Raw genomic sequence first — 57,671 nt, 5'->3', positions numbered from 1 at the left:
TGGTCAGGTCCTGGCCTTCGATCCAGTCGTGGCCGATGAAATGGATGATTTCAACGGAAGCACCGGTCGCGACGGCGAGATCGCGTGCCTGCTCCAGGATTGCTTCGCTGTGGGGTGTGGTGTCGATGGCGACGAGGATGCGGGAAAACATGGTCTCTCCTGGGTGAAGGGTGGCTCAGGTGGGGTGATTAGTTCAGTCCGGTGGCGTATTGGAGTCCGAGGCTGGTCAGGGTGACGATGATCCACAGCAACGCGCCCAGGAAAAGGGGCTTCATTCCGGCGCGGCGGAATCCGCCCAGATCCGTGGACAGGCCGATGGCCGAGAGGGCGACAGTGATCAGGAAGACCGAGAGTGTGCTCAGCCCGGGGTGGGCGGCGTCGGGGATCAGGCCGAGGGTGTTGATGGCGGCGATGAGGAGGAATCCGATCAGGAACCACGGCACGAGGCGGAACACATTCACCCGGGCCCGGGGAGCCGGTCCTGTTTCGGCAACCCCGCTGGCGGGAAGCCGGTTCCCGGTTTTGAGGCGGTGCCCGGCCCAGGCGGCGAGTCCGAGGCAGATGGGGATGATCATCAGGGTGCGGACGAGTTTGACGACGACGGCGAAGTTGGTGGCGGTGCTGCCGTAGGTCGCGGCGGTGGCGACGACGGAGGACATGTCGTTCACGGCGGTGCCGGCAAAGAGTCCGAAGGCGTGCTGGCTCATGCCCAGCAGGTGCCCGATCAGGGGGAAGGTCAGGACGGCGGCGATGTTGAACAGGAAGATCGTGGAGATCGCGTAGGCAACGTCAACACTGACGGCGCCGATCACCGGGGTGACCGCTGCAATGGCTGAGGCACCGCAGATTCCGGTGCCGACACCGATGAGGGTACGCAGGTCCCCAACGATCCCCAGCCAGCGGCCCAGCAGGTAGGCCGCGGTCAGGCAGACGACCAGGGTGCCGAGCATGACGGGCAGGGATTCCAGACCGACTTGGGCGATCTGGGCTAGAGACAGCTGGGAACCGAGGACGACGACGGAGAGCTGCAGAATGAACTTGCCTGCTGTGTTGATGCCTGGCCGCAGCCGGTCTCCGGGTTTGATGAGCGTGGCCAGTGCCACACCGATGACGATGGCGCTGACCGGGCCGCCCACCAGCGGAACGAAACGGCCGATCACGGTCGCAACTACAGCGATCACCACAGCCAGGGCCAGTCCCGGGACCCTGGCCGCGGTCCCCGAACGCAGGCGGTGGAACCGCCCCGACGCGCGATGAAGGTTGGGTACGGCTCCTGTGCCGGTTTCTGCTCCGGTGGGTGTGTGCATGGTTCCCATCCTCGCGTTCCCGCAGTCCCGTCAGTAGGGGGCATACACTTGTAGGGTCACAAGCCCCGCTTGTATGTGGGGTGTTAATGAAAGAGGAAGGACCTGCCATTCTGAGTCCGCGAATGCCGGAATTGTCGGCGTTGGAGATGCTGGTCACCGTCCAGGAGCTGGGAAGCCTGTCGGCCGCCGCTGCCCTGCTCGGATTGTCCCAGCAGGGTGTGTCCTCACGGATGAGGGCCCTGGAGACACAAATCGGATCCGCACTGCTGACGCGATCCCCGCGCGGGTCAAACCTGACGGATACCGGCGTGCTGGTAGCCGGCTGGGCCGCCGAGGTCCTGGCCGCGGCCGAACGCCTGGACACCGGGATCGCTTCCATCCGCTCGGAAAGCGCCCGGCAGCTGCACGTGGCGGCCAGCCAGACCATCGCCGAACATCTGCTCCCACAGTGGCTGGTGAGGTTGCGCCGTCAGCAGCAGGCCCTTGGCTCGACCCCGGCCCGGGTAAGACTGAGCGTGACGAACAGCACCGAAGCGGCTGCCATGGTCCGTTCGGGGGCGGCCGTGTTGGGTTTCATTGAAAGTCCCAACCTTCCCCACGATCTTGCGACGCAAACCGTGCAATACGACAACATGGTCCTCGTCACCGCCCCGGACCACCCATGGGCCCGGCGCCGCAGCAAGGTCAGCCCCGCCGAATTAACCCGCACACCACTGGTGACACGGGAGCCCGGCAGCGGCACACGCGAAGCACTCGAACACCTTCTCAACGCTGCGGCGGCAGAACCGATGCCCGCGCCGGCAGTGGAGCTATCCACCACCGCAGCGGTTCGGACAGCCATAGCAGCCGGAATAGGCCCCGGTGTCCTCTCTACCCTGGCCGTACGCGATGACCTCCTCCTGCACCGGCTGGTCGCCGTACCCCTGTCCGGAATCACACTCCACCGACCCCTGACCGCGATCTGGGCCTCAGGCGCCACACCCCCCGCAGGACCGGCCCGCGACCTGGTCACCATCGCCGCCACTCCCCAGACCAACAAAACCACTCCGAATTGAACCGGACCAAAACAGCCGATGACCCGGTAAACGAAACCGGGACCGAAGCACCCAAAGGCGACAAACGGTCCCTCAGAACCGCCATTCTGAGCTGCGAATTAACCGCCAATCAGAACGAACAATCACACGCAAAACGCTGTTGAGCAAGGGAGCGTTCAAGCACCTTCCTGAACTCTACCGTTATGAATGGGTCCAGCAGACTCGCTCCGATCCGCATCTTCCCGCAGCCGTGATTGCTCCCATTGCACCTATAGGTCGGGTAGTGCTTGATCCCGGATTCAGGGTCGCCTTTGACCCGGTAGCTGGTGCCGTCATTTCCCATGGTGGCCCCGCAGGCAGCACAAAATACCATACCGGCGAGAAGGGAAATAACCGGCTTCTTGCCTCGCAACTTATCGGAGTTGTTGACTAGCTGGTCGCGGAGTTGCTTCCAAGTCGCGATACTGATGATGGGTTCCCATTTCGCCGGATAGAACATGGCCTCTTCCTCTAGTAAGCGCGGCGTCGTGTACAGCTTATGCACGCTTCGTCCTGCCCTCTTAGCCTGCGGGAAATGCATGCGCTGACCGGCGATGCTGGGGCTACAGAGCGACCCTTTGAAGCTGGTGTATTCGGTGGCGAGGCCGGTGGCCGCTCTGAATTCTTCAAGGCAGGTGATCAGGCTCTTGCCGCGAAGATACTCGTTGATGGCGTCACGGAGGGGTCCTGCTACCACCGGATTTTGGACGAGAACCTTCTTTGCGTTCTCATCATCGATCTGGATCATTCCGCCGTTACCATCTGGAATGGACTTCTTGGGTCGGACAGCCATATAGCCAAGGGGCGCTCGTCCGCCGTTCCATCGACCGTCTTCGGCAGCTTCCTTCTTTTCGTCCACGACTCGCTGAGTGAGCATCTCGACCTCGTGACCGGCAAAGACCGAAAGCAGCGACGCAACGAGGCGACCATTCGGACTTGAAAAGTCCTGATCTGTGCCGTTGACGAAGTACAGGGTGAGACCCCGCTTCGCGTTGCTGACCCGAGCGATGAAAGTGATCATCTCCAGCGTGCGCCGGTGGATACGGTCGGGAGCGTACGCGACCACGCCGTCGATCTTCCCCGCCAGCACGAGCTTCTCCACCTCAGCCCACGCTGGGCGGTGCTTACCGCTGGCCGCGGAGATGCCGTCGTCGGCAAAGCCTCCCCTGTATCCACCGAGCGACTTATCCGCACTCATGTTGGAGTAAAGGGTGAGGTCCGGGCGCGTGGCCAAGAGATCGTGGCACAGGTCTATCTGACGGTCAGTTGCCCCGGTTTCATTGCGGTCGGAACTGATGCGAGCGTATATGGCAACTGGCATGGGCCAATCCTATGCGTGATGAAACCTCCCGCAGCTCAAACCACAAAGTTCAACTGGTTTTTATTGTTGTTTGCATGCACGGTGCACATCCCGGGCAAGCCCGAATTCAAAGCGATGAGCATGTCAAGGCTTTCAGCCTCCCGAACCTCGCCGACCACTAGGCGGTCCGGGCGCATCCGGAGCGCCTCCTTGACCAGTCGGCGGAGTGGGATTTCGCCCTCGCCTTCGAGGTTCGGTTGCCGGCATTGGAGCCCGACGACGTCGCGGAGAGGGAACTTCAGTTCGAAGATCTCCTCCACCGTGACCACGCGCTCCCGGGTGCCGATGCTGGCCGCGAGACAGTTCAGCATGGTTGTCTTGCCTGCCTGCGTGGCTCCAGAGACGAGGATGTTCAGCCCGCTCGCGACGGCCGCTCCAAGGAACCGGGCAGCCTGCGGCGTCAGGGTGCTCAGCTCAACGAGGTGCTCCAGCCTGCTGGCCTTTACGACAAACTTTCGGATGTTGATGGCCCAGTGTCGCCGGGTCACGTCCGGGATGACGACGTGGAGCCTGGAACCGTCCGGGAGGGATGCATCGACGAAGGGGGACGAGAGGTCGAGACGGCGGCCAGAGCTTTTGAGCATGCGCTCGACCAGATCGTGGACCTGTTGCTCGGTCAGGGCCGCGGACGTCAGCTCCGACTCGCCGTTGCGGGCCACGAAAATCTCGTTCGGAGCGTTGAGCCAGATTTCCTCGATTGCCGGGTCATCCAGAAGAGGCTGGAGTGGGCCGAACCCGGCGACGGCGTCGAAGACAAAGCGACGGGCCGTGTCCAGCGGGCCGATCGGTGGCAACGGGGCAAGGAGGGCTCGCTCGTCATAGTCAAGGACGGCCTCGTCGACCAAGCGTCGTACTTCGACGGTCTGCCGCAGCGGGTCAAGCCCGCGACGCCGGATCAGTTCCCGGACCTCGTCCTCGACGATGCGCACAGCTTCCATGGTGCCCCCAACATGACCGCTGCCCCTTCCCCTGGGGCAGTGCAACTGGGGTTAAAGCTAGGGTGGGGCGGTCATAAGAACAACCAATTTTCTCCCGGTTGTGGAAAAATCCCCGCAGATTTATAACAATTTTCACACAGGTATCAGGCGAAACTCTGGTGGCGCTGTTTTGCCGGGATAGGGTGAGCGCGATAAGTCAGACATTCTCGTCCCCCGGTTAGCGCTCGGTCGCTTGGCCCAGGGGGCAGAGATCACCATGACACGGCTCGAACGTGTCGTTGTACCGGAGCGGCACATGCAGCAGTCCCCACTTCCCCCAACCAATTACTTTCTCGGCCGGGTTGGAGCCGGGCTGCTGGCTGCCGCCCTCATGGCAACGGCCTGTCAGGCCGCACCGGCATCTGCGGTAGACCCCACCCCCAGCCCGTCGGTCACGACGACGGCGGCCCCCGCTCCTTCGCCAACCCCTGGGTCCACGGTGGCGCCGACGTCGACCGTCGCTGCCTCGGCATCTCCCTCCGCAACAGCGACATCGTCGCCAGCGGTTTCCCCCTCTCCGACTCCGTCGGTCGTGTTGGATCCTTCCTCGGCTTCTGGCCGGGCTGCAATGGCAGCGGCGGTCGGCCCCGCTGGTGCAGAAATGGGTCAGGGTTCCAAGCGAGTGGCTTCAACCCCCACCGGCGCCAAATCCCTCACCACCCAGTCGCTGAGCACTGAGGGTACTTGGAGCCCAACGTTTGGCGTTCAGGGTCTGGACGTCAGCGGCTATCAGAACAGCGTGGACTGGCAGCAGCAATGGAACATGGGTGCTCGCTTTGCTTATGTCAAAGCGAGCGAAGGAAATTACTTCACCAACAGTCTTTTTGGATCGCAGTATCAAGGTGCGCGCAATGTAGGCATGATCCGAGGCGCTTACCATTTCGCCATTCCGAACTGGTCTTCTGGTGCCGACCAGGCCCGCTACTTCGTTCAGAATGGAGGGGGATGGAGCGCCGATAGCTACACCCTTCCGCCTGTTCTCGATATTGAGTTCAATCCCTACGAGAACAAAACCATCAACGGGTTCTACTTTGGTGACACCTGTTATGGCATGTCACCCAGTCAACTCTCTTCATGGGTCAGAGATTTCGGCAGCACCATGTCCTCGCTGACGGGGAGATTGCCCGTTATCTACACCAACACATCCTGGTGGAACCAATGCCTTGGAAACCCCGGCGGCTTCGGCGACTACCCGCTGTGGGTTGCCTCCTACCCGGGCGCCTTCACGAACAATGCGGGGCCTCTGCCGTCCGGCAGTTGGGCCAACTACAGCATCTGGCAGTACAGCAGCACAGGTCCGCTTACCGGTGACTCAAACGTATGGAACGGCAGCTACACAGATCTAGTCGCTTTCGCTAATGCGGGAATTCCTTACGGAGCAAGCAAGGCGATTGCTGATGTGGCGGCTGTTTCTCCCGGGCTTGGTAAGTCGGTTTCGGGTTTGAAGACCGGGTTGCGGGGAGGTGTTTCGCAGGGGTTTGAGAACGGTGCGATTTATTGGACTGCCGCTAACGGGGCTCATGTTTCTTCGGGCGTGATTCGTGATGCCTGGGGCGCGCAGGGCTGGGAGTACGGGCAGCTCGGCTACCCGACCACTGATATCCGGACCTCGTCCAACGGCGCCCAGTCCCAGGGGTATGAAAACGGTGCGATCTACTGGACCGCCGCGACCGGCGCCCGGGTCTCTTCCGGCCCGATCCGTGACGCCTGGGCCGCTCAGGGCTGGGAAACCGGGCCCCTGGGCTACCCCACCACCGACATCCGGACCGCGTCCAACGGCGCCCAGTCCCAGGGCTACCAGAACGGTGCGATCTACTGGACCGCCGCGACCGGCGCCCGGGTCTCTTCCGGCCCGATCCGTGACGCCTGGGCCGCACAGGGCTGGGAAACCGGGCCCCTGGGCTACCCCACCACCGACATCCGGACCGCAGCCAACGGCGCCCAGTCCCAGGGCTACCAGAACGGTGCGATCTACTGGACCGCCGCGACCGGCGCCCGGGTCTCTTCCGGCCCGATCCGTGACGCCTGGGCCGCACAGGGCTGGGAAACCGGGCCTCTGGGCTACCCCACCACCGACGTGAAGACCGGCCCGAACGGCGGGCAGTCCCAGGGCTACCAAAACGGTGCGATCTACTGGACCGCCGCGACCGGCGCGCACAGCACCTCCGGTGTCATCCGAGACGCCTGGGCCGCCCAGGGCTGGGAGACCGGGCCCCTCGGTTACCCCACCACCGATATCCGGACCGCAGCCAACGGCGCCAAGTCCCAAGGGTATGAAAACGGTGCGATCTATTGGACCTCCACAACCGGCGCGCACGTCTCCTCCGGTGTCATCCGTGACGCCTGGGCCGCCCAGGGCTGGGAAGCCGGCCCCCTGGGCTATCCCACCAGCGACGTGACCGCAGCCAACGGCGGGCAGTCCCAGAGCTACCAGAACGGTGCGATCTACTGGACCGCCGCGACCGGCGCGCACAGCATCTCCGGTGTCATCCGTGACGCCTGGGCCGCCCAGGGCCGGGAGACCGGCCCCCTCGGCTACCCCACCACCAATATCCGGACCGCAGCCAACGGCGCCCAGTCCCAGGGCTACCAAAACGGTGCGATCTACTGGACCTCCACGACCGGCGCCCGGGTCTCTGCCGGCCCGATCCGCGACGCCTGGGCCGCCCAAGGCTGGGAAACAGGCCCCCTCGGCTACCCCACCACCGACATCCGGACCGCAGCCAACGGCGCCCAGTCCCAGGGCTACCAAAACGGTGCGATCTACTGGACCTCCACGACCGGCGCCCGGGTCTCTGCCGGCCCGATCCGCGACGCCTGGGCCGCCCAAGGCTGGGAAACAGGCCCCCTCGGCTACCCCACCACCGACATCCGGACCGCAGCCAACGGCGCCCAGTCCCAGGGCTACCAAAACGGTGCGATCTACTGGACCTCCACGACCGGCGCCCGGGTCTCTGCCGGCCCGATCCGCGACGCCTGGGCCGCCCAAGGCTGGGAAACAGGCCCCCTCGGCTACCCCACCACCGACATCCGGACCGCAGCCAACGGCGCCCAGTCCCAGGGCTACCAAAACGGTGCGATCTACTGGACCTCCACGACCGGCGCGCAACTAAGCCCCAACGGCCCCATCCGCAACGCCTGGGCCGCCCAAGGCTGGGAGACCGGGCCCCTCGGCTACCCCACCACCGGCCAATATCCCACCACGAACGGAAACACCGCACAAAACTTCCAAGGCGGCCGCATCGACTCGTCCCCCACCACCGGCACCAAAACCACCCTCACCCGATGACCCACCCACAACACAAATTCACGCCCCATCGTCGGCCCCAGCCAACGACCTCGGGTGCTCTGAAGGAACACATGAATCGCAAACGGTTTACCGCCGCTCTCGCAGGTGCTTTGCTGGTCACGGCGTCATCGCTGACATTCGGAGCGGCAGCACCGGGGCTGGCCTCGGAACCGACGGATTCGTCAACGACCATCAGTTCTCCCACGGCGACTAGTTCGCCGTCCGTCGGATCCTCATCCGCCCCTACGAATCAGACCGTTGCAACTCCCACTGCAACGGCGACAGCTACTGACACGTCCACCGGTTCGGGCACGAGCATCCCGGTCCAGGGACCCACCCCGGAGCCTCCGGTTCCTGAACAGACCGGCGGCGCACCTACCAGCGTCCACGTCTTCCAAACCCCGCCGTTGGAAGGCGCTAAGGGTGCGTCGCCTCGGACTCTTGGTACAGAGTCATACTCATTGGCCAGGACAGGCAATATCAAAGTCCGGCTGGTCACTGTGCAGCTAACCGACGTCAAAGCCAATATTTCCATGGACTCTGCGGTCTCCGCCGTTCAGGCGACCAGCAACTACTGGGCAACCATGTCGAACGGCCGGCTCAGCATGAGCGTTGCCAGTACCGAGACATTCAACAGTCGCAGTGCCTCCTCAACGCAGCGGTACTCGGACATGATGAACACGATTACCAACGAACTGGGTTGGGTGCCTAACCCCTACACGGCACTCGTGGTATTCGTATCGACTCCCACCCTTTCCGACGGCGCATACGGCGCAGGCTGGAGCTACAACGGAACAAGCGGCCGGGTCATCATGCCTCTACCGGCCGCCCTTACCCGAAGTGTGCTCACGCACGAGTTCGGTCACGTCCTCGGGCTGATGCACGCCAACAGCCTCCAGTGCGGCAGTGGCGCCCAGGATGTGGCGACAAACAGTGACGGTACCTTTGCTGACCCATCCTGCAGCATCAGGGAGTACGGCGACAGCATGGACCTCATGGGGGTTTCCCAGTCCTCCCAGCCCACAATCAGCTCGACACTGTGGGAGTACGGCGGCTTTGGAACCGGCCGAGAAGTCCGGGACCTTGGCAAAGCCGGAAATAGCACCGCCTACACCCTCACCGCATGGAGTGGCACGGCCGATGGCCGTGCTGTGAAGTTCACGGATCCGGTAAGTGGGGAGGTCTACTACCTGGAGTTGCGGCTGCCTGTCGGCTATGACGCTGCGACCGCCGTCAACGGCAATCGCGGAGTGAAAATCGTGCAGCAACTCGGGGCCGGGTCCCTCATCCTCATGCCAGACTCCCACCCCTTCGCCGGTTACTACAGCACGCGGCACGCGTGGCAAGCGGGAGAGGTATTCACGACTCACGCGGGGACGCGGGTGACCGTCAATTGGATCTCAGGTACCGCCGCGGGTGTGACGATTGAGTCGACGGCGGCCGTGGCCGTTAAGGCGATTGCTGATGTGGCGGCTGTTTCTCCCGGGCTTGGTAAGTCGGTTTCGGGTTTGAAGACCGGGTTGCGGGGAGGTGTTTCGCAGGGGTTTGAGAACGGTGCGATTTATTGGACTGCCGCTAACGGGGCTCATGTTTCTTCGGGCGTGATTCGTGATGCCTGGGGCGCGCAGGGCTGGGAGTACGGGCAGCTCGGCTACCCGACCACTGATATCCGGACCTCGTCCAACGGCGCCCAGTCCCAGGGGTATGAAAACGGTGCGATCTACTGGACCGCCGCGACCGGCGCCCGGGTCTCTTCCGGCCCGATCCGTGACGCCTGGGCCGCTCAGGGCTGGGAAACCGGGCCCCTGGGCTACCCCACCACCGACATCCGGACCGCGTCCAACGGCGCCCAGTCCCAGGGCTACCAGAACGGTGCGATCTACTGGACCGCCGCGACCGGCGCCCGGGTCTCTTCCGGCCCGATCCGTGACGCCTGGGCCGCACAGGGCTGGGAAACCGGGCCCCTGGGCTACCCCACCACCGACATCCGGACCGCAGCCAACGGCGCCCAGTCCCAGGGCTACCAGAACGGTGCGATCTACTGGACCGCCGCGACCGGCGCCCGGGTCTCTTCCGGCCCGATCCGTGACGCCTGGGCCGCACAGGGCTGGGAAACCGGGCCTCTGGGCTACCCCACCACCGACGTGAAGACCGGCCCGAACGGCGGGCAGTCCCAGGGCTACCAAAACGGTGCGATCTACTGGACCGCCGCGACCGGCGCGCACAGCACCTCCGGTGTCATCCGAGACGCCTGGGCCGCCCAGGGCTGGGAGACCGGGCCCCTCGGTTACCCCACCACCGATATCCGGACCGCAGCCAACGGCGCCAAGTCCCAAGGGTATGAAAACGGTGCGATCTATTGGACCTCCACAACCGGCGCGCACGTCTCCTCCGGTGTCATCCGTGACGCCTGGGCCGCCCAGGGCTGGGAAGCCGGCCCCCTGGGCTATCCCACCAGCGACGTGACCGCAGCCAACGGCGGGCAGTCCCAGAGCTACCAGAACGGTGCGATCTACTGGACCGCCGCGACCGGCGCGCACAGCATCTCCGGTGTCATCCGTGACGCCTGGGCCGCCCAGGGCCGGGAGACCGGCCCCCTCGGCTACCCCACCACCAATATCCGGACCGCAGCCAACGGCGCCCAGTCCCAGGGCTACCAAAACGGTGCGATCTACTGGACCTCCACGACCGGCGCCCGGGTCTCTGCCGGCCCGATCCGCGACGCCTGGGCCGCCCAAGGCTGGGAAACAGGCCCCCTCGGCTACCCCACCACCGACATCCGGACCGCAGCCAACGGCGCCCAGTCCCAGGGCTACCAAAACGGTGCGATCTACTGGACCTCCACGACCGGCGCCCGGGTCTCTGCCGGCCCGATCCGCGACGCCTGGGCCGCCCAAGGCTGGGAAACAGGCCCCCTCGGCTACCCCACCACCGACATCCGGACCGCAGCCAACGGCGCCCAGTCCCAGGGCTACCAAAACGGTGCGATCTACTGGACCTCCACGACCGGCGCCCGGGTCTCTGCCGGCCCGATCCGCGACGCCTGGGCCGCCCAAGGCTGGGAAACAGGCCCCCTCGGCTACCCCACCACCGACATCCGGACCGCAGCCAACGGCGCCCAGTCCCAGGGCTACCAAAACGGTGCGATCTACTGGACCTCCACGACCGGCGCGCAACTAAGCCCCAACGGCCCCATCCGCAACGCCTGGGCCGCCCAAGGCTGGGAGACCGGGCCCCTCGGCTACCCCACCACCGGCCAATATCCCACCACGAACGGAAACACCGCACAAAACTTCCAAGGCGGCCGCATCGACTCGTCCCCCACCACCGGCACCAAAACCACCCTCACCCGATGACCCACCCACAACACAAATTCACGCCCCATCGTCGGCCCCAGCAAGTGTCGCTCCCAACGAACGTGCACTGCGGCGGGCCCCATGCACCGCAGGCTAAGCTTGACTGATGCGCGAAGATCAAATGACCGACGGGCCCGCTCCCACTAACCGACCTCTCCGAGTCGCAATCGCGATGTTGACGTTGGTCCCCGGGGCGATGGGTGGTGGCGAAACTTACGCTCGCGGGTTGCTCCGCGGGCTGGCCAGCACCAAGGGAGTCGCCGCGACGACCTTCGTTAGCGGGGTAGGGAAGGGTTTCTCCGGTGAGATATCCGAAGTGGTGTGCCCGGAAGTTTCGGGCGGGCCGTCGTCCAAGGAGAGGATCACGACGCTCATCCAAGGCTTCCTACATCGCAAAGGACTCGTGGCGAGAATGGAAGGCAACGACGTCTTCCACGTTCCTTTCGCCGTCAATCTTCCCTCTCCGCCGCGGTCCATGGCGACTGTGCAGTCTCTTTGCGACGTCCAGCACCGTGACCTTCCGCACCTCTTCAGCCGCGTTGAGCGGATCTACCGGAGTTTCTTCTATGAGCGCGCGGCGCGAAAGGCCGACGCCGTCGTGACCATCAGCGATTTCGCCAAACGCACGATCGTCGAACACTTGGGAATTGCACCCGAGAAGGTCTTCACCGCACACTTGGCCGTCGACTCGGAACAGTTCACCCCCAATATCGGCGAAAGAGATAATTTCATCTTTTATCCGGCCCGGGGGTGGGCGCATAAGAACCACTCGGTGCTCTTTGAAGCAATGAGACTCTTGATGACGGAGCGGCCGGAGCTCACGCTCGTGCTGACGGGAGGGGGCTTGGAAGGCCTCAGCGATGTTCCCGCGAACGTCAACGTCAAGGGCCTGGTTCCGTTTCAGGAGCTTCTTGAGCTCTACCGAAAGGCTAAATGCCTCGTTTTTCCGAGCCTCTACGAAGGGTTCGGCCTTCCTCCTTTGGAAGCCATGGCATCCGGTTGCCCGGTGGCCTCATCCACCGCGGGTTCACTCCCGGAAGTGTGTGGCGATGCGGCCGTGATGTTCGATCCTCACTCGCCCCGGGCCATCGCCGACGCAATCGTCGAAGCCATTGGGCGGACCTCCGAGCTTCAAGCCAAGGGGTTTGAGCAAGTTCGGAGCTTTACGTGGGAAAAATGCGCCGAAGCTCACGAAGCGGCCTATCGCTATGCTGTGCAGCAGCGCGCTCTCACAAAGGTTTAACTCAACAGGTCTCCGGTAGTCACCCTATATAGTGGCTGTGCGTGACTCTTCGACTTAAAGGAAATTCCCCCATGCCTCGTGCGCTCATTACCGGCATCACCGGTCAGGACGGTCTCTATCTTGCGGAGCTCCTGCTCTCCAAGGGATACGAAGTTTTCGGCCTCATCCGGGGACAGAACAACCCGAAATACGAGCTGGTTAGCAAGACTGTTCCCGGCGTAAAGCTCCTGACCGGGGACCTCACCGACGTCTCCTCGCTGGTCCGCGTCCTGGGCATCGCCCAGCCCGACGAAATCTACAACCTGGGCGCCATCTCCTTCGTAGCGTACTCGTGGGAAAACGCGTCAATGACGTCGGACGTCACTGGAAAGGGCGTCCTGAACATTCTCGAGGCCACCCGCTTGTACGCTGGTGACGACGTGAGCAAGGTCCGGTTCTATCAGGCCTCCTCTTCGGAGATGTTCGGCAAGGTCCAGCAAGTCCCGCAGAAGGAGGAGACCCTCCTTTGGCCGCGCTCCCCTTACGGCGTTGCGAAGGTGTTCGGTCACTACATGACGATCAACTACCGCGAGTCCTACGGAATGCACGCATCCAGTGGCATCCTGTTCAACCACGAGTCTCCCCGGCGCGGCCCTGAGTTCGTTACCCGCAAAGTGTCCCAGGCTGTTGCGCGCATCAAACTCGGCCTGCAGGATGAGATCGTCTTGGGGAACTTGGATGCCAAGCGGGACTGGGGCTTCGCGGGCGACTATGTCGAGGCTATGTGGCTCATGCTGCAGCAGCCGGAAGCAGATGACTACGTCATCTCTACGGGCGAAACCCACTCCATTGAAGAGCTTCTCGAGGCCGCATTCGCTGCAGCCGGGCTGGAAGACTGGCGTCGTTACGTCCGCCAGGACCCCCGGTTCATGCGGCCTGCCGAAGTTGACCTGCTCATTGGCGATGCAACGAAAGCACAGCGCGTTCTGGGCTGGAAGCCAAAGGTTTCCTTCAATGAGCTGGTAACCATGATGGTCGAGAGCGACCTTGTGGAACAGCGGTTGCTCGCCAAATGACGCTGGAGTCATCCCGTGGCGGGTCCGGCCACCCCCAGAGAGCGCTAGTGACTGGGATCTCGGGCCAGGACGGCTCCTACTTGGCCGAGCAGCTGGTTGAAGCCGGCTGGGACGTCCACGGGATGGTTCGAGCCGAGGATGCCAATCCTCGGCAGCACGAGGCCGGCGGTGTGACGCTCCACGAAGGAGATCTTTCGGACCCGTCACGCCTCGCAGAGCTAATTGGCGACCTTGCCCCGGACACTATTTTCAACCTTGGGGGAATCAGTTCCGTGGCTGCGTCATGGGAACGACCCTATGAGACAGTTGTCAGCACCGGCGCCGCCGCAGTGGCCATGCTCGAAGCCGCTTGGCAACTTCAAAACCGCACAGGGCGCGAGATCAGGTTCCTTCAGGCATCGAGTGCCGAGATTTTCGGTCAAGCCAAAGAAGTGCCCCAAAATGAGGGCACCCCCCTGAGGCCAATCACGCCCTATGGTGCGGCCAAGGCGCTGGCCCATCATGCCGTGGGCACGTACCGGGCCCGGGGACTCTTCGCCAGTTCTGCCGTCCTTTATAACCACGAGTCACTTCGCCGGCCGTCGAGCTTCGTTACTCGACGGATCACTCTCGGTGTGGCGGCCATCGCGCTTGGACTTAAGGAACGCCTGAGCCTGGGAAATCTCGACGCAGTCCGAGACTTCGGATGGGCCCCGGACTACGTCGACGCCATGGTTCGCATCGCTTCTGCCGAACAGCCGGAGGACTTTGTGGTGGCCACGGGAGTCTCACGCAGCGTTCGGGACTTTGCCGAGGCCGCGTTCCTCGCGGCAGGCGTTTCGGAGGGACTGTCTCTGATCGACGTCAACCCGAAATTCCGTCGTCCAGTGGATGCTCCCGAAATGCGGGGTGACGCCACAAAAATATCCGACACCCTGGGTTGGCGGGCGACCGCCACTTTTGAAGACATTGTGGCGGCTATGGTCCAGCACGACCTTGGCGTCGTTCGAGAACATGGTCTGTCGTCGCTCCCGGGCGATTAGCTGTTTAGCGACACCGGCAGCAGAGCTGCTTCAGAACTACGTGAAAGACCCGATTTGACGGATATTACGCAATCCTCCGAGTTCGTCCCGGATGACTCCCCCGGCGATGGTGGAAGAATTTCCGCCAAATCCGCAGCCCGCGTAGGAGCGGCATCTATTACGGCAGCGGCGGCCGGGATAGTTATCCTGTTTCTCACAAGCCACGCTTTATCACCCGCCGATAACGCGGAATTCCTCTCCTTTTGGGCGGCGTTGTTCTTCGTCTGCGGCGTCCTGGGCGGTGTCCAGGCCGAGACAACCAGAGCTGTCGGGGCGGCACGGCTCAAGACCGACGCTGCGACCGCCAACGGCTCGAGGGTCTTCACGTCCGGGTTGATCGTTGGGCTCGCTGCGGCAGTTGTGATCGCGGCACTCTCGCCACTGCTAACCACCTTCGTGTTTCATCAAGACGCCGCCCTGGTTGTTGCGGCCCTTATCCTGACTGCCGTTCTTTTCTCCTGCCACGCCACATTGGCAGGTGCCGCCCAAGGCAGCGATCAATGGACGCTGTTTGCCGGCCTAGTGTCCCTTGAAGCACTCTTGCGTCTGGGTGCCATCGCCTTGGCAGCCGTAGCCACTGCGTCCCTTATTGGGCTCGAAATGGCCTGTCTAGCCGCGCTTGCTGCATGGCTGCTGGTCTTGCTGGTCTCACCCGGCGGCCGGAGCGCTCTAGCGGCCAGAGGCGACGTCGCCCTCCCCCGGTTGCTACAAAACACGGGCCATGCCCTACTGTCGGCGGCATCCTCCGCCGCCCTTATCGTTGCCTTTCCAATTTTATTGAAGCTGACGACATCCCCGGCCGACTACGCCCTCTCCGCCCCCATACTTTTGGCCATCTCGCTCACAAGGGCACCCATCATGGTCCCTTTGCAGGCGTTTCAAGGCGTGGCATTATCCGAAGTTGTGAAGAACCCACACAACGGATGGAGGACCCTTCGGAAGCCGTTGGGTATCCTCCTTGCGATAGGAGTCGTAGGAGCCATCGCTGCTTGGATAGTGGGGCCGTGGCTGATGCTCGTTTTCGGCCCCAGCTACGCGGTAGCAGGATGGGCGCTGGCGGCACTGACGCTTGCAGCAGTACTGATGGCCGTCCTTACCCTTCTCGGCACGATCGTCATAGGTTTGGGTCAACACCGCGCGTACTCCGCAGGCTGGTTGACCGCCACTGTAGTTGCAGTCGCAATCCTGTTGCTCCCAGCCGGAGTGGAGGTCAGGAGCATCTTCAGTCTGTCGCTCGGGCCTATCGCTGGGATTCTGGTCCACTCCCTGGCCATTGCCCGGATGATTCGCGCCAGAAGAACCGCCTCGGCGTCCTGAAACGTCGCCGAGCTGACGATAACGTTCGGCTCATTGGCGGCGTCGGACTGTCCAGCGCGCTTCCACGGCAATAGAACTGAACCCGCCGAAAGCGGCTCTTCGCGGTTCGTGGGGAACTGATTTCGTGTCGTAGCTAAAAAAGGGGCCCGTGGCCCTGCTGGGATGAGTGTGTCTAGCATTCAACCAGGAACAGGACCACGAGCCTTGACTGAGCCTACCTTCGTGGCGTTCGACGCTGCCACCAGCATCTTCAACCTGCCCGACTACCGCGTCCTCTCCGTCACCGTGCTGGAAGACGGGCGCCGCCAGATCATCGTCGAAACAGACCAGCCACCAGGCTGCCCGAGCTGCGGTGTTGTCGCGACGCGGCGGAAGGAACGGCGCCTCCAACGGATCCGGGATATCCCTGTCGCCGGCGCCGTGGAGGTGCTCTGGTCCAAGTACCGCTGGCATTGCGAGGAACCGGCCTGCCCGCGGCTTTCCTTCTTTGAATCCACCGCCCAGGTCCCGCGCCGCGCCCGTTCCACGGGCCGGCTCCGGGACCACGTCGTTGATGCGGTCATCAATTCCGGCAGGGCCGTGTCCGAGACGGCCGCTGCGTTCGCGGTGTCCTGGTGGATGGTCCGTGCCGCGCTGAACGAAGCCTGCCTTCTGACGCTGCCGGACGTGGATGAGCTCAGCCCCCGCATGCTGGGCATCGACGAACACCGGTTCCGATCCGTGCGGTATTTCCGTGACCCGGACTCCAGCTCGTGGATCCGGCACGAGCCGTGGATGACCACCATCGTGGATCTGGACACCGGGCAGGTCTTGGGTGTGGTCGATGGCCGGGACCACAAGGGCGTTGGCGACTGGCTCTTCGCCCGCCCGCTTCAGTGGCGGCTGGGCGTGCAGGTCGTTGCGATCGACCCCTCGGCCGCATTCCGGAAAGCGTTGAGGATGTGGCTTCCCCGCACCGCTGTCGCGGTCGATCACTTCCACTTGGTGTCCCTGGCCAACCAGGCGGTGACAGAGGCCCGGCAGAACCTCTCCCAGCAGGTCAAGGGCCGCCGCGGCCGCGGCATCGACAAGGCCTGGGCCCACCGGATGCTGCTCCTGCGCGCCGGCGACAAGCTCTCTGACCCCGCGGCCCACCGCCTGGCTGAGGTCTTCACCGCCGATGACGCCACCGGCAAGCTCGAGGCAGTCTGGAAGGTCAAGGAAAAGCTGCGGGCGCTGCTGCGCACCAACTCGCTGGCTGACGCCGCCGCGGCGAAAGAGGAACTCATGACCCTCGTTGAAGCCGCCGGAAGGCCGGAGACGAACAAGCTCTACCGCACTGTCTGCCGGTGGTGGAACGAGATCGAAGTCCTCATCGTCACCGGCGCCACAACCGGCAAGGTCGAAGCCAACAACACCGGAATCAAACACATCAAACGCACCGCCCGCGGCTACCGCAACGCAGGGAACTACAAATCGATTATCCTCATGACCAGTGCCGTCCGGACGGCGGCATGACACTCATCCGCGGAATCAATTTCCCCATAAACCTTGAAGAGCCCCGAAAGCCCCGGCGGGAGACCTGGGCCGAGCCACAGCGGTGAGAGGCGGGCCCATAGGAACACCGCTGAGACTGGCGCTGCGGCATGCCGAAAAACTGCCAGTGCGCCTAATCAAGCCGGTGAGAGCAGAAAGTTCTTCAGCCGGCCAAGGACAATGCTCCGCTCTAGATTGGCAAAGTGGTATGCCTTACCGTTTCCGCCAAGACCTCGGCGGTCCTCGGCTGACAGTTCGTAAAGCCGTCGGATATTGTCCGCCAGACCTTCGCTGTCGCCAGCCGGTCCAACGAGGCCGCACTGCGCCTGGTCTTCCACAAGCGAGCGAACTTCGCCATCCATGGCGAGAGCGAGCGGCCGTCCGGACGCAATGTATGACATGACCTTTGCCGGTATGGTCGCCTCCAGCAGGTCGCTCTTCACCAGGCAACCAACTAGGACGTCCGCGAGTGTCGTGTACTTGGGGACATCGGTGACGGGGTGATGACCCTCAAACCGAAAAACGTCCTCGAGACCGCGATCTTTGACCTGTTGCTCGACTTCGTTGCGGCTCATGCCGTCCCCGACGATGATCCAAGAAATACCGGTGAGGCCTTCCCTTTTGAGCAGTGCAGCCGCGTCGATCATGGTTTCGAATGACTGAGCCGGGCTGATGTTCCCCGTGAAGACAACTTTGAACCCGTCACCGAGTCGCGAGGCCAAATCCTCGTCAAAGATTTCCTGTTCGTACAGGCTTTCGCATGCCTGCGGAACGACGGCCAGACGATCGTCCGGTAGACCGCTAATGCTCTGAATCTTTGCTCGCATTTGTTCCGACAAGACAATGATTTTGTCGGGCTGGCGGTAGTGCCAGTGGGAGACTCGCTCGACCAGGCGGCGTAAGAAGCGGTTCTTTATGTCCAGAACAGAGAAGAGATTTTCCGGCCAAAGGTCGAGCACATACATTGTCGACTCGATGCCGCGAAGCTTCGACAAGAGTATCCCGGTGATTGACATCATTACCGGCGAAAGCTGATAAAGGAAGATCTTATCGTATCTTCCGAAGAGCAACCGTGGCAGATGCAAAAGACTGCCCAGCGGAAAGGATACATAATTCAAGAAAATACGCTGGCTGGAATTATCGCCCCGCGGAATTTCCGGGGCCCGGTAGATAGTGATGCCTTTGTGATTCTGTTTGTAGGGTCCCCGCCACGTGTAGCCTGGGAAGAGCGCTCCCTGCGGATAGTTAGGCAATCCACAGAGTACCTCCACATCCACATCTGACTCGACCAGAAAATCGCAAATATCATTGATGCGAAAACCTTCAGGCCAGAAGTGCTGCCCGACTACAAGCACCTTGGGGCGAGATGTCATTCTTACGGGACCGGAGTGATGGACGGCAGGAGTTCCTGTACATAATCCGTCGTCTTGATCTTTTCGATGATCTCATCGACGGTCAACTGCTGCGTGTTGTGTGAGGTGTATTCCTCGAGTTCTTCGTTGACAATGTCACCAGAGTCTACAAACTTCTCGTAATTGAGATCCCGGGTGTCGGCTGGAACGCGGAAGTAGCCGCCAAGGTCCTCGGATTTAGCGCGCTCTTCGCGGGTCAGCAGGGTCTCATGGGCCTTCTCGCCGTGGCGGGTGCCAATGACGTTGATGTCGACGTCCGAGTTAAAGAGACGCTTCATGGCCGTGGCCAGGTCACCGACGGTTGAGGCATCCGCCTTCTGAACGAAGAGATCACCCTGGTTGGCATTTTTAAACGCAAAAAGAACGAGCTCAACGGCTTCATCGAGATTCATAAGGAAGCGCGTCATGTGTGGATCCGTTACGGTCAGGGGCTTCCCTGCCCGGATCTGATCCGCGAACAACGGGATCACTGAGCCGCGTGAAGCCATGACGTTACCGTAGCGGGTGCAGGAGATGAGGGTGTCCGCCGGATCCACGTTGCGCGACTTCGCAATGACAACCTTCTCCATCATCGCCTTGGACGTACCCATAGCATTGATCGGATAGGCGGCCTTGTCGGTGGACAGGCAGACAACATTCTTGACGCCGGCGTCGATGGCCGCGGTGAGCACGTTGTCGGTCCCCAGGACATTGGTGCGAACGGCTTCCATCGGGAAGAACTCGCACGATGGAACCTGCTTCAGAGCTGCCGCATGAAAGATGAAGTCGACGCCGCGGACTGCTTCGCGGACACTCTCGATGTTCCGCACATCCCCGATATAGAACTTCAATTTGTCGTTGTTGTATGCCTTCCGCATATCGTCCTGCTTCTTCTCGTCCCGCGAGAAGATCCTGATCTCGCCGATATCGGTGTGCAGGAAGTGCTTCAGTACAGTGTTCCCAAACGAGCCAGTGCCCCCGGTAATCAAAAGTGTCTTGTTCTTGAACAACTTGTCTCCTTGGTCTGCAGGGTGGCTGCGGCAACGAACATGGGCTGCAACCGTTAGATAATACCAGCGCCCCGGGGATGGAGGCGGCTGTAAAGCCCTCCGAAGGCGGGACACGAATTCGGCGCAGATGCGTTTCAGCGTAGAATCTGCATCATGCTTAGCCCAGACGCCCGCCATGTGTTAGTGATCATGCCAGCTTGGAACGAAGGCGAAACCGTTGGAACCACGGTCGCCGAAGTGATCAATCTGAACGAAGGCTACGACGTTCTGGTTGTTGATGATGGCTCAACGGACCGAACGGCCGATGTGGCAGCGGCCGCCGGCGCAACCGTCCTCCGCCTCCCCTTCAACATGGGTGTGGGAGGCGCGATGCGCGCCGGGTTCAAGTATGCCGACCGCCACAACTACGATGCCGTCATCCAGGTGGACGCCGACGGTCAACACGATCCGCGGGAGATCTCCTCCGTCCTGGAGGGGCTGGAGTCGGCAGACATCGCCATCGGCGCCCGCTTCGCCTCCAAGGGCGATTATAAAGTTTCCGGTCCCCGGCAGTGGGCGATGGTGTTTTTGGCGGCTGTGATCTCGCGTCTTGCTCGGACGAAGCTTACCGACGTCACGTCGGGGTTCCGTGCCGGGAATAAGAGAGCCATCGCACAGTACTTGGATCACTATCCGGCCGAGTATCTTGGCGACACCATTGATTCGTTGGTAGTTGCGATCAAATCGGGGTGCAGGGTGACCCAGATCCCCGTGGCCATGCGGCCGCGCCAGGGCGGGACGCCCAGCCATAATCCTGCAAAATCTGCCATCTACCTGCTTAGGTCCGTATTTGCCTTACTTTTTGCAATGACACGCAGCCGATCACAGATAGCCGTAGGGGAAAGCAACGCCTGATGGGAAACACACTGCCTCCATTCATCTTCGCCCTCGTCATGGTTGCGATCGTTCTGGAACTGGTCCGCCGGAAGGTGTTCCGTGAGAAATACGCCGCGCTGTGGCTCATCATCGGCGCCAGTGCCCTGGTTCTGGCCGGTTGGCCCGACCTCCTCACGGGCGTCAGCAAGATTGTCGGTATCCAAGTTGCATCGAACTTGCTCTTTGCCCTGTGCATTGTCCTGCTGCTGGGCGTCTGTCTTCATCTTTCGTGGGAACTCTCCGTCGTGGAGGACGAGAACCGCACCCTTGCGGAGGAAGTCGCCATCATGCGCACCGCGGTAGAGCGGCTGGAACACGAATTCCATGCGTTGTCTACCGCAGGTCCGCGGGGCGAAACGCCGCGACTGGAGACTGGTCCGCAATCCCCCAAGGACTAGGGCCTCACACCACGTAAGGACGGCCATCGTGAACGGTAGACTCATAGGTGTCTACTCTGTACCTTTTCCGCGCCTTTCGAGGTGCCCTGGATTAACGAAGGTCGTGACATCGGGGGAAATGCCGGCTGACCACGACCGCTAAGGAATCATGCTCAGCCCGGATCTGCAATCAGTTTCATCAGCACCAACCCGGAGTGCGCGCCCGCGCAACCGGCCCACCGGCGGACCAAAACTCTCACTCTTCCAGATACTGCTGCTCCTGGTCATTTCTTTTCTCGCGTTTCTTGCCGTTGTAGCCGTGCGACACTCTGGAGCACTGACGGGTTGGCGCTTCGGAATTCTCCTGGGTTTCGTCCTGCTCCTCATTCCGACGTCGCGGAGCTTCTCCCAGCGCATTCTTGTTGCCAGTGTCGGCATCGCTGGCTTGGCACCGATGATCTGGTGGTACTCCGGTCCCATGCCAGGGCTTGACCGCGGCTCCTTCGTTCTAGCGTTAGCGGCTGCCGGTCTTACGGCTTCAGCAGCTTTCTGGATCGTGACGCGGCGGCCTCTCCGAGCGTTTTTGCCGTATGCAAACGTCGTTGACATTCTGCCTGTCGTAGCGGCCCTTGCTTCTCTCTGGGCGGTTCAGGGATTCATTTCGGTCCGCTCCCCTGAGGAAGCACTTCTGCTTCTCACCAGATCATGGGACTTTGCACCCCATTTCAACATGTACGACATGATTCGAAACCATGGGGCGGTCTTGGCTGTCCTCCCGGCCGCCGCGGACGGCAGCCCCTGGTCCGCCGCGACATACCCTCAAGGGTTCCACTCGCTGTTAGCGACATTGGCGGAAGTTGTCGCCGGCAGCAAACCGGGCGATCCGGGCGAGGAGCTCGTGCTCTTTTGCCGGCTGATCGGGGCGGTGACGATTCTCGGCACAGTGATGGTCATCGCTGGATTGACTTCACTCCCGGTACTACGGCGGAATTTCCTTGTCACGCTGCCGCTCGTCACGATCGTCGCAACGGCCTGGATTGTGGGTCCCGGATCGATTCCGGTGTTCGGTGCGTTCCCCAACTTCGGGCTGGGTGTGGCTCTCTGTGTGGCGTGCATCGCCATAGTTCAACTGAGGCGGGTCATCCCGCCGTCGCTTGCTTCGTCCGCCCTTACGATGGCTCTGGTGGGAGTGGCCCACGGCTGGATTCTCCTCCTCGTCCTCTGCCTGCCCAGCGTCGCCGTTTATGGATGGCACTTGATTCGCCACCGTACGCAGCTAAGGAGTTGGGACGTCACCGTACAGTCCGCCATAGCGGTCGTCGGCGTGGCTGCACTGGGCGCTGCTGTCTGGCAGCTCCACGCGCTCTCCGCTGGCGACGTGCTCACGACGAACGGCGGGATCGCTTTGGCTGACACCGGCGTCGCTGTCCTCTGCGTCATCGCTAACGCTTTTGTTGCCCTTGCCTTCTTCTCGCGGCGCAAGGCCGGAAGCGAGGAGCACAGACACGGAACGCTCACTTCTTTACATGTCCTGGCTACACCGCTCTTTGGGGCGGCGCTCCTGCTGGCGCTTGGCATCTTCCAACTTGTGCAGTCGGGATCTGTGACTTACTACTTCCACAAATCGTTCCTGGCAGTGGAAATTGTCGCCATCGTCTGCACCGTGATTGGTGTTGCGGAACTCTGGTCACCGATCCTTCTCAAGAAAAGCGGCCGTAAGACCTTCGTGGCAGCGTCGTTACTGACGACCCTGGGGGCGACTCAGTTTTTTGGACTGCCCTTTACCGGAATGAGCGAGCAAGGGCTCAAGCCCACCGCAAGTGGCGCCACCGCACTCCTTCAGCAAACGACCGCACTCTCGGGATCAATGCCGCCGCTGATTCCCAAGCTCCTCGCCATATCCCGGGTCAAGCAGGAACGAACCTTCATCTACGCCGGCTTCAACGACTTCTTTGACCCCCTCCTAGCGGCGCAGTGGTCACTGACGCTTCAAGGCAAGTGGACGAACAAGGTCGAACCTGCCATTCCCCTGGTAAGTCCGCTATATAAAGGTCCTTCCAAGGTGCCCAACGCAATGATTGCCATATTGGAGAAAATGCCGGAACTCGATGTCTTGGTCGATCCAGAGCTCCTGCCCGAACTGCGGGCTGCATTCCCGGAATATGCCTCCCGGATCATAACTTACTAAAGAGCGCGGGGACCGAAGTAACCTACTAGTCTCCAACGGCCGGGTCCGCCCCGTCCCAATAACAGCAAACGCCCCGCCGGATTATCCAGCGGGGCGTCTGTATTCGCGACGAAAGTCCTCGACGAGCCGATCAGACTGCGGCTTGGCGAACCATGACGCAGTCGTCCTCAGCGGTGGTCAGCGGTTCCTGTCAATGTTGACGAAAATTCCCGTCCGCTGGTGGTGCGTGTGGGCAGTCGACCGAATGAAGTTCACCGTCCGGCGCGACGTATCACTGATTTGGTAATCAGCGGGAACGACTGGCGGTCCGTCGTTCTGGAACTGATCCAAGACAATCTCAATTGCGTCCACGATCGCATCAGCGGTGACACCCGTCGTGATGATGGCCGCAGTGTCGAGCGATTCAGGCCGCTCAATAGCGTCCCTTAGCGTGACGGCGGGGAAGCCGAGCAGTGAGGATTCTTCGCTGATGGTCCCGCTGTCGGAGAGGACCAGCTTTGCTTCCTGCTGGAGCTTCACGTAGTCGTTGAAGCCGAACGGGGGGTGGAAGCGCAGTCCCTCCTTCAGCTCTTCCGGCTGGCTTTCGAGCCTTTTGCGAGTACGCGGGTGGGTCGACACCAGGACCGGAACTTCGTACCGGCGGCTCAGCGTCTGGAGGGCTTTGAGGATCTCCGCCAGACGTTCCGGGCTGTCCACATTCTCTTCACGGTGAACGCTCACCATGAAGTAGCCGCCTGAGGTGAGGTTCTGCTTCTCAAGAACGTCGCTGCTGGAAATGGCGTCGGCATTACCCTGCAGCACCTCCTTCATCGGAGAACCTGTCAGGAGGATCCTTGAGGGGTGAAGCCCTTCCGCCAGGAGATTGCGGCGGGCGTGTTCGGTGTAGACGAGGTTGTAGTCTGCTACGTGATCGACCAGGCGGCGGTTGGTCTCCTCTGGCACGTTCTCATCGAAGCAACGGTTCCCTGCTTCCATGTGGTAAACGGGGATTCTCATACGCTTGGCCATGAGGGCAGAGATACAACTGTTGGTGTCACCCAGAACGACCATGGCGTCAGGTTTTTCGGCCAGCAGCACTTCCTCGGTCTTGGCTAGTATCGAACCCAAGACCGCGCCGAGGGATGAGGTGTCGGCTTCAAGAAAGTGGTCGGGCTTCCTCAGCCCGAGGTCCTCGAAAAAAACCTCATTGAGTTCATAGTCGTAGTTCTGCCCCGTGTGGACCAGCACATGGTCGGTGCTGCGATCAAGCCGTCGGATCGTAGCCGCCAAGCGGATGATCTCCGGTCGCGTTCCTACTATGGTCAGTACTTTTAGCCTGCGGCCAGCGTCGGTCATACTTCCTCCGGGAAGGTGTCGGGAGAGGCTGGGTCAAATATTTCGTTGATCCAGAACATGGTGTAAAGCTTATCCGATCCAACATTGGTGATGTTATGGGACCACATTGTCGGCATATCGATAGCAACTGGATTTTCACCGGTCACAGGGAACGTGAGAACCTCGTTAGAGAACATTTTTCGCATAGCGATTTCGGCGGTACCTGAAAGAACCGTAAATCGCTCGATTTTACGCCGGTGGTAGTGCTGCCCCCGCGTCACGCCTGGCTCCGTGGTCGAGAAAGAGGCCTGCCCCTCCCCGCCAGCGCTGCGGATGACTTCAAAAAAGGCACCTCGGGCGTCTTCCTTCCGATTCAGCATGATGGGAAGCCGCTCGCCGACCAAAAATGACCTATAGGTATTAAACAGATCACGTTCAAATGTATTTGCAATATCTGGAATAGTGCCGTCCGCGTACGAATGGGCCATGGACCCTATCAGTTCCGCAACTTCGCTCACTTTCCTGACTGTTGCCAAATTGTGGGCTGCGTCGGGCGCATGAATTCCCAGTAGAACTTCTGCAGCCGTCTGCACGTGCAAAAGCCGCAGTTCTTTATCCTCCTTTACCTCCAGAGGTTTGCCTTCCGAAGCGAGCTGGCAGAAGGTTGCGACGACCGAGTTGTAGAAGGGCTTCCCGTGCTCACCGAAGAGATTCGGAAGCTTTACGTCAACGAAGGTCGCGCCGGCATCTTCGGCTGCCTTCCTTAGAATCCGGCCGGCCTCTTGCTTCCCCTGACCGTAAGGACTCTGGTTGCCGGCCTGGATGGAGTTGGCGTAGACCACCGTGCCTGGAACCGATGTGGCCTCGCCCAGTGCCTTGGCGAGTTGCTGGGCGAATCTCACGTTGCCTTCTCGGACGGCGACGTCGTCACCGCGGTTGACGCCTGCTATATGGACAAGGGTTGTAGCCCTCTCCATGAGCCCTGTGGCCGAGCCGATGTCGAACTTGTCTCCGAGAGGCAGAGGCTCCGTTGTCCTGTCCAGGCTATGAGCAAGTACACGGGTGTGCCATCCGAGGAAGCCGTTGCTTCCGGTCAGGGCAATTGTCATACCGACACTCCTACTACGTTGATGTGTCACTGCCCGCAGGCAGTCAACTTATAGATTTTTGCTTGACCTTGAGAGTCAACAAGGCTCGCTACACCGGAGGCCACAAGGTTATCCAGCCCACGGAACCCGTTGTCTCCCCCGTGGACCTCCTGATGGCCAAAGTCCAGTACGTAGCCAACATGCAACTTCTGAACGATTGGGCAGATCGTCGGATCAGTTTTTGCCGCGTTGAGGTGCGTGAATAGCTCCGCGGCTCCCGAGGGAAGTTCGCTTAGCATGTGGAGTTGAACGAGTTTCCTCCCGGTGAATGCATAAGCCAGAGCGCTGCCATTCCAAGGGTTACCGACCAGGACCGCGTCTTGGGGTACCTCAGCGGGTAGTCGATTCATGAGTGTCATTTCGTCCGAAGAGACAAGCGGCGAATCGTTGGCCAGTCGGTAACCGGCCGCTGCCGAATTTGTTGCTTCCCGGACGTTGGCCTGCTGCGTTGCGAGCGTCAACAGACAAATGACGGCCACAGCACCCACGGCCGCTAGAGGTTTTGAGGCCGCCAGCGGAGTCTTCCGGCTGCTCCTTGAGGCCAGCCCACGAAGCTGGGGCTCCAGCCACCCGTCCCACCCTCGCACCGCGCCAACGACAGCGAAGGGCAGGAGCACCATCGGCAACAGCGAGGCCAACCGGGGAGGATCGTTGTACCAGACACCCGTGAAGAATGTCCGAAGGTCACCGAACGGAAATGACGCCACGATCACGAACAACGACGCGATCACCACGAACATGCCGATGAGCCAGTACTGCTGGCGTCGTCGAATTATTGAGATAAGCCCTGCAACCGCCAGCAACGCGACCGCCCATGACACTGACCGACCGATAGCCGAACTTGTCAGCACCTCACCGATCGCGCGTCCGGTAGTTTCAAGGGGCGGCCAAAAAGCGGCGACCTCCGGAGGACGTATGGCCTTCCAGAGGACACCGACGGCGCCCAAGCCGACCAGCAGCAGTAATGCCATTCCACCAAGGCGGAGAGCTACATGCTGCGAGCGGCGTCGAATAGCGATAACTCCCCTTGCCCATAAGATCAGGAGGGGGGGCAGCAACATGGCCAGGAGTGCCATCGTACTGCTCGGGTGGGCCAAGGTGAGGCCGGGAAGCACCGCGGCGAAGAGGAGCCATGAGACTGCCGCCGACGCGGAGCGCGACCAGCCCAGTCCCAGGGCTTGAATTCCCAATGCTACGGCTATCGGTAGAAGGGCGTTCCCTAGGAAGTTCGGGTAAAGGACCCCGAAGTCCAAGAGCAGGAGTGGAAAAGCGCCGAACGCTGCAGAGAGAATTCCCGCCGCGACGCTAACGGCTACGCGTTCACCGAGGACCTTGTGCGCGAGGAAAATGCACCCGAGAGGCCAAACGATTGAACCGACAATCAAGTTGATGACATTGACTGAAACAGGGATCGATGCACCGGTGCTGACTGCAATCAAAGCTACGAGATCATGCCAGGCCGCGGGGTAGAAGCCTCCGCCGGTCATGCCGCTAACAGTGATCGATGAACCGGAGCCTGTATCAAGGATGTAACGCACGGCGTTGAGGTGGAAGACATTGTCGAAGGTCTGCGAAAAGGCTTCCGGGCGGCCGAAGGCGACGACGAGACGACGTGATATGAGGAATGCCGCTGCAACCAAGGCCAGCGAGTGTCCCCCCGCGTTCAGCCAATTGATCGGCGATCGGGTTCGGGGACGTTCAGCCGCCCCAACTGGAGAGAGCAGTTTCGTAGCCACCCACGCGATGGCGGCAACTACCAGTGCGAATATCCCAACCGGGACAATCGACCACCGCATGTTAATCAAGGGAGCGATCAACGCAGCGACCGCAACAATGGAGACTGTAATGGCCGGCGCGACGGCCAGCAGTGCGATCCCCCGTAGCCTACTGACCCAGCCAACGCAGAGTCCCGGTACAAACAGCACCCCGATCCCCAAGCAAAGATGCGGGACTATCGACCACCACGACACGAATTTCCTCCATACATTGACTGGCGCGGGCGAGAAATGTATCGCCGTCGCACCTCCCGAATACTACGTGACTGAGTCCGAACGGTATCCGCTCCGCCGTGGCAGAGGCCAAAGCGTTGTTGAGGTGACTGTCACCATGCAGGAAGTCGTTCTCAGTCTGGTCAAGCCTCTCCCTGTTAATAAAGGGCGGGGCCACCAAAGCGCACGTCCTGACACGTCGCATTTCATCCCCTCAGGTCCCTGAAGTCCTAGCAACTATGAACGCAGCAGAGCCACGGCCTCATCGATTGGACCGTCGAACATGAGCTTCCCATGCTCGAGGACGACTCCACGCTCACATATTCGGGAGACCAGATCGAGGTCGTGACTAACGACAACCAAGGTTTTTCCGTCGCGGGCGAGTTCCTGGATCTTGCCGATGCACTTTCGCTGAAAAGGTTCATCGCCGACGGCGAGGATCTCATCGATAAGGAAGACCTCGGGATCGGTGTGTACAGCCACGGAGAAGGCGAGGCGCAGGTACATTCCGGATGAGTAGAACTTGACCTCGGTATCGATGAACTGGCCGATCTCCGAGAATTCGACAATGTCGTCAAACCGGTCCTTGACCTGCTGCTCGGTCATGCCGAGGATAGCCCCATTGAGGAAGACGTTGTCCCTGCCCGACAGGTCGGGGTGGAAGCCGGCGCCAACCTCAATCAGGCCAGCAACGCGGCCCCGGGTCTTGACCGTGCCCGAGTCGGGAAGCATGACTCCCGAGATGTGCTTCAACAGGGTCGACTTTCCCGAGCCGTTCAGACCGAGCAACGCCACTGTTTCGCCCGCCTGGACTTCCACGGACACGTTCTTCAACGCATGGAACTTTTCGGAGAGGTCGCCTTTGCGCCCCTTCGCCAGCCACACCACAGCCTCCTTCAGAGACCTGGTGTGGCGTAGTACGAACTGTTTGCTGATATTAGATACTTCGATCGCCGTGACCACTCAAAGCTCCTGTGCGAAACGGCCCTCAAGGCGCCGAAAGGTGAATTGACCCAACGAAACGATGACTACCGCAACGACGAGGCCAACCGGCAGCCACAGGCCGAAAAGATTCGGGGGCATCGCTGTTGAACCGTCCGTCGTCGGAAACCAGAACGCATAGTGGAATAGTTCCACCCCTATGGTGATCGGGTTCGCTTGATAGATGCCGAAGGCGGTGCTTCCAAGCTTTTGCTCGACCATGGACCATGCATACATGACCGGGGACGCCCAGGTTGCAACCATCAGTAGCATGTCGACGAGGTTCTCTGAGTCGCGGAAGTAAACATTGGCCGCACCGAAAAGCAGGCCCAGCCCAGTCGCCAGCATTCCCACAATGATGAACCCGGCCAGCGCAGCAAGGAGCTGGATCAGATTGGGGTGCCATCCCGCAAAGACGCACCCGATCACGAGAACCACCAGTTGAGGGAAGAAGTGGACTGCTGAGACCCACACGGATGCCACCGGGAACAGCTCGCGCGGAAGGTAGATCTTCTTGATCAAATTGCCATTCATCACGATGGACCGTGCTGCGTTGCCCAGCGCTTCCGAAAAGAAGTTGATTAGTACGATGCCGGAGAATAGGTAGACGGCGTAGTTAGCCAATCCTTCCGGGTTCCTGGCACTCCGTTCCAATCCAAGGAAGATACCCAAGGCTACATAAAATACGACGAACTGAACGCCCGGCTTCACATAGGACCATAGAAGGCCAAGGACAGAGCCGCGGTAACGAACCTTGAGTTCTTTCCGCACCAACAACTTGAGCAGGAAGCCCGACTGCTTAATATCGCGCAGTCCCCCGCCTAATCCGGGAGTGGTCAACTCCCCGGTCGAAATTACGCTCACTTGATCTCATTCTGCGTATGCTGCTCAAACGTCTTCCGCCAGGATTCGATCGACGTGAGCTCATTCATGGACGCCTTGTACTTCTCACTCAGGGCACTCCACTCCCGGAGCAGCGCGGCATGAAGACGACCACTCTCGGTCAGCATCTTTCGCAGCTGCTGGGGGTCGCGGCGGTACCACGACGCCCCGGTTCCTTCGGCATTGGTCACTACTGCACTGTCGTACTGAGCCATGCGCCACCAGCGGTTGTCCTGATGGGCTATCGTCGTCTGCGGACGTTCGGAGCTGGTGCCCGTGACCGGCTTGACGAGCTGCCGGGCAATTGTTTTGGCGGCCCACGGCAAGAGGGTGATCCGCGATGGCTGCGAGGGCCCGTGGCCACGCCGGGGCGGTTTGTCCATTTTCGGCGCCGGGAAGTCCTCCGGGTTGGGACGGAAGACGGCGTCGGAGTGTCCCGACATCATCGAACGAATTTCAGGGAGCTTCGTGGAGAGCAGCTCGGGGAGAGCGTCTGGCCCCTTGAGCACGTCCTGGAGGGCCCACTGCCGGCCTTGGGCGGTCGCGTACTGCATGGACACCATGTGCTTTACGTCGCCAAACTGCGATGCCCGAACGACGTCGCCCCCGAACTCGTAGGGGCTGTGAAGAAGCGCTGCCACGACTCGGTTCCGAGCGTGGAAATAGGCTTGCCAGCCCACGAGGTCATCCTTGTCGATCCAGGACACGTGCCAGACGGCAGAGCCCGGGAGCGAAACCGTCGGGTATCCGTGGGCCTTCGCCCGCAGCCCGTATTCGGCGTCATCCCACTTGATAAACAGTGGAAGCGAGAGGCCGATTTCCTTGATGACCTGGGTGGGAATGAGGCACATCCACCACCCGTTGTAATCGACATCGCAACGACGGTGCAGCCAAGACGTCTGGCGCAGGTTCGATGAGAGGAAATCGTGACCCAGGATCATGTCCTCACTAGGCAGAGCCGGCTGGAATCGGTAGGGGTTTACTACCTCACCGAACGTATGCAAAACCGTCCGGTTGTACAGGTCGAACATGTGCCCGCCAACGAGGGTCGGGGTCTTGCATCGATCGGCGAAGGTGAGAAGGCGGACGATACTCTCGGGTTCGACCACGATGTCGTCGTCCATAAGCAGAACATAGTCACTGCCGTTTTCGACGGCCTCAAACATGCCGCGGGCAAATCCTCCGGACCCGCCCAGGTTTGACTGGTTGATGATTCGGAGCTTTCCGCCCAGGGATTTCTTGACGGCCTCGAAACCCTGCGCATCCGAGAGTTTCTGCGTCCCTTGGTCGACAATGAGGATCTCCTGCACGTGGGCAAGCGCCTCGGCACTGTCGGCCAGCAGACGCAGGTTGTTCAGGCAGAAATCAGTCTTGTTAAGGGTCGTGATCTGCAGCGTCACCGAGCCGGGAGCTTTGTCAACGCTGACGCCTTGCCATTCCGCATCGATCATCACGAGTGGCTCAGTTCCAGCCAACAGATCGAACCAGTACCATCCACCGTCTCCGAAAGGAGCCAGTGACAGTTCAAAGTGGCTCTCCGAAGTTCCCTCTACACGGCGGGTATCCACGCGCTGGAGAGAACCTCTAGCGTTCGACTTATAAACGATGACAGAACCGGTTCCCTGGGTCCGAACCTGCAGGCGCACCTTTTCGACGGTGGTCCACCGACGCCAGTAACTGGCTGGGAAAGCGTTGAAGTACGTGCCGAAGGAGACTCGCTCACCCGACCGGACGGAAGTGGAATGCCGGGAAAGGAAGTCTTCGACGTGAGCCTCTTTTGTGGGGCTGCTGATGGTTCGCGGCTTGGCGACCTTACCGTCTCCGTCGCCGATCGTCGGGAGCTGAATGCCGGTGGCCGTGCCCATATCCATGTACAAGGGCGCCGTGTCCATCTGGCTTGCGCTGGGCAAGATAACGCGCTGTAGAACACCCCACTCAGCGGCGACGTCTTCCGTTACCGCATTGGCTTCTTCCTTGTGGTTCGCAGTTGACATGCTCATGCGTCCACTCCTCCGCTTTCAATCGTGGCGCCGGCTTCGAAGTGCGGGCGGATTTTGTTCTCGAACATCGTCAGGGCTGAACCGATGGCCATGTGCATGTCCAGGTACTTGTACGTGCCGAGGCGACCACCGAAGAGGACATCCTTTTCGGCGGCGGCAAGGTCGCGGTACTTCAGGAGGCGGTCCCGGTCCGTGGGGGTGTTGATCGGGTAGTAAGGCTCGTCGCCCTTTTCTGCCGCTCGCGAGAACTCCCGCATGATGACGGTCTTTTCAGTCTGGTAGTCGCGCTCCGGGTGGAAGTGGCGCGGCTCAATGATGCGGGTGTACCGGACGTCGTCGTCGTTGTAATTGACAACGGAGGTGCCCTGGAAATCGCCGACGTCGAGTACCTCTTCCTCGAAGTCGATGGTGCGCCAGGAAAGGTCACCCTCGGCGTAGTCAAAGTAGCGGTCCACGGGACCGGTGTAGACGACGGGGATGTTCCCGACGACCTTGTTCTTGGAGTATTCGTGCGACTCGTCGAAGAAATCCGTGTTCAGCCGGACCTCGATGTTCGGGTGCTCCGCCATCTTCTCGATCCATGCGGTGTAACCGTTGGTCGGAAGGCCCTCGTACTTGTCGTTGAAGTAGCGGTTGTCGTAGTTGTACCGCACCGGGAGCCGCGAGATGATGCCTGCGGGCAGGTCCTTGGGGTCCGTCTGCCACTGCTTACCGGTGTAGTGCTTGATGAACGCCTCGTACAGCGGGCGGCCAATCAGCTGGATGCCCTTGTCGTTGAGGTTCTGCGGATCAGTACCCGCGAGCTCGCCGGCCTGTTCCTTGATCAGATCCTGGGCCTGGCCCGGGGTCATGTTTGCGCGGAAGAACTGGTTGATCGTCGCCAGGTTAATCGGCAGGGAGTAAACCTCGCCCTTGTGGACGCCGTAGACCTTGTGCACGTAGTTGGTGAACGTCGTGAATCGGTTCACGTACTCCCAAACGCGTTCGTTGGAGGTGTGGAAGAGGTGGGCACCGTAGCGGTGAACTTCGATTCCGGTCTTCTCCTCCTTTTCGCTGTAGGCATTGCCGCCGATGTGATGGCGGCGGTCGATGACGACGACCTTCAAGCCCAGCTCAGAGGCGGCCTGTTCTGCGATTGTCAGGCCGAAAAAGCCCGACCCTACGATGACGAGGTCAGCGGTCACAAAATCTCCTGGTTTGAATGCGGGCAGCACAGCGTTAGGCAATGTCTGCTGCTCTAGCGTACCCGAGTCAGGCCCTGAAACTGCGTCCGAGCACGGCGACGGGGGCCTCCGCAGTGACCTTGGGTTGTCCACATACCGCTTGTTCGTCGGCCCCGCGCCGTCGGCAAACCCTACTCTGGAGCGCGGAGGAAGGAGCGAAGGAATCCGCGCGATGATCTTGCAGTGCACCCTGGCGGGCGGACCGGGATCGGTGATCCTTTCGCCAGTGGAACTAACCGTGGAACTGCCGGCAGGCTGTGCGGGCGGCCGGCTCGAAGCGGCCCTCAGGGGAAAGTTCGCCACGTCGCTCCTGCGAGTGGCCGGGTTTCCCCTCACCGCGTTGACGGTGGGCACTCCTCCGCTGGTCAACGGCGCCGTGCTTCTCGACGAACTGATGCCTCCGGCTGAAACCGCGCTTCCCTCCAGCTTCGAGCCGACGCTGACACTGGCCGTTATGGGCGGTCCCGCCGCGGGAACACTCCTTCCCCTACGACGCGGCGCCTATCGGCTGGGCCGAAGCGGCGTCGACCTCGTCATTCCGGATCCGGGACTCTCCCGCGAACACGCGAAGCTGAAAATCACACCTACGTCAGCCACCCTTGAGGACCTTGGAAGCGCTAACGGGACGTGGGTGGACGGCCGCCGGATTTCGCTGGCCCCGCTCACCACGGGTACTGAGATCCGGTGCGGTAACTCGACCTTGGGTCTGTTCGGCGGCTCGCCCGGAGATCAGTCTTTTGTAAACGACGAAGCCGGCGCCGACACCTCCGCACCCCTTCCGCTCCCGGCTCCGCCCTCTACTGGTCACCTCCCCACGCTCCTCATAACGTCCTTGCTCCCGCTGCTCGCCGGAATCGTCCTGACCCTTGTCACCGGGACGTGGATGTTCCTTGCCTTCACCGCCTTTTCTGCCCTTCCGGTGCTGGTCTCGGGGTTTAGCGGACGACGGCGCCGCCGGCAGTGGCACTCCAAAGTCGCCGCCGCCGCGCTGGCTGACGCAGATCGACGCCGTCGCGTCGCGCCGTCGATTTCCGCCCTGGTGACCGCCTCCGCAGCTTGGCCTCGGGGAGTCCCTCAAGAACCTGCCGGCGATAGCATCCGTGTAGCAGGGGGTCCTCACGATCGCCCCACTGCAGTAAATTCGGTGTGGCTACGGCTGGGATTGGCCGAGCAACTGGCCAACGTGCGGCCGCCGTCGGACACCGGTAGTTTCCGTCCTCCCAATAACGGAAGGTTGCCCGTCACCCTCGATCCCGGGATCGAGGCACGACTGTCGGGGCAAACTCAAGCGATGGAGGGACTGCTGCGCTCCTTCGTCATTCAGCTCGCCGCCTATCCCCGCGCGGCACTGACCCCGCTATATCTCATCGGCCCACCCGGGAGGCTTCTCCTCTCCGCGCGGTTCCTGCCGAGGGTCTTCGCTACCGCGGTGGAGGCAGACGCCGTCGCTGCACTGAGACGGACTCTGCCATCGGCGGCCGGTCCTCCCGGTGTCGTCATCTGTCTGCCCAGCTACCCCGCCTCGGAGGCGTTACGGGCGGAGATAGCTCGGTCGGGCTGGCAACTCATCACCTGCTGCCAGGATGGGCCCGCCGGGGAACGGTCGGGACAAACGGTGAGCCTCACGACCACCGCCGGCCGACTGACCACTCCCTCGTGGGTGACAGAATTCGTGGCAGACCTCGTCCCGGAGGCTGTCTTCGATAGTTTCTGTCGTCGCCGGGGCGGACAGCCAGCCGTGCCGCCAACGTCGGGCGGCATCCCTGCACGCTGCGAGCTGCAGGGAGCGCTACCGCTCACCAACGATTCGGTGAGGCGCCGTTGGGCCGCCACGTCGCTGCCTACGGCGCCACGGATGGGGCTCTCCGTGCCGGTGGGCCAGGGTGCCGCCGGGCCAGTGTTGATTGATTTGCAGCGTGATGGGCCACATCTACTCGTTGCCGGCACGACAGGCTCCGGAAAATCGGGGTTTCTCCGGACCCTCGTGCTCGCCCTCGCAGCCTCCCATGCGCCGAACGAGGTCAACTTCCTCCTCATCGATTTCAAGGGTGGCTCCGGCTTGGGCCCGCTGGCCGAGCTACCTCACTGCGTCGGCGTTCTCACCGACCTGGACGGCCACGAAATTGACCGTGTACTTGTCTCGCTCCGGGCGGAAGTACGCCGCCGCGAGCGACTCCTCGCCCGGGCGGCCGTTCCCGATCTCGCCAGCTACAGGTTCGGCGGCGACAGGCCGACAGCACTCCCACATCTCATTCTCGTGATCGACGAATTCCGAATGCTGGTCGATGAGGCACCGGCCGCACTGTCCGAACTCATGCGCATCGCCGCCATCGGCCGCTCCCTGGGCATCCACCTCGTCATGGCCACCCAGCGTCCCCAGGGAGCGCTCAACGCGGACATCCGCGCCAACGTCACCAGTTCTGTCGTCCTGCGCGTCCAGTCCGACGCCGAGTCGCTGGACGTTATGAATGCCAAGCTGGCCGCAACCATCCCCAACGACACTCCCGGCCGGGCCTACCTTCTTCGGGGCAATGCCGCCCCCGAAGAGTTCCAGACCGCCACCCTCGGCGGGACGGCGCACGACACCGATGCGGGCCACGTCACCGTGATGACCGCCGAAGATTTCCTTGTTGCTCCCCCGCAGCTGGAAGCTCATGGCGACGGAGCACCGGTTGATACGGCGGACGCCGCTGCACCTTTTATCGAACTGGCGCGCACGCTGTGGCTGGACGACGGCGGCGAACCGCCGTACCGGCCCGTCGCACCGCCGCTCCCAAACGCCCTTTCTTTTCCGGGTCCGGCGCCAACCTCTCGGTCCCCCGATGACCCGGTACCGGTTGGGCGACTTGCCGTCCGTCTGGGAATAGTCGATCTGCCGGAGCGGCAGCGTCAGCGCAGCCTGACCTGGTCGCCGTCTGGCCACGGGCATCTGGCCTTAATTGGCGGAGCCACCCATGGGCGCGGCACCACTTCGGCGGCCCTGAGGCTGCTTCTTGCCCAATGGGCTGCGGACGCGAGTACGCCCGCGTACCTTCTCGACGCCGACGGAGCCCTGGCAAGCGCAGCCAGCCACCCGCTGGCGGGAGCAGCCGTGGGACCGACGGAAACGCGGCGCGCCGCGCGGCTCCTGGCTAGGTTGAGCGAGGAGATGGCACGCCTGCTCGCTGCATCATCCGCTACGGCCGCGGCGTTGTTGCTGGTCGTCCACGGCTGGGGAACCTGGGTTTCTGCGTTTCGTTCCGGTCCGTATGCCTGGGCCGAAGACCTGTTTCAGGATCTGGTCCGGGGCGGTCCCGGAGCAGGGATCACCATCATCGTAACCGGGGACCGGGAACTGGTGACCGCGAGGTTCTTCGCATCCCTGCCCAACCGGATCTACTTCCCCGCCACCGCGACCCCAGAGAGCCGCCTCATGTGGCCGGCCATGCCAAAAGTTCGGGCTATCCCTGGCCGGGTCATCGCGTCCGGGCCATTCGCGGCGGCGGGCTGCCATCCCGACGCCGGCCGGAGCTCCCCAGTCGTCCCGCCATCGAAGGATAGAGACGGGGTTGGGATGGGACAGACGCGCTACTCGGGATCGACCGGAAGTGAATACGACGACGGTCCGGACGAAGAAGCCTCAGACGGCGACACGTTCCGGGTGGTGCAACTCTTCGAACCGCCGTCGTGGGCCGGGCCGGCGATGCGCGGTGACTTCGTCGACACTGAAGCTCGGCTGGGCCCTCCCTTCCGGGTGGAGGCACTCCCCGACCGGGTCACGGCGCGGGATGTGGCGTCCCGCCTCCTCGCGGGCGCGGCAGACGGAGGCACGGCCGAGAGGAACGGCCGGAACCATGGCCAACTCTGGATCGGTTTAGCCGGCGACGAACCGGGGCCTGCGGGCATCACACTCCCGACGTCAGGTGTCGCCGCCGTGCTGGGCGCGCCCGGGACGGGCAAGAGCACGGTCCTGGAAATCCTGGTCGCTCTTAACCCCTCGATGACCTGGCTGAAGCCGGATAAGCAAACACCGCAGGAGTACTGGACGGGCATCTGTCGAGAGGCCGAAGCGGGATCATTGGACCGGCAGGCGGTGGCCCTCGCCGACGACCTTGACCTTTCGACTCCGGAGGTCAACGCGGCGCTGCGGGACCTCAACGGCCGGGGTTGGCGGGTGATCTTCACCGCCGGCACCGGACCCGTCCTGCTGCAACGGGTGCCTTTGGCGATGCAGGCCCGTTTATACGGCAAGGGCATCCTGATTCGGCCCCGCAGCCTGACGGATGGAGACCTCTTCGGAGTGCGGTTCGACCCCGAGCCGCATCAGCCAGCCGGACGGGCGGTCCTCATCGGAGACGGTGCGGCGACGTGGGTTCAGCTCGCCGTTCCGGAGCCATCAGCGCTGTCCAGGAGAGATGCCAAAGGCCGTACCTCAGAGGTAAACCCGGAGATGAGGCCGGGTTGAAGCCCGGATCAAACGACGGGAGCGACGTCTCAGCGACCGACCCGGGAATGGCGCCTACAACGCCGGCGGGGACCCACCGACCCGCGAGGCGTAGGCGATGACGCGCTTGTCGAACAGCAACACGATCGCGATGGCGGCGGGAACCAGCATCGCAAGCCCGGCCAGCGGGTACCCGCCCGTCAGTGTGGGGAAACCGATCGTGAGAGCAAACAGCTGGGCCACCAGCGCGCCCGCGCGCGGCCAACGGTAGCCGCGGAACAGGAAGTGGCCCACAGCGAAGAGCCAGGCCGAGAAGGCCAGCAACAAGCCGAGGGTGAAGACCGCGCCCCAGAAGGAGAGCACCGGCGCTCCGGTCAATAACTGCAGCGCGTACCAGCCGGCCGCCACCAAAAGGGCTGCGGCCTCGAGGGCAGCGACGGCCGAGATGACGGCGATGCCGGCGGGGCGGGGAGGGCGGGCCGGGTCCGGGGCGCCGGCGGGTGATCCGCCCGGGTTCTCGGGCTCAACCGGCCCCTGGGGATTCTCTGCGGGTCTTGACACACTGGCACCATACCCGACATAGTCAAAACCACTTGGGGGACCGCCGATGCATGTGATGCATCGCTCACGAATCGGCGCTATATGGACCGCTAAAACCCCTTGTTTACGCAGCGTTAACATGACACGCTTAATCCAGATGACCGAGGGGGCCCACAGGGCCCCTTTCTTATGAAGCCTCTAGTGAATAATTTCACAAGAGGCCGAACGAATTCCCAGGAATGGAGTTACTGATCAGCATGGATTGGCGTAACCGCGCAGCGTGCCTCGACAAGGACCCGGAGCTGTTCTTCCCGGTAGGAAACACCGGACCTGCCCTCCTGCAGATTGAGGAAGCCAAGAGCGTCTGCCGCCGCTGCCCTGTCGTGGACACCTGCCTGCAGTGGGCCTTGGAGTCCGGCCAGGACGCCGGCGTCTGGGGCGGCATGAGCGAGGACGAGCGCCGGGCCCTGAAGCGCCGCGCTGCCCGCGCCCGCCGCGCCTCCTAGCTTGCTCGCCGGGCTCACCCGGCGCACAAACAAATAAAGACGGAAGCCCCGGACCATGCGGTCCGGGGCTTCCGTCGTTGTCAGGCCTAAATTACCGAGCGGCCAGGCTCAGCACCACCTGCACGGCGGTGCCCCCGCCCTCCCGCGGTTTCCACTGGATGCTGCCACCCAGCTCGGACGTCACCAGGGTGCGGACAATCTGCAGCCCCAGCCCCTCGGTATAGGACCCGGCAGGGAGCCCGACGCCGTCGTCCGCCACCGTCACGGTCAGCAGCTCATCGCCGTCCTCGCTCTCCGAGCGGTCCGCGAGCAGCCACACCGTACCCGCCCGGCCCTCGAGCCCGTGCTCGACGGCGTTGGTGACCAGTTCGTTGATGACCAGCGCCAGCGGGGTCGCGAAGTCGCTCGGCAGCTCGCCGAACATGCCGGAGCGCTGGGTGCTGACCTGCTGGGAGGGCGATGCGACCTCGGCGGAGAGCCGGAACTGCCGGCCGATGAGCTCGTCGAAGTCCACGCTCTGGGTCAGGCCCTGCGACAGTGTCTCGTGCACCAGGGCGATTGTGGCCACGCGCCGCATCGCCTGTTCCAGGCCCTGCTTGGCCTCGTCGCTGACCATCCGTCGCGACTGCATGCGCAGCAGCGCCGCCACCGTCTGCAGGTTGTTCTTCACTCGGTGGTGGATCTCGCGGATGGTGGCGTCCTTGGTGACGAGCTCCATCTCCCGCCGGCGAAGCTCGGACACGTCGCGGCAGAGCACCAGGGCGCCGAACCGCTGCTGCTCGTCCCGCAGCGGGATCGCACGCAGGGACAGGCTGACGCCGCGGGATTCGATCTCGCTCCGCCACGGCATCCGGCCGGTGACCACGAGCGGCAGCGTCTCGTCCACCATCCGACGGTCCTTGAGGAGCCCGGCGGTGACCTCGGCCAGGGAACGGCCCTCCAGGGATTCCCCGTCGCCGAGCCGGCGGAACGCCGAGACCCCGTTGGGGCTGGCATACTGCACGATCCCCTCGGCATCCAGCCGGATCAGGCCGTCACCGACCCGCGGCGCACCCCGCCGCGATCCGGTCGGCGAGGCGAAGTCCGGCCAGAGGCCGAGCGTGCCCATCCGCAGCAGGTCGTAGGCGCATTGCCGGTAGGTCAGCTCGAGCCGGGACGGCATCCGCGAGCTGGACAGGTCCATGTGCGAGGTGACCACCGCGAGCGTCCGGCCGTTGCGCACCATGGGCACGGCCTCCACCCGCATCGCCATGTCGCTGCTCCAGTTGGTTTCATTGGAGCGCTCAATGACGCGGCTTTCCCATGCCTTGTCGACCAGGCGTTTCAGGTCCGAGCGGATGCCCTCCCCCACGAAGTCGGCGTGGAACACCGTGTGCGAGGTGGAGGGCCGCACGTGCGCCAGCGCCACGTACCCCAGTTCGGGGTGCGGGAACCACAGCGCCAGGTCGGCGAAGGCCAGGTCGGCGACCATCTGCCAGTCCCCCACGAGCAGATGAAGCCACTCGGCGTCCCCCGGCCCGAAATCAGCGTGTTCCCTGATGGGGTCGGTAAAGATTGCCACAGCACCTCCATTTGCGACGCGGGGACCGGCAGGATCCTAGCGTCGAACGATTGACCTCAAGAGCCTCAATGCTACCGACAGCGACGCCATGTCATCGGCCTCGAGCGCGTTGACCTCATCAAACATGCTCTTGGCCCGCTCGAGTTGCTCGACGTTCTTGCTCTCCCACGCCACCAGGCGTTCCTCGGCCGGCATCTCGGCGGGCGTCGCCTCGAGGACCGCGGTCGTCATGTCCGACACCGTCGAGTAGAGGTCGTCGCGGAGGGCCGCACGGGCCAGCGCCTGCCAGCGGTCCTTGCGCGGCAGCTTGGTGATCCGCTCGAGCAGGGAGTCGGCGTGGAACCGGTCGAAGACCGTGTAGTACACGTGCGCGATGTTCTCCACCGGTTCCGGGCTGGCGTGAACGATCTTGGCGATGTCCAGCAGGACGAAGCTCTCGAATAGCTCCGCCCAGCGGTGCGCCAGGTCCTCCGGAAGCTCCCAGCCGCGGGCCTTCTCCAGCCACTGCTGCACCCGCTCGCGGTCACCGCCGCGCAGGTACTCCAGGAGGCGGGCACGCATCGGGTCCAGCAGCGGCTTGAAGTCGGCGACGATCTCCTCGATCGGCCGCGCAGCATTGCCCTGGCTGAGGACCCAGCGCACGGCCCGGTCCAGGAGCCGGCGGATGTCCAGGTGGACGGTGCTCCAGTGTTCGGTCGGGAACGAGGCCGGCAGTTCGTTGAGCTCGCCGACCATGACGTCGAGTTCGTAGACCTCGCGGAGGGCCACGAACGCCTTGGCGACGGCGGCCTCCGTGGCGGAGGTTTCCTCCATGGCCCGGAACGCGAAGGTGATGCCGCCCATGTTGATCATGTCGTTGGCGACGACGGTTGCGATGATCTCCCGGCGCAGCGGGTGGGTGTCGAGCTCGGCGTCGAACCGTTCGCGCAGCTGCTTCGGGAAGTAGGAGCGCAGGGTCCGGCGGAACCACGGGTCCTCGGCGAGGTTGCTCTCGCGCAGTGCCGTGGCGAGCTCGATCTTGGCGTAGGCAGCCAGCACGGAGAGTTCCGGAGAGGTCAGGCCCTGGCCCTGGTCCAGGCGTTCGCGCAGCGTGGCGGTGGTGGGCAGCGCCTCCAGGTCACGCTTCAGGTCCGCCGACTTCTCCAGCCAGTCCATCAGCCGCTCGTAGCTGGGGCTCCATTCGGCCACGCGCATCCGGTCGTTGAGCAGCAGGATGTTCTGGTCGATGTTGTCCTCGAGCACCAGGCGGCCGACCTCGTCGGTCATCGAGCCGAGGAACGCGGCACGTTCCTCCGGGTCGAGCTTGCCCGCGGCGACCATCCGGTCGACGAAGATCTTGATGTTGACCTCATGGTCGGAGCAGTCGACGCCGGCGGAGTTGTCGATGGCGTCGGTGTTCAGGATGACCCCCTGCAGGGCCGCCTCGATCCGGCCGCGCTGGGTCATGCCCAGGTTGCCGCCCTCGCCGACCACCTTCACGCGCAGCTCACGTCCGTCGACCCGGATGGAGTCGTTGGCCTTGTCGCCGACTTCTGCGTTGGTTTCGGTGCTGGCCTTGACATAGGTGCCGATGCCGCCGTTGTAGAGCAGGTCGGCGGGTGCCAGCAGGATGGCCCGGAGCAGTTCCGGCGGGCTGAGCCGGGTGGTGCCCTCCGGCAGCCCCAGGGCCGCGCGGACCTGCGGGGAGACGGGGATGGACTTCGCCTGGCGCGGGTAGACGCCGCCGCCCTCGCTGATCAGCGATTTGTTGTAGTCGTCCCAGGAGGAGCGGGGCAGGTCAAAGAGCCGCTGCCGTTCCTCGAAGGAGGACGCCTCGTCGGGGTTCGGGTCGAGGAAGATGTGCCGGTGGTCGAACGCGGCGAGCAGCCGGATGTGCTTGGAGAGCAGCATGCCGTTGCCGAAGACGTCGCCGGACATGTCGCCGACGCCGACGACGGTGAAGGGCTCGGAGTGGGTGTCGAGGTCCAGCTCGCTGAAGTGGCGCTTGACCGACTCCCAGGCGCCGCGGGCGGTGATGCCCATGGCCTTGTGGTCGTAGCCCACCGAGCCGCCGGAGGCGAAGGCGTCGCCGAGCCAGAAGCCGTAGTCGGCGGCGAGGCCGTTGGCGATGTCGGAGAAGGACGCGGTGCCCTTGTCCGCGGCGACGACAAGGTAGGAGTCGTCGCCGTCGTGTCGGACGACGTCGGCCGGCGGCACGAGGGCCTCACCGTCGGGGGAGGTCACGACGTTGTCGGTGATGTCGAGCAGGCCGCGGATGAACGTCTTGTAGCTCTCGATCCCCTCGGCCATCCAGGCGCCGCGATCTGCGGCCGGATCCGGGAGCTGCTTGGCGTAGAAGCCGCCCTTGGCGCCGGTGGGCACAATGACGGCGTTCTTGACCGTCTGCGCCTTGACCAGGCCCAGGATCTCGGTGCGGAAGTCTTCGCGGCGGTCGGACCAGCGCAGGCCGCCGCGGGCGACCTTGCCGAACCGCAGGTGGACGCCTTCGACGCGGGGCGAGTACACCCAGATCTCGAACATCGGGCGCGGGAACGGCAGTCCGTCGATCCCGACCGGGTCGAGCTTGAAGCTGACGTGGGTCTTGTTCTGGTAGAAGTTGGTCCGCAGCGTGGCCTGGATCAGGTTGGTGAAGGTGCGGAGCACGCGGTCGGCGTCGAGGGTGGCGACCTGTTCGATCGCTGTGTCGAGCGCGGCGCGGACCTCTGACTGCCGGGCCTCACGGTCGCCGTCGCTCACGGCCGGATCGAAGCGGGCGGCGAAGAGGGCGTTCAGGCCTCGGGCGACCTCCGGGTTGGCCAGGAGGGTGTCGGCCATGAACTCAAAGGAGTTGGTGTTGCCCATCTGGCGCATGTACTTGGCGTAGGCGCGGAGCACCACGACCTGGCGGGGGTGCATTCCCTCGCGGAGCACCAGCCGGTCGAAGCTGTCCGATTCGACGGTGCCGGAGACGGCGGCGCCGAAGGATTCCGCGAGCAGGGTGCCGGTCGTGACGGGGTCGACGCCGGCCGGGTATTTCAGGCCCAGGTCGTAGAGGAAGAAGTCGCGGTGGTCCGCGGTTTCGATTTCGAAGGGTCGCTCGTCCAGGACCTCGAGGCCGAGGTTGTGGAAGAACGGCAGGATCTGGCTGAGGCTCTTGGGCTCAAGCATGTAGAGCTTGACGCGGGCGTCCTCCTCCAGGATGGCTCCGGCACCCTCGGGCAGGTAGACGTGGACACCGGGCTGCTCCGCGGCGTGGCCGCCCTCGCGTTCGGCGGCGGCTCCGTACTTCTCGAACCGGGCGATGTCTTCGAGGGCGTCCTCGACTTCGTAGTCGACCCTGTAGCTAGCCGGGAAGGCCTCGGCCCAGACCGCGGCCAGTTCCTTGGAACCGTTGCCACCGCCGGCCTCGGCGCGGGCGCGGAGGACCTCGGAGATGCCCTCGCTCCAGGACCGGGCGGCGAGGACCAGCCGCTTCTCCAGGTCCTCTGTGTTGACGTTGGTGGTGTCGGCGTCCTTGGGGAGTCGGATCCGGAAGAACAACCGCGCCAGCGCGGACTCGGTCATCCGGGCCTCGTAGTCGATGGAGACGGCGTCGAAGGTCTCGCGCAGTTCCTTTTCGATCCGCAGGCGGACGTTGGTGGTGTACCGGTCGCGCGGCAGGTAGACCAGCGCCGACATAAAGCGGCCGTAGACGTCCGGGCGGAGGAAGAGCCGCGTCCGGCGGCGTTCCTGCAGCCGCTGGATGCCGGTGGCGATGGCGGCGAGGTCCGGGATTTCGATCTGGAAGAGCTCGTCGCGGGGGTAGGTCTCGAGGATGCCGAGCAGGTCCTTGCCGGAGTGCGAGTCCGGCGGGAAGCCGGCGTCGCGCAGCACGGCGTCGACCTTTTCCCGGACAACCGGAATGTCGCGGACGGAGCCCGCGTAGGCGGTGGTGGCGAACAGGCCGATGAAGCGGCGTTCGCCGTCGACGTTGCCTGCAGCGTCGAAACTCTTGACGCCGATGTAGTCCAGGTAGGCGGACCGGTGCACGGTGGAGCGGGAGTTCGCCTTGGTGATGACCAGGGCGCTCTTCTCGCGGGCCTTCTTGCGGCCGGTCTCGGTCAGGTGCTGGATCTGGTGGCGGGTGTCGCTGCTGTCGCGCAGCAGCCCGAGGCCGCTCTCTTCGCGCAGTTCGAGGACGTCCTCGCCGGATTCATTCCGCAGGTCGTATTCGCGGTAGCCCAGGAAGGTGAAGTTGCCGTCGTCGAGCCAGCGCAGGAGTTCCTGCGCCTGCCGCAGGCCGGCCACGTCGGCGGCGTTGGTGACCTTTTCGAGGCCGTCGGAGACCTCGTGGGCCTTGTTGCGCATCTTCGGCCAGTCCTCGACGGCGGCGCGCACGTCGCCGAGCACCCGGTTCAGGCCTTCGATCAATTCCGCCCGGCGGTCCTCGTTGACGCGGTCGATTTCGACGGCGATCCAGGATTCCATGTGGGAGGCGTTGTCGCCCTGGGCGATGAGGTGCGAGAGGTTGGGCATCGCGGCCGTGTCGCCGCTGGAGATGCCGAGGTGGGAGGGGACCCGCGCCACCTTGACCAGCCGGCCGGTTTCCCGGTTGCGGGTGACGACGAAGAGCGGGTGCATGACCAGGTGGATAGGGGACTTCTGCCGGACCAGTTCGGCGTTGACGGAGTCGACGAGGAAGGGCATGTCGTCGGTGACGATGTAGACGACGCTGGCATCCGCCTCATCGATGACCTCGATGTTGGCGTGGCCGGGCTGCCGGGCGGCGGCGGTCCGCAGGTGGGCCTGGGCGCGGGCCGAGAGCGTTTCCTGGCCGTAGCCCTTGGCATCCTCCTCGGCGAGGTGCTCGTAGTAGTCCGCGAAGAACCTCTCATCGGCTCCGATCGAAACGGGTTGATCCTCCACGCTGGACCCTGACGACATCGACAAACGCCTCCATTAAGAAAGTTCGCGGCCGCACCGTTGCAGCCCTCATGGGGAGCCTAGTCTTTAGCCCACCGGCTTGCTGTGGAAGAAAAGACAGAGGTTTTAGATTTTCGCTGGGCAGGTGCACAAACCAGATGTGCGATGGCGCTGCGGAGGGGCGAATCGGGGGCCGTCTCGTGCAGCAGCGAGCCTGCCAGCAGAGCGGCGTCGCAGGCCGCAGCGTCGGAGGGCAGGAAGGCGGTGACGGGCGCCGCCGGACCATAACGGGCCCACGCCTCCTTCAGTTGACGCTCCGGTGCCCGGCCGACGGCGGCGGGGCGAACCTTGTTGAGGACGACCCGCGGCAGCGCCTCGGGTACGGCGGCCGAGAGCTCCGCCAGGCCGCGGACCAGCCTCGGAACGCCGACGGGGTCTGCGGAGCCGACGGCGTAGACGGTGTCAGCCAACTGCAGGCTGCGCAGGGTGGAAGCGTTGCGGCGCGGTGCCATCGAGTCGAAGCTCAGCTCCTCGTCGGCCTCGAGGCAAAACCCGGTGTCGATGACGGTGACATCGGCGATCTCGCGCGCCCGGCGATAGACCAGGGCCAGGGCCGCCGCGCGGAGTTCGGTCCAGCGGTCCGCGCGGGTGATCCCCGTGAGGACCCGGAAGCTTCCCGCCTTTGTGGCCACCGGCAGGGCCAGACGAAGGAGGGCATCCCCATCGAGGGAACCCTGGTCCGCGAGACGGCACGCCTGGGCGAGACCGGCCGCCTCGTCGAGCAGGCCCAGGGCAGCGGCGACGCTGGCTCCGTAGCTGTCGGCGTCGACCAGCAGGACCGACCGGCCGTCCGCCGCCAGTTCGCCAGCCATGTTGACCGCGAGCGTGGTCCTCCCGGGTGCCCCCGCCGGCCCCCAGACCGCGATGATCTCTCCGGTGCCCGTCTGCATCCCGGAGGGCTCCCCGCCGTCGGAACCCGCCACGTTCCCTGGTGTACGCGGCGCGGCGGCGACGGTAAAGGCGTCACTGCCGGCTTCCGGCCCGGCCGCGGAGAGGCCGGCCACCGCGGCGGCGATGACCGCTGCGAGTTCTTCGGCCGCCACATCGATGGGGCGCGCCGTCACGCCGATGCCGCGCAGCCGCGCCGCCTCGTCCGGGCTGTCGGTCAGGGCGACGACGGCGACTCCCACGGCGGAGAGTCGGTCCACCAGCGAGGCCGTGAGCTCCCCCGCGTTCCCGGCCACGACGGCGGCCCGGGCCAGGCCGCTCTGGCAGGCGGCGAGGAGTTCGGCCAGTTCCTCGCAGCGCCGGACCACCGAGACGGGGCCGTGGAGCCGCTCCAGGCTGCCGACCAGGGGCTCGGTGCCATGCCCGACCGTGACGACGGGAATGCTCATTGGCCGGACCCGCCTGGATTCCACACCACCGAGATTCTGGCCTTGTTGGCCTGGGCGCCCAGCAGCTTGGGCATCTGGCCGTCAGGGACCAGCACCATGACCACGGTGGAGCGCTGCGCCCCCAGGGCGTTGCTGCCCGGGGCCAGTTGCGCGATCTCGGCCCCGCGGAGCAGCAAGGCGGGTTCGCTGAAGCCGTTGCGGTTGTCCGGGAGGGCGACCCACACGTCGACGCGGGAGCCGGCCACGGCCTGCGGCGGCAGGGCCTCGTCCACGGTGACGGCCACGGGTTTGCGGGCCAACGCATCGGGCTGGCCGAAGCTCTCCCGCGGCAGCAGCTGATCCTTGCCGATCCGCTGGATGGCGACCAGGCCCTCCGAGAGTCCCGCCTCGGGGGTCAGGTAGTTCTCCTCGACGTCACCGAGGCGGACGTTGACCCGGTGCAGCTTCTCGGGCGTCAGCTTCTCCCCGACGGCGATCGGCTCGCTCGCAGCGAAGGCCTCGGTGGTCCGATCCGCGGCAGCGACCAACGACACGACCCCGGCCGTTGACGCCAGCACGAGCAGGATGCCGACCAGCAGCCTCGGGTCTTTCCACGACGGCTTCTTCAGCCTGGCCCCGCCGCCCTCTGTCACCGCCATGCGCAGTTCCCCCATCTGTGCGTCCGCGCCGCCGGCGCCGGTTTCCCCATTGTCACGAATTGTGGGCCCTGCGGGAAGACCGGGAACCAGGGAACTGCAAAGTGTGGATAACCGCATCAATGTCGACGCCCGGTGGCAAAATGGGAGCATGCCCCGATTCCTCACCCTCGCGGATGTCGCCGAACAGCTGCAGATCAACTCCCCCGCCGCCTATGCGCTGGTGCGGAGCGGTCAGCTCAAGGCCATCCAGGTCGGCGGCCGCGGGCAGTGGCGGGTGGAGGAAGCCATGCTGGAGCAGTACATCCAGGAGCGGTACGCCGAGGCCAGCCGGATGATCGAGGAAGCCAAGGCCAAGGGCTCCTGACCCCTTTGCGGCTAGGTCCCTCCGCGCCCGGACCGGATGGCCGCGAGGGCGCCGAACGGCACCGTTGACACGGCCCGGACATTGGCGGCGCGGCGTTCTTCGCCGGGTTCCGTCTCCGCGAGATCCAGGAAATCCCTCCCCACCCGATCGATAACCCCATGCAGGGCCGGGGCACCGGCGGCGCCGATCAGCTGAACGGTCAGCCGGGATCTATCCCTGGCCAGTTCCCGCAATGCACTCGCCAGGCTGAGGCGGCCCGACGGCTTGCCCGCCGGTACCGCCTGGAGCGCCAGACCGGTGACGCGGATGGCGGCAGCATGCGGAATCAGTACCTGGTGCCGGCCTGTCGCCAGCACCAGCCATCCCAGGCCCACATGGTCGAGCCGTCCTTCGCAGATGTCACCCGTTGTGAGGTGGACCGCGATTCCTTGTCCCACCGTGCCGCGGAGCCGGCCGGCCAGTTCCACGCCGGTGGCGTCGATCCGGGCGCGTTCGTCCACCTCGGCGTCTAAATCGAGCCGTCGTTCGGCGGCGAGTTGCGCTTCGAGGTCCGAGAAAAGGGCGTCCCACCGCATGCGGGCCAGCGTAGGCGCGTCCTCCGGACGGGGTCAATGGGGTGTCCCTGCGTGCTTTCGCCCGCCTTCGGGCGGTATGGGCAGGTTATGCACAACCCGTCGCTTGCCCTAGACACCCGATCGCACACGGGTTCACACTAGGAAAAGTGCATCAAATGACATCAAAGTGCATCAAACACTATCCAATTATTTAGATCCCTGGGAGGCCGGGATGACGATTCGGCAGCATCCACCCGTCGGCATTTCCACCGGCCGCTCCGGCGATGCGGTGGTGGCGGCGCTCATCCTGCTGCTGGGCGGGCTGCTCACGGGGTCGGGAATGATCCTGGCCGCCCACTTGCGGACCGCCGCGGTGCGCAGGCAGTCCGTGGCTTTCGACACCAGCCTGGGCGTCATGGCAACCACGGCGGGGCTGATCGTGGTCGTTTGGTGGGTGCTCTCGTTCCTCCTCGCCTTTAGCTCGGCGTTGCTGGAGCGCGGCGGCCGCGCCCGGGCTGCCGCCGCCACCGGGAAATTTAGCCCGGCGTTCATGCGCCGGCTGGCCCTGGCCGCCATCGGTCTTCAGCTGGTCACGGCTCCCCTGGCCCGGGCGGCCACCGTCCCCGACGTCGGGGGCGCGGGCACTTCCCTGCCGGCGGCCGTGTCGGCCGCGTGGGCCCCGCAAGGACACACCGCAACGGTCGGGCCGCGTGCACCGTCGCCGCCCCGGCCGGACCCGCGGTGGCTGCCCTCCCCCGTCCCTGCCCCGCCGGGCGCCCTTGTCCAGCCCCAGCTGAGACCGGAGCTGCCGGACGCCGGCGGCCGGCAGGTGACGGTCAGGGCCGGCGACTCACTGTGGAGTCTCTGCGCCGCGGAGCTCGGGCCGTTGGCCTCCGACGTCGACATCGCGGCCGCCTGGCCGGAGCTCTACCGGATCAACCAATCCGTCGTCGGCCCCGATCCCGGGCTGCTTCGACCGGGCCAGGTCCTGGTCATCCCGCCGTCGCTTTCATCCAGCTCCCCGTCCGCCGAAGGAACCCCATGAGCCCGCTCGCTGAACCCCGTCCCGGCTACGCCGCCCCGCAGTCCCCCACCGCACTCCGCCCGGTCGACCCGGACCGCGACATTGAGGCGCTCTGCCGCTCCACGGTGCAGGCGGCCATCGAAGTCCTGGCCGGAACCCGGCCGGCGCACCAACTCGCCCGGCGGCTGGATGAACGGTGCCTGACCGCCCTCCAGCACCGCGCCGCCCTGACCCGCCGGGTCGCCTCCGGCACCTCGCCAACGGCGGGGCGCTTGCACCGCAACCCGTGCGTGCGGTCGGTTCACGCCTGCCGGATCTCCGAGGACGTGTACGAGGCCAGCGCCGTGGTGTCCGACGAACTCCGGGTCCGGGCCGTAGCCCTGCGGCTGGAACGGAGCCGGCTCGTCTGGCGGGTCACCGTGCTGGAAATCGGCTGAACCCGCAACCCAGGCTCACGCCCCAAAAGGAAACACCGCGGGTCCGGAACACTACGTTCCGGACCCGCGGTGCAGGTGGTTGGACCTGTTGCCTAGCGGCGCTTCTTCTTGCTGGCGCGGCGCGGGGACTCCTGGGCCGCGGCCTTCGCCGGGTTGCCGGAACGCCCGGAGGACTTGGCCTCGACGCGGGTCTGCGCCGTGCCGTCCTCGCTCGGGGCCGTGTACTGCAGCTGTGCCGGCTTTTCCGGAGCCTCCAGCCCGGCGGCGTGGATGTGCGGTTCCTGGTGTTCGGTGTGCTGGCCGGACTCGTCGGCGACCACCACGTCCTGGGCAGGGGTGACCTCGACCTCGAGGTTGTACAGGAAGCCGACGCTCTCCTCCCGGATGGCCTCCATCATGGCCTGGAACATGGTGAAGCCCTCGCGCTGGTACTCCACGAGCGGGTCACGCTGGGCCATGGCCCGCAGGCCGATGCCCTCCTTGAGGTAGTCCATCTCGTAGAGGTGCTCCTGCCACTTGCGGCCGATCACGGAGAGGACCACACGGCGTTCGAGTTCGCGCATGCTCTCGGACCCGATCTGCTCCTCGCGGGCCTGGTAGACCAGGCGCGCGTCGGAGAGGATTTCCTCCTTGAGGAATTCGACCGTGATCCGGGACTTCCCGCCGGCCTCGTCGATGACGTCGCGGGGCGTGAAGCTGACCGGGTACAGGGTCTTGAGGTTGGACCAGAGCAGGTTGAACTCCCAATCGTCGCCGGTGCCTTCGGCCGTGGCAGCGTCGATGAACGCGTTGATGGTGTCCTCGATGAAGTACTGGACCTTCTCGTGCAGGTCGTCGCCCTCGAGGATGCGGCGGCGGTCGCCGTAGATGGCCTCGCGCTGGCGGTTCAGGACGTCGTCGTACTTGAGGACGTTCTTGCGCTGCTCGGCGTTGCGGCCTTCCACCTGGCCCTGGGCGGAGGCGATGGCACGGGAGACGAGCTTCGATTCGAGGGCGACGTCGTCCGGAACGGAGCTGCTCATCAGGCGCTCGGCGGCACCGGAGTTGAAGAGACGCATCAGGTCATCGGTCAGCGACAGGTAGAAGCGGGACTCGCCCGGGTCGCCCTGGCGGCCGGAGCGGCCGCGGAGCTGGTTGTCGATGCGGCGGGATTCGTGTCGCTCGGTGCCAAGCACGTAGAGGCCGCCCAGGTTCAGGACCTCCTCGTGCTCGTCCTTGACGGACTGCTTGGCGGCCTCGAGGGCGGCGGGCCAGGCGGCCTCGTACTCCTCCGAGTTTTCCTGCGGGTCCAGTCCGCGCTTGGCGAGCTCGGCGACGGCGGTGAACTCGGCGTTGCCGCCGAGCATGATGTCGGTGCCGCGGCCAGCCATGTTGGTGGCCACGGTGACGGCGCCTTTGCGGCCGGCCTGCGCGACGATCGAGGCCTCACGGGCGTGGTTCTTGGCGTTGAGGACCTCGTGCCGGACGCCCTCCTTGGCCAGGAGGCGGGAGAGGTATTCGCTCTTCTCGACGCTGGTGGTGCCGACCAGGACCGGCTGGCCCTTCTCGTGCCGCTCGGCGATGTCCTTGACGACGGCGTCGAACTTCACGGTCTCGTTCTTGTAGACGAGGTCCGGCTGGTCGATGCGCTGCATGTCCCGGTTAGTCGGGATGGCGACGACGCCGAGCTTGTAGGTGCTCATGAATTCGGCGGCTTCGGTCTCGGCGGTACCGGTCATGCCCGCGAGCTTGTCGTACATGCGGAAGTAGTTCTGCAGCGTGACCGTGGCGAGAGTCTGGTTCTCGGCCTTGATCTCGACGCCTTCCTTGGCCTCGATCGCCTGGTGCATGCCCTCGTTGTAGCGGCGGCCGGCGAGGATGCGGCCGGTGTGCTCGTCGACGATCAGGACCTCGCCGTCGAGGATGACGTAGTCCTTGTCGCGCTTGAAGAGTTCCTTGGCCTTGATGGCGTTGTTCAGGAAGCCGATCAGCGGGGTGTTGGCGGACTCGTAGAGGTTGTGGATGCCGAGATAGTCCTCGACCTTTTCGATGCCGGCCTCGAGGACACCGACGGTGCGCTTCTTCTCGTCGACCTCGTAGTCGGTGTCGGCCTGGAGGCGCAGGACCACCTTGGCGAACTCGCTGTACCAGCGGTTCGTGTCGCCCTGGGCGGGGCCGGAGATGATCAGCGGGGTGCGCGCCTCGTCGATGAGGATGGAGTCCACCTCATCGACGACCGCGAAGTTGTGACCGCGCTGGACCAGCTCTGACTTGTCCCAGGCCATGTTGTCGCGCAGGTAGTCGAAGCCGAATTCGTTGTTCGTGCCGTAGGTGATGTCCGCGGCGTACTGCTCGCGCCGGTGGGCGGGGTCCTGGTTGGCCAGGATGCAGCCGCTGGTCAGGCCGAGGAAGCGGTAGACGCGGCCCATCAGGTCGGACTGGTACTCGGCGAGGTAGTCGTTGACCGTGACCACGTGGACGCCTTTGCCGGCGAGGGCGTTCAGGTAGGCCGGAGCGGTGGCCACCAGGGTCTTGCCTTCACCGGTCTTCATTTCGGCGATGTTGCCCAGGTGCAGGGCGGCGCCGCCCATCAGCTGGACGTCGAAGTGGCGCATGCCGAGGGTGCGTGAGGAGGCCTCGCGGACGGCGGCGAAGGCCTCGGGCAGCAGGTCGTCGAGCTTCTCGCCGTCGGCGTGCCGGGCCCGCAGCCGGTCGGTCTCTTCGCGCAGCTCGGCGTCGGTGAAGGTCTGGAAGGAGCTTTCCAGGGCATTGATGGAGTCGGCGTAGTTCCGAAGTTGCCGCAGGGTCTTTTTGTCACCCGTGCGGAGAAGTTTTTCGATCAGTGATGCCACGTGAAATTGCTCCCAGTCTCAAGCTGCCGAATTCCGGCGTGTTTAGTCTACGGGAGGGACACAGCGCGGACCGCGCCTGTTCCCTCAAAGCGGATGCAGGCCAGCCACCGCCTGTGCGAGCGCCGGCGCCAGATCGCCCACGGGGGCCACGATAATCCGGTCCAGCTCCAACCACTCTGCCATGAGCTGCAGTTCTGCCGCGAGTTCGACGGCGGTGTCCCCCGGCGCGTCCGGCTCCGCGAAACTGCCGCGGACCAGCAGGCTGCCGGCGGCACGGTCCGCTTTGAGGTCGACGCGGGCGACGATGCCGTCGCGGAGCAGGAAGGGAAGGACGTAGTAGCCGAAGCGGCGCTTGGGCTCCGGCGTGTAGATCTCCAGCCGGTAGTGGAAGCCGAAGAGTTCCTCGAGCCGCCGCCGCTCGAAAACCAGGGAGTCGAACGGGCTCAGCAGGGCCCGGCCGGTGGCGGTGCGGGGCAGCCGCGCCTCCACATGCCGGTAGACGGGCCGGTCCCAGCCGGCCACGGTCACCGGTTCCAGCCGACCAGCCTCGACGAGTTCGGCGAGCGCCTCCGCGGCGGCCCGCTGCGGGGTGCGGAAATAGTCGGCGAAGCAGCGCAGGGTCCCGATCCCGTGGGCCAGCGCCGCGGCGTCGATCAGGCGAAGCATGGCTGCCCCGGCGTCGGGCCGGCCGCCGCCCTGCTCGGTATTTTCCGGTCCCACTGATGCCACTGCGGTGGACGGCAGGACCCGGGCGGTGAGGGTGTAGCGGCGTTCGAAGCTGCCGGTCCGTGACGCCGCCGTCACCGTCCCCTCCTCGAACAGGTCCTCGAGGACCCGTTTGACGGTGTTCCAGTTCCAGCCCCAGTTGTCCGTGCTCCGGGTTTCCACGTGGCCCAGCCGGACGGTGAGTTCGGCGGCGGTCAGCGGCAGCCCCCCGGCCAGCTCGGACAGGATCCGGGCGGCAACGTCGCCGCGTTCCTCCGGGTCCATGGCATGGGCGCCGACCCACTTCCGTTTCTGCCACAGCCTCAGGTCCTCGAAGTGATCGGGACGGATGAAGCTGGCCTCGTGCGCCCAGTACTCCATCATCCGGCGCGGGTGCACCCCGGAGAGGCGTTCCAGGATGCTCCGGTCGTAGTTCCCGAGCCGGGAGAAGAACGGCAGGTAGTGGCTGCGCGCCAGCACGTTGACCGAATCGATCTGGACCAGCTGCAGGCGGGCAAAGGTCCGGCCCACCGCCCGTGAACTTACCGGGGCGGTGGGCCGGACCTTGTCCAATCCCTGGGCTGCCAGTGCGATCCGCCGTGCCTGCTTCAGGCTCAGCGTTGCGGGCACATCTTTCCCTTCGTCGGTTGTCCCCGCCTATGCGGTGGCGGGCTCTCCTTCAGAACGATAGGCGACGATCTTTTCCTCCAGGGGAGCCTCGCCCGGGGCGCAGGTCTGGTCGAGGCTGATCACGCCGTAGGTCCAGCCTTCGCGGCGGTATACGACGGAGGGAGCCTTCGTTTCCTTGTCCACGAAGAGGTAGAAATCGTGGCCGACCAGTTCCATGTTGTCGACGGCTTCGTCGAGCGTGAGGGACGCTGCGGGGAAGACCTTGCGGCGGATCAGGACCGGCGAGTCCCCGGCAGGGAGATCATTCTCCACCTCGTAGGGGGATTTCTCCTCCGGCTTCGCCTCGGACCAGTGGGCCGCCTCCTCGTAGATCGGTTCGCGGGTGCTCGCCGGTTCGAGGGAGGCCGTCGCCTCGGTCACGGATTTGGGGGTGTGCCGGCCGTGGTGGACCTTCTTGCGGTCCTTGGCCCGGCGCAGCCGCTCCAGAAGCTTGTTATAGGCCAGATCGAAGGCGGCGAATTTGTCCGCCGCGCTGGCTTCGGCACGGATCACCGGGCCGCGGCCCAGGACTGTCAGCTCAACCGTGAGCAGCTCTGCAATCTGCCGGACTTTGGTTTCCTTGGTGACCTTTGCATCCACCCTCTGGACCTTGTCGCCGAGGGAATTGATCTTCGAGATCTTCTCCTCGGCGTACTCGCGGAACCGGTCGGAGACCGTCAAATTGCGACCGCTGATCATGAACTCCATGGTGCCCTCCAAATGACTTCGGTGACACGACGGCGGCACTTCGGGGGCTCATCTGACGGACAGTCGAGCCCCTTTCCGAGCCGCTATCGACAGGTACATCTGTTCTTGGTACCCATGTTCGACGTTAGTTCATCGCCACCTGTTCTTCACCCTTTTGTGGTTTATTTTTTTCCATTGCGACCCTGTCCGGCGCCCTGCCGCGGGTCTCGGGTTCCGACACATGGGAGGCGGGCGGGCGTGTCGCGGCGAGCACGACCGCTCCCCTGACAACCGCTCCCGCGGACCGCAGAACCCGGGCCGCTTCCGCCAGCGTGGCGCCGGTGGTAAGGACGTCATCGACGAGGAGGCAGGGACGTCCGGCCAGCGCCGGCCCGGTCAGCCCGCGGCGGATGCGCATCGACCCGCGCAGCCGCCGGGTCCGCCCGGCGCGGCCCAGACCCTTTTGGGACGTCCCGCCCTTCTGAGTAGTCCCGGCCTTCCGAGTAGTCCGGCTCTGCCGGGTGGTCCCATTCCACGCCGCCCCCAGGCTTCGGGTCTTGCGCAGGACGTCAGCGGCTTCCGTTCCGGGCGGCAGGCGCCCGCGGGCCCGGGCACGGGAGAGAACCAGGTGCACCGGGCTGAATCCCCGACGTCGGAAGGCGGCGGACGTCGTGGGCACCGGGACGAGCAGGGTTCCCGGGGGCGGTCCGGCGGCCACGAGAGCGGCGCCCAGACACCGGGCGAGGTCCTCGACCACCGCCCGCTGGCCGTGTTTCTTGAACGACAGCAGGGCCTGGGCGAGCTCGGCGCGGTAGACCCCGGCCGCGACCACCGGCAGCAGGACCGAACCGTCCATGTCCATCAGGGCGGGGGCGCGCGCCTCGGCCCGGAACGGCGTGCGGGTCAGCTGCCGGAGCCTCCGTCCGCAGGCCGGGCATAGGACCCGGTCCTCCGCCCCGCAGCAGGCGCATTCCGCGGGGAGGACGAGCGTCAGCAGTTCGGCTGCTGCGGCTGCCACGGCGTCGGCCAGGCGGGCCACCCACGACCGGTAACCGCCACGGTGCCGGGCAGCCTCGGGCGCCGGGAGGAGGTCCGGGTCCGCGCCCCGCGCCGGGCGGCGGCGCTGCGGCTGTTCGAAGCCGGCGGACATCATGGCCGTGGCCCGTCCCGCCAGCCGTTGCCGGGACGGCAGCGCCCCGGGACCAGGCGGACCCAATGCCGGAAACGGTGGACGGGGCGGTCCGGGAGCGGGCGGCGGGGCACCGGGTTGAGTCATGGTTCCAGCCTGCACCGCCCCCGTGGCCGCGCCCGCGTCAGGATGCGGCTATGTGGACAACCGGCCCGGCTCCCCGCAGGCTCCTACCCCGGGAAGGCCGGGTCGATGGCGCCCTTGAGTTGCAGGGACCAGCCGTTGCCGAGCCGCTGGAAGATGCCGTCCGCCGATTGGCCGTAGATCTCCGCCGTGCCGTTGCCGGCACTGAGCCCGGTGAGCCCGGCCCATGGGGCCAGCTCCTGCGGGGCGGTGCCGGTCATCGACAGCAGCTCCGGGGTGACGTTTTCCGTCGCGGTCCCCTTCATCACGGCCACCGTCAGGTCGTTGACCCACACCCCCTGGTCCGGGTCATGCGCGGTGAGCAGGGTCACGGGGGCGGTGAGATCCTTGGGCGTGCCGTCCGCGTTGCGGATGATGCCGGTGAGCTGCACGCGGGTTTTGCCGTTCAGCGACGAAATCACCATCGCGCGCGTCCCGTCCCGGGCCACCCGGAATTCCTTCACCACGGCTCCGGCGAGCCAGGCGCCGGTGAGCGTCACCGTCGGAACGGTGCCGCCCTCGGCCACCCCGGTGGGCCGGTAGGCGGCGACCTCGGTGGCACCGTTCGCCCCGGGACCGGCGCTCCAGACCCAGTCGAAACGGTCGAACGAGGGCCGGGACAGCGTGCCCCGGTTCGCCAGGGCCCGGGCGGGCTGCCCGGGAATGATCGAGTACAGCGTGGTGCGGCCGGCGTTCAGGAACGCCGCCGCCTGGCTGGCCGGAGACTCGGCGGGGAACCGCGGGCCCAGGGCGCTGACGGACGCGATGTCCGGGAGCGGCCCGATCTTGTTGTTCTCCACCCGGACCAGGTCGTTGTTGCTGACGGCGATCTGCCGCGCCGGCACGTCCTTGTCGCGGATCGGGGGCAGCACGGAGCCGTTGTCGTCCACCCGAACCAGGTCCTGGTTGGCGCGCAGCTCGACGTTGATCACGTCGGGCTGGCTGCGGAAGGTGAGCGCCAGCTGGGTCTGCATCCTGAGCCGGTCCTCGTTGGAGGCGTCGGTGAGGTCCTTGGCCGTCAGGTCCACCTGGGCGGCGCCGGAGACCACGGGCACGGACTCGCGGGCCAGTTTGATGCCGGCCGGGAAGGCACTGACCGCCGCTCCCTTCAGGTACGGGGCGGGTCCGCCCAGCAGGGCACTGGTCATGGCCTTGACGGTCTTCTTCTTGATGAACCAGCGCACGTCCGGGACCGCGTACGTGAATGTCGGGTCGTAGAAGTAGATCGGGTACGCGCCGTAGATGACCTTGAAGGTCTCCTCCGGGATGGCGGTGCCGTCGGGGATGTCCGCGATCCGCCACTCGCCGTCGACCTTGGTCAGCGTCGCGGGGACGTTCTCGGTGGTGCCCTCCGGCAGCTGGGTGGCGATCCCGTCGGCGTCGACGGTGTACGCCAGGTCCAGCCGGTAGTTGTAGACGTTCTCGACGGCGGTGGGCACCACCTGCGCCGAGCGGTAGACCAGCACCCGCTGGTCCGGTTTCCACTTCACCGAGGACGCCTGGGTCAGGTACTGCCGCGCCACCGCGTAATCGTCCTCGTAGCCGCTGCCGGCCAGGTAGAAGTCCTCGATCACGGATTCGGGTCCGGCGCCGGGGCGCGGCGCGACGGGGAAGAACACCGGGGCGTTGTTCGGCTTGCCGGCGCTCTCGTCGCTGCTCTTGCCCACCGGCCCGGAGCGCGGAATCTGCGCGCAGGCGCCCAGCAGCAGCACCATCGCCAGCATGGCCGCGGCGAAGCGGACCAGCCTCCCGGCCCGCGTGCCGGCCGAACGTCCCGTGGTGGTCCTCATGCTTGGTCCTCCCCGGCTGCCGGGCTGTTCGCCGGGCCGCCTGATGTCCCGCCCGCACCCGTGCCCGGGACCGCAGCCGCTCCCGTGCCGGGGACCGGAACGGGGCCGGCACCCGGGGCGGCGTGGTTCAGCAGCACCATCTGGTTGCCGGCGCCGCCGTCGAGTCCGACGTCGGCAGGCTCGAGCTGCAGCGGCGACCGGCCGATGCTCTCGCCCTGGCGCAGCGGGAGGGTGAGCCGGAAGTTCGAGCCGCTGCCCTTCTTGCCCCAGGCCTGCAGCCAGCCGTTGTGCAGCTTGGTGTCCTCGGTGGCGATCGAGAGGCCGAGGCCGCTGCCGCCGGTGGTGCGGGCCCGGGCGGGGTCGGCACGCCAGAACCGGTCGA

Annotated in this window: 40 protein-coding genes and 1 pseudogene (2 of these 41 cut by a window edge); 16 read left to right on the top strand and 25 right to left on the bottom strand. The window is 64.4% G+C overall.

Going from position 1 to position 57,671, the window contains the following annotated elements:
• Together ABC337_RS13800 and ABC337_RS13795 are read right to left on the bottom strand one after the other, a co-directional pair.
• On the bottom strand, positions 1 to 151 hold the beginning of the coding sequence (locus tag ABC337_RS13800; protein WP_412883484.1) for a universal stress protein. The gene continues 323 nt to the left of window position 1, outside the view; 151 of the gene's 474 nt are visible here — the first part of the coding sequence; its start codon is at positions 149 to 151; its stop codon lies off the left edge, out of view.
• A 37-nt stretch (positions 152 to 188) separates the two neighbouring features.
• A complete protein-coding gene (locus ABC337_RS13795; protein WP_412883485.1) occupies positions 189 to 1,307 on the bottom strand; it encodes a YeiH family protein in 1,119 nt (372 codons plus the stop codon).
• A 122-nt stretch (positions 1,308 to 1,429) separates the two neighbouring features.
• Here ABC337_RS13795 and ABC337_RS13790 point away from each other — a divergent pair, with 122 nt between their 5' ends.
• Positions 1,430 to 2,362 carry a LysR substrate-binding domain-containing protein gene (locus ABC337_RS13790; protein ID WP_412893240.1) on the top strand — a complete coding sequence of 311 codons (933 nt, stop codon included), beginning with the start codon at positions 1,430 to 1,432 and terminating at the stop codon, positions 2,360 to 2,362.
• 109 nt (positions 2,363 to 2,471) lie between these two features.
• On the opposite strand, the gene ABC337_RS13785 is transcribed toward ABC337_RS13790, so the two are convergent.
• Together ABC337_RS13785 and ABC337_RS13780 are read right to left on the bottom strand one after the other, a co-directional pair.
• Positions 2,472 to 3,701 (bottom strand): recombinase family protein, encoded by a 1,230-nt coding sequence (locus tag ABC337_RS13785; protein ID WP_412883487.1) that lies wholly within the window; start codon positions 3,699 to 3,701, stop codon positions 2,472 to 2,474.
• A gap of 65 nt (positions 3,702 to 3,766) precedes the next feature.
• Positions 3,767 to 4,678: pseudogene (locus tag ABC337_RS13780) on the bottom strand (TadA family conjugal transfer-associated ATPase); the annotation flags it as partial.
• Positions 4,679 to 4,973: 295 nt separating this feature from the next.
• Between ABC337_RS13780 and ABC337_RS13775 the strand changes: the two are divergent.
• The 7 genes from ABC337_RS13775 to ABC337_RS13745 all read left to right on the top strand — a co-directional run bounded on the left by ABC337_RS13775 (position 4,974) and on the right by ABC337_RS13745 (position 17,535).
• Positions 4,974 to 8,006: a GH25 family lysozyme gene (locus ABC337_RS13775; protein WP_412884920.1), complete on the top strand. Its 3,033-nt coding sequence runs from the start codon at positions 4,974 to 4,976 to the stop codon at positions 8,004 to 8,006.
• A complete protein-coding gene (locus ABC337_RS13770; protein ID WP_412893239.1) occupies positions 8,003 to 11,362 on the top strand; it encodes a M43 family zinc metalloprotease in 3,360 nt (1,119 codons plus the stop codon). Before ABC337_RS13775 ends, ABC337_RS13770 begins: the two co-directional genes overlap by 4 nt.
• Before the next feature lie 106 nt (positions 11,363 to 11,468).
• Complete coding sequence (locus tag ABC337_RS13765) at positions 11,469 to 12,605, top strand: glycosyltransferase family 4 protein (protein WP_412893238.1); 1,137 nt, start codon at positions 11,469 to 11,471, stop codon at positions 12,603 to 12,605.
• Positions 12,606 to 12,676: 71 nt separating this feature from the next.
• The gene (locus tag ABC337_RS13760; protein WP_290255659.1) at positions 12,677 to 13,660 is read left to right on the top strand and encodes a GDP-mannose 4,6-dehydratase; all 984 of its coding nucleotides are present in this window, start codon (positions 12,677 to 12,679) and stop codon (positions 13,658 to 13,660) included.
• Entirely contained in the window at positions 13,657 to 14,682 is a 1,026-nt protein-coding gene (locus ABC337_RS13755; protein ID WP_412883488.1) for a GDP-mannose 4,6-dehydratase, read from the top strand. Before ABC337_RS13760 ends, ABC337_RS13755 begins: the two co-directional genes overlap by 4 nt.
• A 54-nt stretch (positions 14,683 to 14,736) precedes the next feature.
• On the top strand, positions 14,737 to 16,038 hold the full coding sequence (locus ABC337_RS13750) for a hypothetical protein (protein ID WP_412883489.1): 1,302 nt from the start codon (positions 14,737 to 14,739) through the stop codon (positions 16,036 to 16,038).
• Positions 16,039 to 16,242: 204 nt separating this feature from the next.
• Complete coding sequence (locus tag ABC337_RS13745; RefSeq protein ID WP_412883490.1) at positions 16,243 to 17,535, top strand: ISL3 family transposase; 1,293 nt, start codon at positions 16,243 to 16,245, stop codon at positions 17,533 to 17,535.
• A gap of 155 nt (positions 17,536 to 17,690) precedes the next feature.
• On the opposite strand, the gene ABC337_RS13740 is transcribed toward ABC337_RS13745, so the two are convergent.
• Positions 17,691 to 18,926, bottom strand: a complete 1,236-nt coding sequence (locus tag ABC337_RS13740) for a glycosyltransferase family 4 protein (protein ID WP_412883491.1) — start codon at positions 18,924 to 18,926, stop codon at positions 17,691 to 17,693.
• 2 nt (positions 18,927 to 18,928) lie between these two features.
• Positions 18,929 to 19,954 carry a polysaccharide biosynthesis protein gene (locus ABC337_RS13735; RefSeq protein WP_412883492.1) on the bottom strand — a complete coding sequence of 342 codons (1,026 nt, stop codon included), beginning with the start codon at positions 19,952 to 19,954 and terminating at the stop codon, positions 18,929 to 18,931.
• 153 nt (positions 19,955 to 20,107) lie between these two features.
• Between ABC337_RS13735 and ABC337_RS13730 the strand changes: the two genes are divergently transcribed.
• From ABC337_RS13730 to ABC337_RS13720, 3 genes are all read left to right on the top strand, one after another.
• Positions 20,108 to 20,848 carry a glycosyltransferase family 2 protein gene (locus ABC337_RS13730; RefSeq protein WP_412883493.1) on the top strand — a complete coding sequence of 247 codons (741 nt, stop codon included), beginning with the start codon at positions 20,108 to 20,110 and terminating at the stop codon, positions 20,846 to 20,848.
• A complete protein-coding gene (locus ABC337_RS13725) occupies positions 20,848 to 21,267 on the top strand; it encodes a DUF2304 domain-containing protein (RefSeq protein ID WP_412883494.1) in 420 nt (139 codons plus the stop codon). Before ABC337_RS13730 ends, ABC337_RS13725 begins: the two co-directional genes overlap by 1 nt.
• Positions 21,268 to 21,415: 148 nt before the next feature.
• Positions 21,416 to 23,434, top strand: coding sequence for a hypothetical protein (locus ABC337_RS13720; protein WP_412883495.1), 2,019 nt, complete (start codon positions 21,416 to 21,418; stop codon positions 23,432 to 23,434).
• Between the two features lie 177 nt (positions 23,435 to 23,611).
• On the opposite strand, the gene wecB is transcribed toward ABC337_RS13720, so the two are convergent.
• The 7 genes from wecB to glf form a co-directional block, all read right to left on the bottom strand.
• Positions 23,612 to 24,769, bottom strand: coding sequence for a non-hydrolyzing UDP-N-acetylglucosamine 2-epimerase (gene wecB / locus ABC337_RS13715; RefSeq protein ID WP_290255667.1), 1,158 nt, complete (start codon positions 24,767 to 24,769; stop codon positions 23,612 to 23,614).
• Positions 24,766 to 25,857 carry a polysaccharide biosynthesis C-terminal domain-containing protein gene (locus ABC337_RS13710; protein ID WP_412883496.1) on the bottom strand — a complete coding sequence of 364 codons (1,092 nt, stop codon included), beginning with the start codon at positions 25,855 to 25,857 and terminating at the stop codon, positions 24,766 to 24,768. Before ABC337_RS13710 ends, wecB begins: the two co-directional genes overlap by 4 nt.
• 26 nt (positions 25,858 to 25,883) lie before the next feature.
• Positions 25,884 to 27,821 (bottom strand): DUF6541 family protein, encoded by a 1,938-nt coding sequence (locus tag ABC337_RS13705; protein WP_412893307.1) that lies wholly within the window; start codon positions 27,819 to 27,821, stop codon positions 25,884 to 25,886.
• A gap of 300 nt (positions 27,822 to 28,121) precedes the next feature.
• Positions 28,122 to 28,847, bottom strand: a complete 726-nt coding sequence (locus tag ABC337_RS13700) for an ABC transporter ATP-binding protein (protein WP_412883498.1) — start codon at positions 28,845 to 28,847, stop codon at positions 28,122 to 28,124.
• The gene (locus ABC337_RS13695; RefSeq protein ID WP_412883499.1) at positions 28,848 to 29,729 is read right to left on the bottom strand and encodes an ABC transporter permease; all 882 of its coding nucleotides are present in this window, start codon (positions 29,727 to 29,729) and stop codon (positions 28,848 to 28,850) included. It lies immediately after the preceding gene.
• Positions 29,726 to 31,741 carry a glycosyltransferase gene (locus tag ABC337_RS13690; protein ID WP_412884923.1) on the bottom strand — a complete coding sequence of 672 codons (2,016 nt, stop codon included), beginning with the start codon at positions 31,739 to 31,741 and terminating at the stop codon, positions 29,726 to 29,728. Before ABC337_RS13690 ends, ABC337_RS13695 begins: the two co-directional genes overlap by 4 nt.
• Before the next feature lie 2 nt (positions 31,742 to 31,743).
• Positions 31,744 to 32,931, bottom strand: a complete 1,188-nt coding sequence (glf, locus tag ABC337_RS13685) for a UDP-galactopyranose mutase (protein ID WP_412883500.1) — start codon at positions 32,929 to 32,931, stop codon at positions 31,744 to 31,746.
• Positions 32,932 to 33,142: 211 nt separating this feature from the next.
• Here glf and ABC337_RS13680 point away from each other — a divergent pair, with 211 nt between their 5' ends.
• Positions 33,143 to 37,414: an FtsK/SpoIIIE domain-containing protein gene (locus ABC337_RS13680; protein WP_412893237.1), complete on the top strand. Its 4,272-nt coding sequence runs from the start codon at positions 33,143 to 33,145 to the stop codon at positions 37,412 to 37,414.
• Positions 37,415 to 37,468: 54 nt separating this feature from the next.
• Here ABC337_RS13680 and ABC337_RS13675 read toward each other — a convergent pair whose 3' ends face one another.
• Positions 37,469 to 37,954 (bottom strand): hypothetical protein, encoded by a 486-nt coding sequence (locus tag ABC337_RS13675; RefSeq protein WP_412883502.1) that lies wholly within the window; start codon positions 37,952 to 37,954, stop codon positions 37,469 to 37,471.
• A gap of 236 nt (positions 37,955 to 38,190) precedes the next feature.
• Here ABC337_RS13675 and ABC337_RS13670 point away from each other — a divergent pair, with 236 nt between their 5' ends.
• Positions 38,191 to 38,439 (top strand): WhiB family transcriptional regulator, encoded by a 249-nt coding sequence (locus ABC337_RS13670; RefSeq protein ID WP_003804966.1) that lies wholly within the window; start codon positions 38,191 to 38,193, stop codon positions 38,437 to 38,439.
• 91 nt (positions 38,440 to 38,530) lie between these two features.
• Here ABC337_RS13670 and ABC337_RS13665 read toward each other — a convergent pair whose 3' ends face one another.
• The 4 genes from ABC337_RS13665 to ABC337_RS13650 are packed head-to-tail and all read right to left on the bottom strand — an operon-like array spanning position 38,531 to position 46,916.
• Positions 38,531 to 40,000 (bottom strand): sensor histidine kinase, encoded by a 1,470-nt coding sequence (locus tag ABC337_RS13665; RefSeq protein WP_412883503.1) that lies wholly within the window; start codon positions 39,998 to 40,000, stop codon positions 38,531 to 38,533.
• A gap of 36 nt (positions 40,001 to 40,036) precedes the next feature.
• Positions 40,037 to 44,902, bottom strand: coding sequence for an NAD-glutamate dehydrogenase (locus ABC337_RS13660; protein WP_412883504.1), 4,866 nt, complete (start codon positions 44,900 to 44,902; stop codon positions 40,037 to 40,039).
• A 59-nt stretch (positions 44,903 to 44,961) separates the two neighbouring features.
• On the bottom strand, positions 44,962 to 46,278 hold the full coding sequence (locus tag ABC337_RS13655; RefSeq protein ID WP_412883505.1) for a CpaE/TadZ family protein: 1,317 nt from the start codon (positions 46,276 to 46,278) through the stop codon (positions 44,962 to 44,964).
• Positions 46,275 to 46,916, bottom strand: a complete 642-nt coding sequence (locus ABC337_RS13650) for a CpaB family protein (protein ID WP_412883506.1) — start codon at positions 46,914 to 46,916, stop codon at positions 46,275 to 46,277. The genes ABC337_RS13655 and ABC337_RS13650 overlap by 4 nt, the downstream gene beginning before the upstream one ends.
• Positions 46,917 to 47,064: 148 nt before the next feature.
• Here ABC337_RS13650 and ABC337_RS13645 point away from each other — a divergent pair, with 148 nt between their 5' ends.
• Positions 47,065 to 47,280: a helix-turn-helix domain-containing protein gene (locus tag ABC337_RS13645; protein ID WP_290255681.1), complete on the top strand. Its 216-nt coding sequence runs from the start codon at positions 47,065 to 47,067 to the stop codon at positions 47,278 to 47,280.
• Between the two features lie 11 nt (positions 47,281 to 47,291).
• Here ABC337_RS13645 and ABC337_RS13640 read toward each other — a convergent pair whose 3' ends face one another.
• Positions 47,292 to 47,855 carry a hypothetical protein gene (locus ABC337_RS13640; protein ID WP_412883507.1) on the bottom strand — a complete coding sequence of 188 codons (564 nt, stop codon included), beginning with the start codon at positions 47,853 to 47,855 and terminating at the stop codon, positions 47,292 to 47,294.
• A gap of 211 nt (positions 47,856 to 48,066) precedes the next feature.
• On the opposite strand from ABC337_RS13640, the gene ABC337_RS13635 reads away from it, so the two are divergent.
• Both ABC337_RS13635 and ABC337_RS13630 read left to right on the top strand, forming a co-directional pair.
• Positions 48,067 to 48,879 carry a LysM peptidoglycan-binding domain-containing protein gene (locus tag ABC337_RS13635; protein WP_412883508.1) on the top strand — a complete coding sequence of 271 codons (813 nt, stop codon included), beginning with the start codon at positions 48,067 to 48,069 and terminating at the stop codon, positions 48,877 to 48,879.
• Positions 48,876 to 49,295 (top strand): Rv3235 family protein, encoded by a 420-nt coding sequence (locus ABC337_RS13630; protein WP_412883509.1) that lies wholly within the window; start codon positions 48,876 to 48,878, stop codon positions 49,293 to 49,295. Before ABC337_RS13635 ends, ABC337_RS13630 begins: the two co-directional genes overlap by 4 nt.
• 92 nt (positions 49,296 to 49,387) lie before the next feature.
• Here ABC337_RS13630 and secA read toward each other — a convergent pair whose 3' ends face one another.
• From secA to mtrB, 6 genes are all read right to left on the bottom strand, one after another.
• Positions 49,388 to 52,126: a preprotein translocase subunit SecA gene (secA, locus tag ABC337_RS13625; protein ID WP_412883510.1), complete on the bottom strand. Its 2,739-nt coding sequence runs from the start codon at positions 52,124 to 52,126 to the stop codon at positions 49,388 to 49,390.
• An 84-nt stretch (positions 52,127 to 52,210) separates the two neighbouring features.
• Positions 52,211 to 53,461: a winged helix-turn-helix domain-containing protein gene (locus ABC337_RS13620; protein WP_412883511.1), complete on the bottom strand. Its 1,251-nt coding sequence runs from the start codon at positions 53,459 to 53,461 to the stop codon at positions 52,211 to 52,213.
• A gap of 27 nt (positions 53,462 to 53,488) precedes the next feature.
• Positions 53,489 to 54,208, bottom strand: a complete 720-nt coding sequence (gene hpf, locus ABC337_RS13615; RefSeq protein ID WP_412883512.1) for a ribosome hibernation-promoting factor, HPF/YfiA family — start codon at positions 54,206 to 54,208, stop codon at positions 53,489 to 53,491.
• A 124-nt stretch (positions 54,209 to 54,332) separates the two neighbouring features.
• Positions 54,333 to 55,340, bottom strand: coding sequence for a ComF family protein (locus ABC337_RS13610; protein WP_412883513.1), 1,008 nt, complete (start codon positions 55,338 to 55,340; stop codon positions 54,333 to 54,335).
• Between the two features lie 206 nt (positions 55,341 to 55,546).
• The gene (locus ABC337_RS13605; protein WP_412883514.1) at positions 55,547 to 57,289 is read right to left on the bottom strand and encodes an LpqB family beta-propeller domain-containing protein; all 1,743 of its coding nucleotides are present in this window, start codon (positions 57,287 to 57,289) and stop codon (positions 55,547 to 55,549) included.
• A protein-coding gene (gene mtrB / locus ABC337_RS13600) for an MtrAB system histidine kinase MtrB (protein WP_412884924.1) crosses the window boundary here: on the bottom strand, positions 57,286 to 57,671 show its end. Its footprint extends 1,441 nt past the window's final position; 386 of the gene's 1,827 nt are visible here — the last part of the coding sequence; its start codon lies beyond the right edge, outside the window; it ends in the stop codon at positions 57,286 to 57,288. Before mtrB ends, ABC337_RS13605 begins: the two co-directional genes overlap by 4 nt.

Origin of the sequence: Arthrobacter phoenicis (genome assembly GCF_047238215.1) — a bacterium.
Lineage (GTDB): Bacteria > Actinomycetota > Actinomycetes > Actinomycetales > Micrococcaceae > Arthrobacter.
Note: the sequence above shows the minus strand (reverse complement) of the source record. Positions and strands in the feature narration are given on the sequence as shown.

What these genes read in the sequence shown, in the direction of transcription:
- ABC337_RS13640 (WP_412883507.1), bottom strand. Translation starts at nt 47,855, where the DNA reads ATGCGGTGGGACGCCCTTTTCTCGGACCTCGAAGCGCAACTCGCCGCC.
- ABC337_RS13635 (WP_412883508.1), top strand. Translation starts at nt 48,067, where the DNA reads ATGACGATTCGGCAGCATCCACCCGTCGGCATTTCCACCGGCCGCTCC.
- wecB (WP_290255667.1), bottom strand. Translation starts at nt 24,769, where the DNA reads ATGACCGACGCTGGCCGCAGGCTAAAAGTACTGACCATAGTAGGAACG.
- ABC337_RS13720 (WP_412883495.1), top strand. Translation starts at nt 21,416, where the DNA reads ATGCTCAGCCCGGATCTGCAATCAGTTTCATCAGCACCAACCCGGAGT.
- ABC337_RS13760 (WP_290255659.1), top strand. Translation starts at nt 12,677, where the DNA reads ATGCCTCGTGCGCTCATTACCGGCATCACCGGTCAGGACGGTCTCTAT.
- ABC337_RS13645 (WP_290255681.1), top strand. Translation starts at nt 47,065, where the DNA reads ATGCCCCGATTCCTCACCCTCGCGGATGTCGCCGAACAGCTGCAGATC.
- ABC337_RS13755 (WP_412883488.1), top strand. Translation starts at nt 13,657, where the DNA reads ATGACGCTGGAGTCATCCCGTGGCGGGTCCGGCCACCCCCAGAGAGCG.
- ABC337_RS13765 (WP_412893238.1), top strand. Translation starts at nt 11,469, where the DNA reads ATGCGCGAAGATCAAATGACCGACGGGCCCGCTCCCACTAACCGACCT.
- ABC337_RS13790 (WP_412893240.1), top strand. Translation starts at nt 1,430, where the DNA reads ATGCCGGAATTGTCGGCGTTGGAGATGCTGGTCACCGTCCAGGAGCTG.
- ABC337_RS13775 (WP_412884920.1), top strand. Translation starts at nt 4,974, where the DNA reads ATGCAGCAGTCCCCACTTCCCCCAACCAATTACTTTCTCGGCCGGGTT.
- ABC337_RS13670 (WP_003804966.1), top strand. Translation starts at nt 38,191, where the DNA reads ATGGATTGGCGTAACCGCGCAGCGTGCCTCGACAAGGACCCGGAGCTG.
- ABC337_RS13630 (WP_412883509.1), top strand. Translation starts at nt 48,876, where the DNA reads ATGAGCCCGCTCGCTGAACCCCGTCCCGGCTACGCCGCCCCGCAGTCC.
- ABC337_RS13770 (WP_412893239.1), top strand. Translation starts at nt 8,003, where the DNA reads ATGACCCACCCACAACACAAATTCACGCCCCATCGTCGGCCCCAGCCA.
- hpf (WP_412883512.1), bottom strand. Translation starts at nt 54,208, where the DNA reads ATGGAGTTCATGATCAGCGGTCGCAATTTGACGGTCTCCGACCGGTTC.
- ABC337_RS13710 (WP_412883496.1), bottom strand. Translation starts at nt 25,857, where the DNA reads ATGACAATTGCCCTGACCGGAAGCAACGGCTTCCTCGGATGGCACACC.
- ABC337_RS13655 (WP_412883505.1), bottom strand. Translation starts at nt 46,278, where the DNA reads ATGAGCATTCCCGTCGTCACGGTCGGGCATGGCACCGAGCCCCTGGTC.
- ABC337_RS13795 (WP_412883485.1), bottom strand. Translation starts at nt 1,307, where the DNA reads ATGCACACACCCACCGGAGCAGAAACCGGCACAGGAGCCGTACCCAAC.
- ABC337_RS13610 (WP_412883513.1), bottom strand. Translation starts at nt 55,340, where the DNA reads ATGATGTCCGCCGGCTTCGAACAGCCGCAGCGCCGCCGCCCGGCGCGG.
- ABC337_RS13730 (WP_412883493.1), top strand. Translation starts at nt 20,108, where the DNA reads ATGCTTAGCCCAGACGCCCGCCATGTGTTAGTGATCATGCCAGCTTGG.
- ABC337_RS13605 (WP_412883514.1), bottom strand. Translation starts at nt 57,289, where the DNA reads ATGAGGACCACCACGGGACGTTCGGCCGGCACGCGGGCCGGGAGGCTG.
- ABC337_RS13650 (WP_412883506.1), bottom strand. Translation starts at nt 46,916, where the DNA reads ATGGCGGTGACAGAGGGCGGCGGGGCCAGGCTGAAGAAGCCGTCGTGG.
- ABC337_RS13680 (WP_412893237.1), top strand. Translation starts at nt 33,143, where the DNA reads ATGATCTTGCAGTGCACCCTGGCGGGCGGACCGGGATCGGTGATCCTT.
- ABC337_RS13740 (WP_412883491.1), bottom strand. Translation starts at nt 18,926, where the DNA reads ATGACATCTCGCCCCAAGGTGCTTGTAGTCGGGCAGCACTTCTGGCCT.
- ABC337_RS13690 (WP_412884923.1), bottom strand. Translation starts at nt 31,741, where the DNA reads ATGTCAACTGCGAACCACAAGGAAGAAGCCAATGCGGTAACGGAAGAC.
- ABC337_RS13660 (WP_412883504.1), bottom strand. Translation starts at nt 44,902, where the DNA reads ATGTCGTCAGGGTCCAGCGTGGAGGATCAACCCGTTTCGATCGGAGCC.
- ABC337_RS13785 (WP_412883487.1), bottom strand. Translation starts at nt 3,701, where the DNA reads ATGCCAGTTGCCATATACGCTCGCATCAGTTCCGACCGCAATGAAACC.
- ABC337_RS13725 (WP_412883494.1), top strand. Translation starts at nt 20,848, where the DNA reads ATGGGAAACACACTGCCTCCATTCATCTTCGCCCTCGTCATGGTTGCG.